The organism is Fredinandcohnia quinoae (assembly GCF_022427965.1).
Taxonomy (GTDB): Bacteria; Bacillota; Bacilli; order Bacillales; family Bacillaceae_L; genus Ferdinandcohnia; species Ferdinandcohnia quinoae.
Window position 1 is genome coordinate 1 of record NZ_JAKTTI010000028.1, and the last position, 57,671, is coordinate 57,671.

Sequence of the window (57,671 nt, forward strand, 5' to 3'; positions counted from 1 at the left end):
CCCCGCCCGCGGAAAGCGACCACACGGAGTGGAAATCAACCTACACTATTTACCTTTTTCTATTTAAAAGAAACTCAGTGTACCAAGGGAAGCGATACCTAGTCTATAACTGTGATTAAAAGGCAAGCAGATTAAGCATATATTCCCGTTGCTGCCTCCTCTTCTTTATGTTCCTTTGCTGATTCTGATTCGAGCTGAGGTGTACCTTTGTTGCTTTTACTACTCAGGTCATATTGTTCATTTTGCATATAGGAATCTGCAGAGGATAAATCCCCAATTGAACAATTTGTTCCCTGTGATTGGTCCTCAAATTTCGGGCTCTTTTGTATCATCTCTCCAATCGTAAGAGCGGCATTACCACTCATATTATTTATTTTGATGCTTCCGATGAAAAAAGCTGGTTTTGTCATAATGATCGTTCTTTCCTTTTATATGGATATATTAGGTTATGTTCAAATGATGCAAGAGTGATTTCTAAAAATTAACAGTTATTAGTTGAGTTAATTTGTAAATAACTAACATAAAAAAAGAGGGGGAAATATGATTCGAAAATCGCTTGTATTACTTGCTATATGTTTGTTTATGTTTGTTGATCACATAAAAGCAGATGATCTCAATTTTCAAGAAAAAGAAAGCCCGATCAGTCTAAAGATTGGACTATTACCATGGGATATCGTAAATCTACGAATACCTAAATATTCATATTTCACAATTATAGATGTAGAAACAGGACTTCGATTTCGGGTACAGCGAAGAGCAGGTAGTAGCCATGCAGATGTTCAGCCTGTAACAAATAAAGATACAAAAATAATGAAGAAAATATATAGTGGCAAATGGAGTTGGAAAAGAAGGGCTATCATTGTCCAATACGAAGATCAAATGATTGCTGCATCGATGAATGGTATGCCTCATGGGGCGGGTGCTCTGAAAAATGGATTTCCTGGGCATTTTTGTGTTCACTTTTATGGGAGTACAACACATAGAGCTAATAACCCCGATCATGCACATTTATTAATGCAACTAAAAGCAAGAGGAAAATTAGACAATTATCTGGATAAAGCTGACCCTTACCAACTTATACAAATTATCATAATAGCACTTAATCAGGAGGATAGAACGATTATAAATGGAACGATTTCAAAATTGGAGAATCAGAAGAAATTCTATAAAAACACTAGCAAAATAACGTCTATAACAATAAGAAACATTTCGTACCTTCCTCTTGAGGATATTAATGAACTTGTCACTCTTGAGGTTCCCGTAGAAGTAGAACTTTATAAGAAAAATATTGGTAAAGAAATTAAACAAATTAATTTTATTTTAAGTCGTGGGAATGTATTAGATCGGTGGTATATTAATGATCAAACATTATTGAAAGATTTAGAAATACAGTAAGCTAAATTATTCCTTTAAAAAAAGGAGTTTTTTAGTTTTTGTAGAATTATGTAAGGTAACTAAATGTTATTTAATTGGGGTGGGGACAATGACAAATTCTAAGTCTTTATTATATGGTGTACTACTCGGAAGTATAATAGGTGGTGTATCGGTATTACTAAGTACTCCTACTTCGGGCAAGGAGCTTAGGAATATCATTCGAAAAAATCAAAAGCAATTAACTGCATCTTTTTCACAAATTGCGACTGATGGACAATTTCTGAAAGAGCAAGTAGCAAATTCTACAAAAAAGAGTATAAGTGTTATAACTGACTTTTCAATGGATGTAAAAAAATCAATCAACCAATGGAAAGAAGATATTCAAGAAAATCAGAAAAGTATACAAAAAGAACTTTCTGAAATTGAAAATGCGATCCAAAATCTTGAGAATACCGTACAAAAAAAGTAGTATAGCATAAGTTTTTTTGCTTTATTTAAAAATTTTGTAAATTTACATCTTTATTAATTATTGTTTTATTGGCATAATAGTAGTAATAGAAATAAAAAAGTGGGTGAATTGATGAAACATGAAGAAAAAATATACTCCATTAAAGATGCAATGCTTTTTAGTCAAAGAATCGCGCAGTTAAGCAAGGCACTGTGGAAATCAATTGAAAAGGATTGGCAGCAATGGATCAAGCCGTTTGACTTGAATATCAATGAACATCATATTCTATGGATTGCCTATCATTTAAAGGGTGCATCAATTTCAGAGATTGCTAAGTTTGGAGTTATGCATGTTTCTACTGCATTTAATTTTTCAAAAAAATTAGAAGAAAGAGGTCTTCTACAATTTTCGAAGAAGGAAAATGATAAAAGAAACACGTATATTGAGTTAACTGAGCAAGGAGAAGAGATCTTTCTAAGGATAATGGAGGGGTATGACCCAGATAAAAATGGTGTATTGAGTGGTGCAATTCCATTACGGAATTTATATGGGAAATTTCCTGAGATTGTTGAGGTTATGAGCATTATCAGAAATATTTATGGAGAAGATTTCATGACTATTTTTGAGAAATCATTTGATAATATTGAAGATGAGTTTATTGAGGTTGATGGAAAATTATATAAGCGAGTAGAGGAAAAGGTAGAATTGTAAGTTTGTGTGTACCTTTAAAATACTGAAAATTAGCAATCCTTAAACCCAAAAGCGGTGTGTAGAATAATCTCCTCCGCTTTTTAATTTTTCTTTCCACTGATTTATAGAGAATATTGTACAAACAGTAGATCGTTTTTCGCCTTTTAAATAAGATATCGTCGAAAAAATTACTTATTTGACGTTCTTTGAGATACCTATTGCTTTTTTTTTTGAAACCAAGTAAAGTAGTTTAGTAAGTTTAAAGGTTGATTATGAATTTATCTGTTTTTACAATATGTGGAGAGTGATTTAAATGACATGCTGGAAAACCATTAATCTGCATAAAGATTATGGATTCCATAGGATAACAATGATATCATTTATATCAATGTTACTTGCTTTTATCTTATTTTATCTACCAATGAATTTAATCTATTCCTCAGTGGAACCGAACGGGGATGGGATACTCCACTTTTTAGTGGCAATCGTACTAATTTATCCGATACATGAGATATTACATGCGATCCCATTATGGTTAGCTAAAAAACAAGTGAAATTAAATATAAGACGAATGTATTTCTTTATACCTATTGTTTCCGCTCGTTCTAAACATTCACTATCAAAATCACTAGTTATTATTGTATTAGTTACACCCTTTCTATTCATAACGTGTGTAACACTCTTGGGATGTGTTTTATTCCAAAGTTATATTCATTATTTTACAATTATCGCGGCAATAAACTTTGGATTATCGATTACTGACTTCTTTTATTTAAAACAATTCATAAATGCACCTAAGTCATGTTTAGTTGAAGATATTGAGGGTGGGTATGATATTCTAGTAAAGAATAATTGAAAATGGGGGGAATCGGGATGATTTACTTTTATATTCCATTTGCAGTTTTTATTTTGTTTTACATTAACCAAATGACATATAGACTTTGTGTTCAAAAGGAAATTCCTGACGACCGCCAACCAAAGGTTTATAGAACAATTAATATACTCGTAACAATTTTACTGATATCATCATATATCGAGGTATTATATACCTAGAAAAAGGATGGCCTATTGGCCATCCTTTTTACGAACTTACATCCAAGAAGCCCCTATAATAATTAATAAAATAAATAACACAACTATTAACGCAAATCCACTATTGTATCCACCTTGTGTCATGGTTAAATCCTCCTCATATCATCATTTATGAAATAGTTGGCAGAGCTAGTGGCTGCCAACTATTTTTCCTTTAAATGTTGTGAATTCCTTTTGTTTGTACGGTATTGCTTATAACCAAGCAGCACCAACAATAATTAATAGGATGAATAACACAACAATTAACGCAAATCCACCGCCATAACCGTATCCTTGGCTCATTAGAACACCTCCTTATGGATTAATACATTATCCTATGCGAGTTCATTAATAAACGAATAGGCGTATGTCATGTTTATCTAATTCTTTGAAGGGTTTAATTGAATCGTTACTAATTCTTCTAGGATATTTCCTCATTTCCATGTTCTCTATATACTATTAGAGGTAGGCTCTATTGATTGTGCGAATGCCCTAATAAATAATAATTTTATCCCGAAAATGTTTTCTTTCTCATTTGAAAATGTGTTATAGTATTTGTTGTAGCTTTGGACATATATTAAAAGTAAAATCATACATAATAGGAGTTGTGTACAATGAAGAAAACGATGATTGCAATTACTGCAGCAGTTAGTATCTTTGCTTTAAGTGCATGTAACAGCAATGGCAAGGATTCAGATGTTCTTGTAGAGACAAGTGCAGGGAATATTTCAAAAGATGATTTATACAATGCTATGAAGGACCAAGCTGGGAAAGATATCTTAAAGGACTTGGTGTATGTAAAGGTATTAAGTGAAAAGTATAAGGTATCTGATAAGGAAATCGATAAAAAGATGGAAGAAACTTTCGGAGCTCAACTTGATCAATACATTGCACAATATGGAAAAGAAACAGTAAGAGATGTTACAAAGTCGAATATTCTTAAAGAAAAAGCAGCGAAGGATTCAATCAAGGTAAAAGATGGTGAAGTTATTCGCGCGAGCCATATATTAATTCAAGCACCAAAGGAAAGTGCAACGAAGGAAGAATTGGCAAAAGCTGAAGCTACTGCGAAGGAAATTAAAGCTAAACTTGACAAAGGTGAATCATTTGAAGAGTTAGCTAAAGAATATGGTTCTGACGGCACTGCTGCAAATGGCGGGGATCTAGGTTGGTTTACGAAGGAATCAATGGTTAAAGAGTTTTCTGATGCAGCATTTGCAATGAAAAAGGATGAAATTAGTGGCCCGGTACAATCTGATTTTGGATACCATATCATTAAAGTAACAGATATTGCTGATAACTTTGATAAGATGGATGATGCTAAGAAAGACGAAATTCTTAATGCATTACTAAAATCTAACCCAACCGCAGTGACAGATGCACTAGATAAAGCTGTAAAAGATGCTAAGGTAGAAGTGAAAGAAAAAGACTTCAAAGACCTTTTTGAAGAGCCTAAAACAGAAGAATAAAAAGGCATAAAAAGGACCGCATTGTGCGGTCCTTTTTAATTTACATTGGTTCTGGTTTCTTAATTGCTTTTGTACGACTATCGCGTTCGCTGTTCATTCTTTCTATATATACATTTCCTTCTTGCTCAATGAAGGATTCATCTACTTGCCGTTCCTCTCTTGTTGTTCGAATTACCATAAATGCACTAAATAGTACGCCGAATAACGCTACATATACAAACCATGGGATTGATAACATTGTCAATCACTCCTTGTCCACCTAATTAGTACTACTATATGAATAAAAGTGAGGAGATATCACAAAAAAAATAAAAACCCTTCATCCATTTGGAAAAAGGGTTGTTTACTATTATGCATTCACTGTTAATTTTGTTCGTCTAATAATTTGCTGTGCAATAGGGAAAATGATTACCATTGCAATCGTACCCATAATTGTAGCTGGGATTACTACTCCAATAAATAGAGATGTAAAAGTATCAGGTAATCCTGCTAGAAGTAGGGCAGCTAATAAGAAGACTGTACCTGAAATAATGATTCCAATTGCGGTTATAGTTCCGATAAACGCAAGTACAAGTGACTTACTGTAATTTGCAAAAAGATTTTTTGGTGCTAACTTAAATAATCCATAAAATGCAAATGCGGCAATAAACTTATCAATCACGTTTGGAATTTGTCCCATTGGAAAAGTAGTTGTTAATGCAGCAATTACACCACCGACAATCGCAACTAATAAAACATACTTTTTCTCAGGAAATAGGATAATTCCCAGGAACACCATAACTAATAATAAATCAGGTTTCATTCCTAGTAACATAGGTGGTGCTACTTGGTGCAAAACAGCACCCATTCCAACTAATAAAGATAAAAAGACTAGTATTCTCGTATTCATTTCTCATCTCTCCTCAGCTTAACTAAGCTATTTTTATTAGATCCTCCAATAGTGCACTATTTGCCTACTGCGAAAATCTTATTTACTAGTATACCAGAAGAGAAGGTAAATGAGAAGAATCAATTTTCAGACATAAAGGCTTTCATGAATGTAACTAATGCTTCACATGATTCATATGGAACAGCATTATAGGTGGAAGCGCGGCATCCTCCAACAGAACGATGACCACTTAATCCAATAAAGCCAAGCTCTTTTGATTTAGCAATGAATTTATTAGTTAATTCTTCTGTTGGTAATTTAAAAACGATATTCATATTAGATCTGCTATCTTTTTGTGCGTGCCCTGTATAAAAACCGTTTGATTCATCCATGCAATTATAGATGAGAGCTGCTTTTTCATTATTTCTTGCTTCAATTGCTGGTATTCCACCTTGGTTTTTTACCCACTCTAGCATGAGTGAAAGCATATAAATTGAAAAGGTTGGTGGAGTATTATATAAAGAGTTCTTTTTTGCATGTATTTTGTAATTAAGCATTGTAGGAATATTCTCTGTCGAATTTTTTAGAAGTTCATCCTTTATGATAACAACCGTAACCCCAGCTGGACCTAAGTTTTTCTGTGCTCCAGCATAAATCATTGAAAATTGGTTGATATCAATCTCTTTACTTAGTATGTCACTCGACATGTCTGCGATAAGTGGCACATCTAATGTTGGATAATGCTTCCACTCTGTCCCGTATATCGTGTTGTTGGAGGTAAGATGAACATATGCTGAATCATGTGAAGGCTTAATGTCTGTCATGTTAGGAATAAATGTATAATTTTGATGTTGGCTTGAAGCAATTGTGGTTGTTTTGCCGATTTTTTCAGCTTCATCTTGTGCTTTTTCAGACCAAACTCCTGTAAGGACATAATCGGCAGTTCTAGATGGTGAAAGAAAATTTAGTGGAACCATTGAAAATTGCAAACTTGCTCCACCTTGTAAAAATAATACATGATAGTCATTTGGAATATGTAGCAGCTCTCTTAAATCCGTGATAGCTTTCTCATGTACAGCATCATACTCCTTGCTGCGATGACTGAATTCCATTATTGACATGCCTGATTCCTGGAAGTTAGTAAATTCTTTTTGAGCTTTTTCTAAAACTTCAAATGGAAGCGCAGATGGTCCAGCATTAAAATTATAAGCTCGTTTCAAAAAAATCCCCCCTAAATTTTATTACTTTAATTGACTAAAATATAAGTATTATCTTAACATTTTTTCAAAAGAAAAAAAGAGGGAAAATAAAATATAAAAAATAAAAAGGTAAGGTCTGTAATGATAGACCTTACCTTTAGCTTATTTTTCGATTGCTTGGGAGATCGAAGATGCGATATTCTGTAATGCTTCTCCACTATATTGATTTTCGTGTGATTTCCACACTACACCAAAACCATCACCTTTTCCGTAACGGGGGATAAGATGCATATGGAAGTGGAAGACAGATTGCCCTGCTTGTTCCCCATTATTTTGTAAAAGATTTAAACCAATTGGGTTGAATTCCTTTTTAATTGCATTTGCAATGGAAGGGACAACTTCAAATATTTGCTTAGCAACTTCTGGAGTCAACTCATATACATTTTCCTTATGTACTTTTGGAATTACGAGAGTATGTCCTTTTGATACTTGGCTTATATCAAGAAATGCAAGGACATGTTCATTTTCAAACACCTTTGCACTTGGAATATCCCCGTTTATTATTTTACAAAAAATACAATCGCTCATATAAATCCACCTTTCCATCCTATTATAATTTACTGTATTTTACCATATGTAAGTAAAATATAAAAATCACATAAAAAGAAACAGGACGCAATCGCAAGGATGCATCCTGTTCCCTCGAAGAAGGGCTCTGGTGGTTAAAGGTTAAAGGTATCTTCGGTAAACACCTCATTTAGTAGGAAATGAAAAGCTCTACCTAATGGAGTGAGTCATTCCTTTGTTCAAACGAACCATCCCCTTATTTTTTAAGGTACAATAAGTTTCACAACTTATAGATCAGCTAGATGGTCTTTAACAAACACCTCATTTTCAAAATGATATTTTATCTCATTTCGATGATTTGGAAATTTGTTAGAACGGATTATTCCTCACATTGCCCAACGCTACCATCCCCTTATAACGCTTTTAAGCATTCATCTAAAATAAGGATATTGTCTTTAGCAAACACCTCATTTAAAGTTGGATGATTGATCATCAAGCTTTTTGAACCTTGCCCTCTTCTCTAAATAGTATGGCTAGTTGTTGAAAGATTATACAAAGGTTTTGACTAGGTAAATTTCCCAATTTTTGATATGATATAGAGAAACGTAATGTAAATGAGGGAAAACGATATGTCATTATTGGAAGTAAAAAATGTAACTGGTGGATATACACGTAATCCTGTTCTAAATGATATTTCCTTCCGTGTAAATAAACAGGAAATCGTAGGATTAATTGGCCTAAATGGAGCAGGTAAAAGTACGACAATTAAGCATATTATCGGATTAATGGAGCCAAAAAAGGGGTCTATCCTTATCAATGGAAAAACAATCCAGGATGATATGGAAGCATATCGATCATTGTTCAGTTTTATCCCAGAGACACCTATTTTATATGATGAGCTTACTTTATATGAACATTTAGAATTGACTGCGATGGCGTATGGATTAGAAAAAAAGGTATTCGAAGAAAGATTAACACCATTGCTAAAAGAATTTCGAATGGAGAAGAGATTAAAATTCTTCCCAGCACATTTTTCAAAAGGCATGAAGCAAAAGGTCATGATTATGTGTGCTTTTTTAGTAGAGCCATCCTTATATATTATTGACGAGCCGTTTGTAGGTTTAGATCCTCTTGGCATTCAATCATTACTAGAGCTTATGAATAAAATGAAAGAACAAGGATCTGGAATTCTAATGTCAACACATATTTTAGCAACTGCTGAAAGATATTGTGATTCATTCATTATCTTACATAATGGTAAAGTACGAGCTTCAGGAACATTAAAGCAGCTAAGAGATCAATTTAAGATGGAAAATGCGACATTGGATGATATTTATATTCAGCTCACAAAGGAAGAAGAACATGATTGATACGAAGGATTTGTGGAAAAAACGATCTGTCCAATATTTTAATGAAGTAAAACGATATTTACGCTATATGTTAAATGATCATTTATTGATTGCACTCATCTTCCTGTTAGGGGGAGCAGCTTATTATTACAATAAGTGGTTAAAAGAGTTACCCGATCATTTCCCATATGCGCTTATAATTGCCGTTATCTTTGCGTTCATCTTAACAAATAGTCGTATTCAGACACTATTAAAGGAGCCTGATCTTGTCTTTTTATTACCAATCGAAAAGAAGCTAAACCCGTATTTTCAAAGAGCGTTTTGGTTTAGTTTCATGTTTCAAAGCTATGTTTTATTGCTAGTATTTGCAGTTGCTGCACCATTGTATTTGGCTGCAACAGGAAGATCCTTCTTGTCCCTTTTAGTGATTTTTGGATTCATACTGTTAAGTAAGGTTTGGAATCTTTTATTGTCATGGAATGTCCAATATTCAAATGAACCATCAACAAGATATACGGACTTTATCATTCGCTTACTAGTAAATTTTGTGTTGGTATATTTATTATTTTCAAATGCAAACCTAATATTTATTGGAAGTATAGCGCTCATTATGATTGTTCTGCTTGTTTATTTTCAGCGAGTGGCATCACAAAAGGGGATTAAATGGGATTACTTAATTGACCTTGAGTCCAGAAGAATGATGGCATTTTACCGACTAGCTAATTTATTTACAGATGTACCTAAGTTAAAGGAACAGGTTAAAAAGAGGGCATGGTTAAATTGGTCAACATCATTTATTAAGTATTCTAAGAAAAATACGTATAGTTACCTATATATACGAACATTTCTGAGGACTAGTGATTATTTGGGAATGTTTCTGAGACTAACGATTATCGGTGGGTTATTTCTATACTTTGCTGATTTTAAGTATGGGAACGCTGTTATTGTTGTTTTATTCATATATTTAACAGGTTACCAGCTAATAACCTTATGGCGTCATCACAGCTTAAAAATTTGGATTCAACTTTATCCAGTAAGGGATTCTACAAAAGAAAAATCGTTTCTACAAATATTATTCGTATTGCTTGTCATTCAATCAATCCTATTCACGTTCATTCTGATAGTTGCAAATGGCTTATTTATTGCCTTTGTCGCGTTACTAATCGGAATCCTTTTCTCATATGTATTTGTTTATTTTTACGTAAAAGTCCGTGTGAAAAAATTAACATAATTTGAAACCTATCACAATCCTCATTCGTAAAATAAGAAAACAAGTAAAGGAACGAGGATATGGATCAATATAATCAAGTTGTTAAAGAGGAATTGTTTCAATGGCGAAAAAAGCTCATTAAAAAATCAACGATTCTGAATCGGGTTTCAAAAAAGGCCCAAGTAAAAATTAATGAGTTAATTCCTGAAAAAGCGCATCAAATTATTACAGAAAGTATTAAGAAAATGATTCAAGCAACACTCATTGGATCAGAATATACAACGAAGGTTAAGGATAACGGTACGATTTCTTTAGAGGAAAAGGAAAAGCGTATTACCGAAATATTAAATATATATAAAAGAACAGCTGCAGTGGAAGGTGCAGGGACTGGTGCAGGAGGATTTATGCTTGCATTAGCAGATTTTCCACTACTATTAACGATCAAAATGAAATTTTTATTTGAAACGGCATCCATTTATGGCTTTGATACAAAAGAGTATGAGGAACGTTTGTTTATATTACATGTTTTTCAGTTAGCATTCTCAAGTGATGAACATCGTAAGGAAACATTTGAAATAATTGAAAATTGGGATATGAAAAAAGAAGAGCTAATGGATGTTGATTGGCGGGTGTTTCAACAAGAATACCGTGACTATATTGATTTTGTGAAAATGCTTCAACTTGTACCAGGAATTGGTGCAGTAGTTGGTGCCTATGCAAATTATAATCTTTTAGATCATCTAGGTGAAACAGCTAAAAATTGTTACAGATTAAGATTATTAAATGTAAGAAAAGCCAAGTAACGATATGTTACTTGGCTTTTCTGCATAAATGTCTAGCTCAAGGGTCTGAACAAGGTGCTTGCGCTTTTCTAATTAACTAGTCACCTTTTCCTCAGATTTTGTGGATGCTTGGAGATAGGTCAGTGTCGCTGAGCCAAGAGTTTTTGCGGCGATTAGCATCGCATTTTCATCGATGTCAAACTTTGGGTGATGGTGAGGGTACACATTTTCTGGGTTTACTGGACTTGCTCCTGTAAAGAAGAATGTACCTTTTACATGTTGAAGGTAATAAGCAAAATCTTCACCGCCCATTTGTGGGGGACATTCAACAACCGCTTTTACGTCTGGAAGATTATTTGCTACCTCTTTAAGTAGTTCTGTTTCGTCTTTATGATTCACAACTGCTGGATAACCACGATGATATTTATAGGAATAGGATGAATCCGTTTGTAAACAAGTACCTTTCACAATACGTTCAATTTCTGCTTCAATTTGTGCACGGACTTCTTCGTCAAACGTTCTTACAGTTCCACCAAGTTTTGCAGAATCTGCAATGACGTTAAATGGATTTTCTGAAACAAATGAGCCAACTGAAACGACTGCTGAATGAATCGGATCTACCCTGCGGCTTACAATTTGCTGTAGATTCATGACGATTTGCGAAGCTATTACAATCGCATCCTTTGTTGTATGCGGATGGGCACCATGTCCACCAGAACCTTTTACAGTAATTTCAAATCGGTCAGCTGCAGCCATTATTGGACCTTCACGATATAAAATAGCACCAGTTGGTCCAGTTGCCCACAGATGGGTTCCAAAAATAACGTCTACTCCATCTAAACAACCAGCTTCAATCATTGCAATTGCCCCACCAGGTGCATATTCCTCCGCATGTTGATGAATTAGCACAATTGAACCCTCTAATTCATCTTTTACTTCATTAAGTGACTTGGCAAGCACTAGAAGAGTCGCAGTGTGACCGTCATGCCCACATGCATGCATGACACCAGGGACAGTTGATTTATAAGGAACATCTTTTTCATCTTGAATCGGTAATGCATCAAAATCGGCACGTAATGCAACAGTTTTACCAGGGCGTCCACCGTGAATTTTTGCTACGATTCCATTGCCACCAACATTTGTTTGTAATTCGATACCTAGGTTTTTATAATAATTTGCGATGTATTCTGCTGTTTTGTATTCCTTAAATGATACTTCTGGGTGTTGGTGAAGATAACGACGAATCTCGACCATCTCATGGTAATTCTTTTCTAAGGATTCGAATAAATTATGTTGCATTTAATGTTCCCCCTCATTTTTCAAACGCTTAATATAATTGTAATTATACCATGAAGGTGACAACCAAGTTTGAAAATTTAGTATTTTTTTAAGTTTGAGTCCTTGGTTTTCCTATTTTAATAATTGGCTATTTTTGGGGTATATTCCAGTGGAATTAATGAATACTAGTGATGAAACCTATACATAGAAAAGGAGAATGAGTGAACATGAAACGTATTATTTTATCTGGTGTTTTTATTCTGCTTTGTTTTTCAATTTTTGGAGGAAGCATAACAAATGCTGAACCAATTAATTCTGAAGATGAAACGAAGGTAGAGCTGAGCGATGAACAAAAAAAAGAGCTAGATGCATTATTTACAGATTTGCTTGAAACACGAAAAGCCATTATCAACAAATATGTTGAATTTGGTATTTTTTCACAAGAAAAGGCAGATAAAAAACTTTCATGGCTTGATAAGCATTATACAAAAATGAAGGAAAATGGATATGTACCAATGAAGGGAGCTCATAAGCATAAAGGGGAAAATCACAAAGATTAATTCTTATTTTAAGCTAGGATAGCGTAAAGCAATTTGCTTTAACTATCCTTTTTTATGTGGAATTACCTATACTTTCTATATGAAAATTGATACTATTAAATATTAGAGTATATTGTCGGTTTTTGTAAAAGGAGTATAGATGTTATGTTTAAAAAAAGAGGAATAAGACTACAATTTGCGATAAGCTTGTTAGTCATTATGGCCATCATCAGCACAATTATCGTTAGTTGGCATTCTTCTGAAAGGGCACTTGGGAGCACACTTAAAGAAAAATATTTAGAAAGCAATTATCAATATGCAAAGAAGTTATCCTTAAGTACGAGTGGTTTATTAAATTATATGCAAGAAAATATAATAGCCCTTGGAAAGATTTCTAGTCAACATTCCTTTAGTCAAAATGATTTGGATGAATGGAAGTCTTCAAATAATAATTATTTTAACTCAATTTTTATAACAGATAAATATGGAGTCATTGAAATTATAAGTCCATCAATCATTAAATTTGAATCACAGGTAAAAGCGGGAATGAAACTACAATCTGATGTGATAAAGAAGGCACTAACATATAAGAATCCTTTTATTTCTGAACCATATCGAGGTAAATCGGGACAATTAATAATCCTAATTTCTGCACCTATCTTTGATAACACCGGGAATTATGGCGGACTTGTTGCAGGTACTATCTACTTAGAAAGTGACAATATTTTAAATAGCATGCTTAACGAGAATGAACATGAAAATGGTTCATACGTATATGTGGTCGACCAAACTGGACGTATCATCTACCACCCTAATGCTAGTAGGATAAATGATGTGGTGCGTGGCAACAAAGCAATTAATGAGATTAAGCTAGGTAATAATGGTTCATCTCAAATTACAAATTCTGAAGGGGATGAATTTTTTGCTGGATATGCTTTCGAGGAAAAAACAAGATGGGGGATCGTCTCGCAAACTCCTATATCTGTAATCGAAGAGCCTCTACAAAGATTATCCGAAAAAATGATTATTAACGCGCTACCACTTTTACTACTAATATTAATTATTGCATGGATACTTACCAATAATTTGGCAAGGCCGCTAAATAAATTAGCAAAGTTTTCAGAGGATGCAATTAATCATGATAAGCCAATAACATCTTTAAATAATATGCAATTTAAGTCAAATATTTATGAGGTGAATCAGCTTTACCATCATATTAGTAAACATATAACGTTATTGAATGACCAAATTCAACTTGATGGACTAACAGGAATAGCTAATCGCAGAACGTTTGATCAAATTATAAAAGTATGGATAAGTAATAAAATTCCCTTCACTCTTATTATGATTGATATCGATCATTTTAAAAAGGTGAATGATACATATGGTCATCTTGTTGGAGATGATGTATTAAAATACCTTTCAAAAATGATGGTAGATGTTTCGAATGAGGGAGATTTATGCTTCCGATACGGTGGGGAAGAATTTGGAATATTAATTAAGGACAAAGAAACAGACGATGCCTATAAAATAGCGGAGCGGTTGCGAATAACAGTATCCGAGGCTCCAAGTCCTACAGGAAAACCAATTACCATATCAGCGGGTATTTCTTCATACCATGGTAGTGATCTTCATCCAAAGGAAATAATCGAAAAAGCTGATACTGCACTGTACCAATCAAAGCATAACGGAAGAAATCGAATAACAATCTTTGATAGCTGATGCTAATTACAAAACACCACTGAGCAAGAGTGGTGTTTTGTTCTTAATCATACGTATTAGGGTCAGTACCTGTACGTTTATTTTCATTTAGTGAATCAATTGTTGCCATTTCTTCTTGAGATAATTCAAAATCAAATATAGAAGCATTTTCGATAATTCTAGAGGTATTGATAGATTTCGGTATTGTAATAACACCGCTTTGAAGATCCCAACGTAATATGATTTGAGCAGGTGTTTTTGCATGTCTTTCTGCAATTTTAGCTAAAATAGGATGTTCTAATATTTGTCCCTTGGCGAGTGGTGACCATGCCTCCATTTGAATATGTTGTTCTTTACAAAATTCTCGTAGTTCATTTTGAGTGAGCCATGGATGAAATTCCACTTGATTCACCATTGGTTTTATTTCACATTCTGTTAATATGTTTTGTAGATGATGAACGTGAAAATTACTAACACCGATTGCTCGAACCTTTTTATCTTTATATAGTTTTTCAAGTGCTTGCCAGGTATCTTTATATTTTCCTTTGACTGGCCAATGAATGAGGTATAGATCTATATAGTCCAAACCAAGCTTCTGTAGGCTCGTGTCAAATGCTTTTAAAGTAGATTCATATCCTTGATCATCATTATATACTTTTGTAGTAATAAAAAGTTCGTCCCGAGGTATACCTACTTCTCTAATTGCTTGCCCTACACCTTCTTCATTATTATAACCTGCAGCAGTGTCAATACTTCGGTAACCAGCATTTATTGCTGTTTTTACTGATTCAATTACTTCAACACCATTTTTAACTTTGAATACGCCAAGACCAAACCAAGGCATTTTCACACCATTATGTAATGTTGTTGTTTCTGCAATATGTGTTGGCATTTCCTATCCTCCTCACAATACTTATACCTACTCCAGCTTATTCATAGTATAGTGTATGTAAGAAAAATAATGAAATGAAAAGGTGAGATGAAAATGGATCATAATGAGAAGAATCAGCCAATCTATCATGAACCATATAACGATGCAATCGATCACTTAAGTAAAGTTGAAGGTTACCCGTCAGGGAGTATTGAAGTGAAAAAATTACCAAAAGGAATTAAGATACTGTGGTATATTATTATAGGAGGAATGATAGGATTAATCTTATTTATTGTTCTAGGAACAGTATTGAAATAAAAAAGGCAATTGAAGCTTGTGTACTACATGCACAAAGCATAATTGCCTATGATATTCTACATAAATGGTGGTACACTTTTACTTATTTCCTCGACTACATTTGCGATTGAAGAAATTTGTTTGTCATCTAAGTTGAAGGAACTTTTTATTTTTTCTTCAAGGTTACCAGTAATCCGTCTTTTCCCAACTTCAACTAGAGCAATTAAAGCAAAACTACAGTTAACTGCCTTTGCAAAATCACGTTGTGTCATGTTATAGCTTTTTCTTAGGAATTTAATAATTTCTTTGTTCATACGAGCACTCCTTCCCTTTGATTCTATCATTATTCAAAGGTGAATTGATTGAAAAGAGTAGAATAAGGTAACATCAAGTGGTATATTCATGGTGATGTAAAAATCAATTCTATGCAATATCTTAACACTATAAAAAAAATTCGTCTAGGTACGAATTTTTAAATTACAAAAAATAAGTAAGAGGAGATAAACAATGAAAATAGGTATTATTGGGTTAGGCGACATCGCTAAAAAAGCTTATTTACCGGTATTTAGTAGCATAAATAATGTGGAGTTCCATCTATATACACGCAATCAAATCGTTCTAGCAGAGGTTGCTAATACTTATCGCTTCCATCATATACATAGTAGTCTGCAGTCTTTGATAGAGAGTGGGATTGAAGGAGCTTTTGTCCATTCTTCAACTGAGTCACACGAAGAGATCATAAGGGAGCTATTAACGAACAATATTCATGTATATGTCGATAAACCAATTACATATTATTATGAAGCATCAAAAGAATTAGTGGAGTTAGCTAAAAGCAAAAATCTAAAACTGATGGTTGGTTTTAATAGACGATACGCACCAGTCTATCAAAAATTAAAAGAATTAGACAATCCAAATATGATTATCGTCCAAAAAAATAGAAGTAGTTTACCTAATGATTCAAGAACGTTTGTAATGGATGATTTTATCCATGTGATTGATACAATGCGATTCTTGTTTCCACATACAATTGAAGAATTGAGTGTTCAAGGAAGGAAAAAGGACGGGATGCTCTATCATGTAGTTGTTCAATTTATAAGTAGTAGTGGTTCAGTGGCCATTGGAATAATGAATAGAGACAGCGGGACTAGAGAAGAGAAAGTAGAAGTAATGAGCCCAACTGAAAAAAGAATTGTTTATAATGTAGCTGATCTGGAAATTCACAAAAATGGGGAAGTAATAAAAGCAGCTGCAAATGACTGGGAGCCAACTCTACACAAACGTGGTTTTGAACAAATGATTACAGAGTTTATTGAAACAATTAGAACAAATCAAGAGCTTCCTTTGTCAAGCTATGATGCCCTAGAAACACATAAAATTTGTGAGCAAATTATCGAAAAATTGGCTGGTAATTAAAAATAGAAGAAGTCACAACTCTGTGACTTCTTCTATTTATTATTTTTCGCCGTAAAAGCGTAGCGCAGCGTGGTTTGTTGGACCAACAAATTCATTTAATTTAAATGAATGACGGATTGCGGCTGTGATGAATTTTTTTGCTTCATAGACAGCTTGTTTTACTTCTAAGCCTTTTGCAAGCTGAGCAGTAATTGCAGCTGAATATGTACAGCCAGCTCCGTGTGTATATGTCGTTTCAAAGCGTTCGCCTTCTAATACATCGAATTCCTTTCCATCAAATAGAACATCGACTGCATTTTCATGCTTTAGTTTGCCGCCACCTTTTACAAGCACATATTGCGCACCAAGGTTATGGATCTTCTCTGCAGCATCCTTCATTTGATCAACTGACGTAATTGTGCCTATTCCACTTAATTGTCCTGCTTCAAATAAATTTGGAGTAATCACAGTAGCTAGTGGAGTCAATAGTTCTCTTAATGCAACTGCATGGTCTGGAAATAGAACCTCATCTTCTCCTTTACATACCATAACTGGATCGACAACAAGGTTTTGTAAATGATGTTTTTTTACTGCATCTGCAGCAATTTCAATAATTTCAACAGTAGGGAGCATACCAGTTTTAAGTGCATCTACTCCAATACCTTCAATAATTGTCGCAAGCTGAGCATGAATGATATCATGATCGACAGGGAATACTTGGTGAGCCCATTTGTTATGTGGATCCATTCCAACAATAACTGTAAGTGCAGTCATCCCGAAGACACCATTTTCTTGGAATGTCTTTAGATCCGCTTGTATTCCAGCTCCACCACTGCTATCAGAGCCCGCAATCGTTAATGCTTTAGGTAATGCCATATTCGTAACCCCCATATGAAAAATGTTTGACAAGAAATATTATATAACAAATTTTATCATTGTTGAAAAAAATCTACTTGTAATGAATTACAATAAAAGGAAAAGATCAAACTATTGCATTTTAATCACTTAATTTGATAAAATACTCTTTTGTAAGAGAATAATGTATCTACCATTCGATCCGCAAATACATGTATATCTTGCAAATATAATGAACAGGTGGTCGAACACAATGACAGAAAATAAACCTTATAGAGTATTACTCTACTACAATTATGTTACTATTGAAAATCCAGAGGAATTTGCAGCAGAGCATTTGGCTTTCTGTAAAGAGATTGGATTAAAGGGTCGGATACTTGTAGCAGCAGAGGGAATTAATGGAACAGTCTCAGGAACTGTAGAACAAACAGATTTATATATGAAAACGATGAATGAAGATCCTCGTTTTACAGATATGGTCTTTAAAATCGATGAGGTAGTAGGTCATGCCTTTAAAAAAATGCATGTTCGCCCAAGAAGTGAACTTGTTACCCTACGTTTAGAGGATGATATTAATCCACATGAACTGACTGGAAAGTACTTAAGTCCAAAGGAATTCTTCGAAAAAATGCAACAGGAAGACACTGTGGTGTTGGATGCCCGAAATACGTATGAATATGATTTAGGGCATTTCAGAGGAGCTATTAGACCTGATGTAGAAACGTTCCGTGATCTACCAGAATGGGTTCGAGAAAATAAGGAAATGCTTGAAGGAAAACAAATCTTAACGTATTGTACCGGTGGGATCCGTTGTGAAAAATTCTCTGGCTGGTTAGTAAGGGAAGGATTTGACAATGTTGGTCAACTTCATGGTGGGATTGCGACGTATGGTAAAGACCCAGAAGTACAAGGGGACTTATGGGATGGGCAAATGTATGTATTTGACGAACGTATTTCAGTTCCGATTAATCGCAAAGAACACGTGATTGTAGGTAAAGACTATTTTACGGGTGAGCCTTGCGAACGCTATGTAAATTGTGCAAACCCAGAATGTAATAAACAAATTATTTGCTCTGAGGAAAATGAACATAAACATTTACGAGGCTGTACACATGAATGTCGAGTACATCCAAGAAACCGCTATATTGTAGAACATGGATTAACGGAAGAAGAAGTAGCAGTAAGATTACGAGAATTAGAAGCAGAGATGGTAAAATAAGAATACACCTAACGACCACATGGATATTACGCTGTGGTCGTTTTTGAATTCAATGATACAATAAAAGAGAGGGTTAAAGGAGGTTATTGTGAAATTAGTTGCCACACATCCATATATTCAGGTAATTCGAAAGATAGAATGGAACGAGCAAAAATACATCGAAACACATCATCTAATTAGGCTGTTCGATGATCGAATTATTACGTCCAATGATGAATTTCTGTTGGAGCAAGTTCTAGATATGTCGTATCGAACAAACTTTTTATATTTACATACAAACCGAGGACTTTTTTCGTACAATGTGAAAAAGAATCCGAATTATTTTATTCGTTTATTCAAAAATCTAAAGCAATGAGGTGATTTTATGGATATTAATAAATTGGTCAAAAAAATTGAAAATCGAATTCCATCCATTTTAGGACGTAAAATGTTTTCTAAATATGCGGTATTATTACCCCTAATTGAAAAAGAAGATGAGATTCATGTGTTATTTGAAGTAAGATCTAGTCAACTAAGAAGGCAGCCAGGAGAAATTTGCTTTCCGGGGGGGAGAATTGATCAATCAGATAGAGATGAAAAATTTACAGCCATACGGGAAACGATGGAGGAATTAGGTATTGAAGAAGATGATATTCAAAACGTTTCACCATTAGACTACTTTGTTTCACCATTTCATAACATTATATACCCCCATGTTGGTGTGATAAGTAATCCACATAAAATAAACCCAAATCCAGCTGAAGTTGGTGAAGTTTTTACTGTGCCACTTTCATTTTTTAAAACAAATCCACCCGAAGTTTATAAAATTAAATTCAAGGTTGAGCCAGAGGAGAACTTTCCATATTGCGATATTATTGGTGGTGAAAAATATCAATGGCAGGTTAGAGGGATGGATGAGAGTTTTTACTATTATGAAGATAGGGTTATATGGGGATTAACTGCAGGAATATTGAAGCATTTTCTAGAAGTGCTAGAAGAGGAATAAAAAAGCCCTACGAATAGGGCTTACAGGATTATATTTTGTTTCCTATCTGTCTTGACCAATCTGGTATTTTTATTCTTGAAACTGCAAAATGCAGTGACACTAATGCTTCGATAATTATTCCAAAAAGAGCTGTACCTGCCGCTAGATGAAGCACTGCCCATGAAACAGATATATTTGAGGTCACTGTGAAAATACCTATGAGTACTTGGACAACAACAGTAATTGTAGCAAGCATCAATCTTTTTTGAATACTCGAACCCCAATTTTTACGAAATGATATATATGTTAATAACAAAATATAAATTGCAGAAACAATTGCGAGTGTACGATGAATCGTTTGGAGTATTTGTGCACTAGTGACTGGCAACAAGCTATCACGGCAATCCAACCAACTACATGCTAATCCATATGATTGATGTTTTATATATGCTCCGAAAGCTAATGTTAGGACTAATAATATGGTAACTCCATAAAGATGGCTTAATAAGAGACTTCTTTTCTTTAGTTGTAGGACTGAAACTCTTTGTGAATGATGAATCCAAATCAAACAAGCTAAAAATGCCATTGCAATTAAAAGATGAATGGTTACTACGATAGCAGGTAGATCAAGAATAACAACGATTGCACCAAGGATTACTTGAATAACTAGTAAAAATATCATCCAATATGCCGCAATTCGAACCCCATTCTCCCGTCTACGACTCCTAATTATCATCCAAAGTAAAATACATGTAAGAATAAAAAGGATTGCACCAATTACACGATGGGCAAACTCGACAAGGGTTGCCCCTTGTAAAATTGGAATCACTACACCATTACATAATGGCCAATCTGGTCCACAGCCCATGCCTGACTCTGATGAAGCAACATATCCTCCGAATACGATTAATATGTAGGTTACGAATATCGTTAGTAAAGAAAATAATTTTATTTTCAAACGTATTAACCTCCATTATAAATTGATAGTAATAGTTTAGCAGATGGGAAAAAATATAAATGTGGTCTATATCACATTTTTCGGAATTATTTGTAAAATCAATAAAAAAGAGTTATCATTCCACAATTGTGAATGATAACTCCATTACTATTAATTACCAAAAATCTCATTTATCTTATCTTTTGCCATTTCACCAAGCTCTTTCCAGTCCTCTTTCGCTTCGTCTACAACGATTTCCCACTTTTCCTTTTCCTCTTTTAATGTTTTCTCAACCTTTTTCCCAACCTTTTCAACTTTTTCTCCAACCTTTTCAACCTTTTCTTTTATTTCTTTCTTCGTAATCGTACCTTTATCTTTCTTTCCAGAAAGTCTCGCATTCACCGAAACGACTTCAAATTCTGCTGGCTCAATAAATTGAAGTGAATCTTCCATAATTGCCCGAAATAGAGGGACAATTTGGTTTGAACTACTACCAGTTAGGTAATGATCACGATCGGTTTTATCATATCCAATCCAGACAGCACCGACTAGATTAGGAGTATACCCTGCAAACCATTGATCTTTCGTACCATTAATATCGTTATAAGGTAGCTGTGTTGTACCAGTCTTTCCAGCTATTTCAACACCGTTGATTTTAGTTCCTTTACCAGTACCTGTCTCCACTACATTTAATAACATTGCAGTTATTTCATTCGCAACCTTTTTTGAGGTTACTTTTGTTGTTTTTGAATTATGTTCAGCAATGACATTTCCGGTCGGACCAACAATTTTAGTGATGAGATGACCATCCTTTCGTTTTCCTCCATTTGGGAATGTAGAATAAGCTTCTGCAAGCTGAAGTGGAGAAATTCCTTTATGCATGCCACCTAGCCCAATTCCTAAATAATTGTCTTCATTTTCAAGTGGTACTCCAAATTTTTTAAGGGAATTCATCCCTTTTTCAAGACCGACTTCATTCAATAACCAAATTGTTGGTGCATTTAAAGAATTCTCCACAGCTTTGTACATTGGAACTTCACCTTGATATGTTTTAGAAAGGTTTTCAGGTGAATAGTCGCCATAAGACTTTTTCTCATCAACTAGCATTGATGTTACATCATATCCTTCTTCAAGCGCAGGTGTATACACGGCCAACGGTTTCATTGTTGAACCAGGCTGTGCTTTCAAATGTGTTGCTCGATTAAAGCCTCGAAAAACATGATCTCCACGTCCACCGACAAGACCAAGCACTCCACCTGTCTCTGGGTCTAGTAATACTGCCCCACTTTGTACAATCTCATTTCCACGTCCTCTAGGAAAAAGAGAATCACGTTTATAGACTTTTTCTAAAGAGGATTGAATATTTTGATCCATTTCAGTATATATCCGATAGCCTCTTGTCAAGATTTCCTCTTGTGTTAGCCCATACTTATTAATAGCTTCATCTAATACGGCGTCAACATAATAAGGGTAGTCTCTCTTAATAAAACTTCCACCACCATCTTGAAGATGGACCTTTTCTTTGATTGATTCTTTATATTCAGAGTCAGAAATCATTTTTAATTCTTTCATTTTTCCAAGCACAGTATTTCTTCTCTTGATCGCTCCTTCGATGTTTTTGTAAGGGTCAAGAGCAGAAGGTGCCTGCAGTAATCCAGCTAATAACGCAGCTTCACTTGTCGTAGTATTTTCAATTTTTTTATCAAAATATTTCTTGGAAGCTTGGTCGATTCCCCATGCACCACTTCCGAAATATACTTGGTTCAAGTACATTTGTAAGATTTCATCTTTCTCATAATGCTTTTCGATTTCAATCGCGAGAAATAACTCTTCAATTTTTCGTTTATATGTTTTTTCACGGGAAAGTAGTGCATTCTTAGTGAGTTGCTGAGTAATTGTACTACCTCCACCTGTAATTCTGCCCGCAAAAAGGTTTTTAAAGAATGCTCTTGAAATACCCTTCACATCAAAGCCATTATGTTCATAAAAACGTTCATCTTCAATTGCTATAACCGCATTTTTTACATGCTTTGGCAACTCTTCAACAGATACACCATCTGTACGATTTGTAACAATATTACTAGCAACCTCACCATTTTTATCGTAGATTACAGTTGCTTGCTGCAATCCATCCTTTAACGACTGTACATTTGCTTGACTAGCCATAAAAGCAAAAAAGAGCATCGTAAAAAGAATGAAAACAAGTAAAGAAAGTAATAGGATCTTCGTTATATGCTTCTCTTTCCAAAAATGCCTTATCTTCTCCCTAATGGGCTCTGTACGTTCTAAAATCATTTTTATAAAATCTTTCATATTATATTTCTCCAACTTTCTGAAGTGCTATTTCGTCCATCTTCATTATATATCCTATACTTGGAGAATTATAGAATAACACTTAAGAAAAAGCCAGACACTGAGGTTAGCAAAAAAATGAAAGTGGGAGCAATCGTTAATTTTGAATAGTCAGATAATAAGCTTGATTTCTTTTGTTTTTTTAACATAAAATGAAAATAGAAAACAATGTAGTTTGAAGGGGGTTGAACTACGATAAAGGTTTCCTTACAGACAAAACTTATCGGTCTAATCATCACATTATTACTATTTGTCATCATTTTATTAACAGTAATCTATTCATATTTTGAATCTAAGCAAACCGAACAACATATGGGTCAACTTGCGTTGCAGGTTGCAACAACTGTTTCATTAATGCCTGGAATAAAAGAGGCATTTGAGCTAGAGGATCCTTCTACTGTTATTCAGCCAATAACTAAAAAAATTATGGAAGAGGTTGGTGCAGAATTTATCGTTGTCGGAAATAAAGATAGTATCCGCTATTCCCATCCTGATGACTGGAAGATAGGAAAAAAGATGGTGGGAGGAGACAATGATAAAGCTTTACTGGAAGGTAAGTATTATACCTCTGAGGCGGTTGGTTCACTTGGCCCTTCACTACGTGGAAAAGCTCCTATTTTTGATAATGAGGGTCAGACTATTGGAATTGTATCCGTTGGTTTTATGCAAGAGGATGTTCAGGCGGCATTAATAAATAAACTTGTAAAGTTTGGTCTTCTAGCTGTCCTTGTCCTTGTTCTAGGTACCTTTGGTGGAGTACTATTGGCAAGAAATATTCGCAAAGACATTCTAGGTTTGGAGCCACATGAAATTGCTGCATTATATAGAGAACGAAATGCGATTCTTTTATCGATAAAAGAAGGAATTATCGCGATTGATGATAAAGGGGTGATTACGATGATGAATCATACCGCAAGAAAAATATTAGGAATATCGGGTAAATCTATTAATCAACCCATTGATCTAATTATCCCTAATACTCAAATGTATAAAGTGCTAGAATCAGGTGTTTTTGAAAGCGATCAAGAAATGTTATTAAAAGATAGGGTCGTAATCGTTAACCGGACGCCGATCAAGGATAAGGGGAAAATTGTCGGTGTTGTCGCAAGTTTTAGAGATAAGACGGAGGTTGCAGAAATGGTTAATACTTTATCTGAAGTAAGGAAATACTCAGAGGATTTACGTGCACAAACCCATGAATATACGAACAAACTATATGCGATTTCCGGCCTTTTACAACTAGAAGAATATGATGAAGCTATTGAACTCATTCATTCGGAATCGGCTTTACATCAAAATCAAAATCGAATATTATTTGAACAAATTCATGACCATAAGGTACAAGCGATATTGCTTGGGAAAATTGGAAAAGCATCTGAGCACAAAGTTACTTTTCAAATTGATTCAACAAGCTCTATGGGACCATTACCTAAACATATGGATATATCAAAATTAATTACAATTCTCGGAAATATCATTGATAATGCAATCGAGGCTGTTATGAAGAGCTCCAATAGAGAAGTCACCTTTTTTGCTACGGATATCGGAAATGACATTGTATTTGAGGTGGCTGATACGGGGAATGGGATTGATTTTGAGAGCCATGTCAATATTTTTGAAAAGGGATATTCAACAAAAAGTGGTCAAAATCGAGGGTACGGGCTCGCAATTGTTAAGCAAGTTGTAGAAGAGCTTAATGGCTCAATTGAATTGCAGAATAAGCATGATGGAGGTGTTGCATTTTCAATTTTTATTCCAAAGCAATTAAAGAATGTTATCTAGGAGGGATTATCTTGATACAGGTTGCGATTGCAGAGGATGATTTTAGAGTTGCATCGATTCATGAACGCTTTATTTTAAAAATAGATAGATTCAAAGTAGTCGGGAAGACATTAAATGCCGAAGAAACACTACAATTATTACAGGATGAGAAAGTAGATTTATTGCTGCTTGACATTTACATGCAGGATCGCCTGGGGACCGATTTATTACATATTATCAGGAGGGAATTTCCTCTTGTTGATGTCATTATGATAACCGCAGCTACGGAGAAGGAGCTAGTTGAAACTTCATTAAGATATGGAGTGATTGATTATATTATTAAACCAGTTTCTCTTGAACGATTTACTGAAACCCTTGAAAACTATAAAAAAAGAAGAGAACTACTTACAGATCATGCAGAAGTTAATCAGCAGACGATTGATAAAATTATGGCAATATCCTACTCAAAGGATAAAATGGCCAAAAGTCAAGTAATGCCAAAAGGAATAGACCCGTTAACTTTGCAAAAGGTAATCGATCTTATGAAGACAATTGACAATGGTATTTCTGCGGAAGAAATGGGTGTGAAAATGGGGGCTTCGCGCACAACTGCGAGAAGATATTTAGAGTATATTGTTTCTAAAGGTGATGGTGCAGCTAATCTCGAGTATGGGATAGTTGGAAGGCCAGAAAGAAAATATCGAATTTTATAAACACCTAAGTAGGTGTTTTTTTTGATGTCTTCGTGAACAAAATGAACAAAATGCTCGAAATAAATAGTATTAACGTTATTTTGGAAACGGTTACATTTTTAGAATTATTCGTTATTATTTTTTTAATAAAGGGTAGGAATCCTTTATTATATTTTTTTATTAAAGAGGAGGGGGATTATGAGAAGGATAGTAGCATTATTATCTGTACTATTATTGTTATTTGTTGCAGCTTGTTCAAGTGATTCAAGTTCAAAAAATACCGATGGTCCTTGGGAACCGAAAAAGGCGATTGAAATTGTTGCGCCAGCTGGTGCCGGTGGTGGCTGGGATACAACAGCTAGGATGACGGCAAAGATATTTGAAGAAGAGAAGATTATTGAGCAAAGTATAGGTGTAGTTAACAAACCAGGAGGAGGCGGAGCTGTTGCGTGGGCTTATATACATGGAAAAAAGGATAGCCCATACAATTTATTCGTTACTTCACCGCCAATGTTGTTAGTTCCACTAAATGGCCAATCCGAATATGACTTTGAGGATTTTACTCCCATTGCCAACTTAATTGCGGACTATGCAGCTATTGCTGTTAGAGCTGATGCAAAATGGGATAATTTAAATGAATTATTTGAGGATATGAAGAAGGATCCATCAAGTATTTCTGTTGTTGGAGCATCCTCTCCAGGAAGTATGGATCATATCCAATTTATTAAGGTTGCAAAGGCCGCAGGGGTAGATGTTAAAAAAATCAAATATGTTTCTGATCAAGATGGTGGAGCATTAACACAATTACTAAACGGCAGTGTACAAGTCTATTCAACGGGTGTTGCAGAAACTGTTGAACAAGTAAAGGGTGGAAAAATCAAAGTATTAGGTGTTACGTCTGAAGAACGTTTACAAGGTGAAGTACTAGAAGATTTCCCAACTGCTAAAGAGCAAGGAATAGATGCAACATTTATCAACTGGAGGGGGTTCTTTGGTCCTCCAGATATGGATCAAGCTTCATTAGATTATTATGTAAAGAAATTCAAAGGACTTAGTGAATCTGATGGCTGGGCGAAGATTCGTGAACAATACGGATGGAATGAAATGTTCATGGATAGTGAGGAATATAAAGAGTTCTTGGCAAAAGAAAATGAATCGATGAAGACATTATTAGATGAACTAGGCATTGGAAAATAAATAATTCTAATCTAGGAGCCAATGGCTTGTTTGTTGGCTCCTCTTATAGGTGGTGTGATGATGTTAGATTCGTTAAATAAGAAAATATCAATATTCTTAATGGTGATTTCAATTGGATACTTAGTGTTAAGTTACCGTTTGCCATCCTATCCATACGTACCTGTTGACTCTGATGCGGTTCCTATCACACTTGGCTTCATATTATTAATTCTATCAATCTTACTTTTCTTTCAAAAGGATGAAAAGAATGAGGAAGAAAATAAATTACCAAAAGGAGAAATAAAAGTCCTTCTGACCGTTCTATTTCTTGTTCTTCTTTTTATTATACTTCTTGAATTTTTAGGCTTTATCATTTCGACAGCACTTTTCCTTTATTTCTGTTCTTGGTTTCTTGGATATAAAAAGTGGTTATCAAACGTTATTGTATCATTGTCCATACCTTTATTTATCTATTTTTTATTTACATCATTTTTAAAAATCCAATTACCGCAGGGAATATTACCATTTTAGAAAGGAGGGAACGGGATGGATGTTTTTGAGGGGATATTAACGGGATTTAAGGTTGCACTTAGTTTTAATGGACTTCTATTTGTACTATTAGGTGCGATTGTTGGAACACTTATTGGAATGATTCCTGGTTTGGGGCCGATTACCGCAATCGCTGTTATGATTCCAATCACGTATGGTATGGATCCAGCAATGGCACTACTCCTCATGGCGGGTGTCTATTATGGTGCAGCATATGGCGGTGCCGCGTCATCAATCTTGTTAAATGCACCAGGAGAATCGATGTCTGTACCGACGACCTTCGACGGATACCCGATGGCGAAACAAGGAAAGGCAGGTAAAGCGTTGGCCATTGCCGCAATCGCATCTTTTGTTGGAGGGACTGTTAGTGTTATTCTCCTTACTTTTTTTGCTCCATTGCTAGCAAAGCTTGCGATATCATTTGGACCTGCTGAATATTTTGCGTTAATGCTGATGGGATTAATGACGGTATCAAGCTTTTCTGAGGGTTCAACAGTGAAAGCGTTAATTTCAGCCACAATCGGTTTTATGGTTGCAACGATTGGAATTGATGGTCAAACCGGGACAACAAGATACACATTTGGAAATGCGAACTTGTTGGAGGGAATTGACTTTTTAATTATTGCATTAGGATTATTTGCGTTAGCAGAAGTAAGTTCTTTGATTTTCGAAAGGAAACAAAAAAGTGCCTTCAGTAATAAACTTGGTAGTCTAAGTTTATCAAAACAAGATTATAAGGAAATGGCCGGACCGATGGGAAGACAGTCGGTTATGGGATTTTTAATTGGGGTCCTGCCTGGCGCAGGTGGAACAATTGCATCCTTCTTAGGCTATATTTCTGAAAAAAAGATTTCCAAGAAGCCTGAAGAATTTGGAAAAGGCTCCATTGCTGGGCTAGCTGGTCCAGAGGCAGCAAACAATGGTGCCTCAAGTGGTGCTTTTGTACCTTTACTTAGCTTAGGGATACCAGGGTCAGGAACAACTGCTGTTATGTTAGGAGCACTAATTGTGTTAGGCGTTCAACCAGGACCATTATTGATGAATGACCATCCTGATGTGTTTTGGGGAGTTATTGCGAGTATGTATATTGGAAATGTGATTTTACTAATATTAAACCTGCCGCTTATTCCCTATATTTCAAAAATATTAAAAATTCCAAGACCAATGTTAATATCACTTGTCATTATTTTTTGTATCGTCGGTGTGTACGGGATAAGCTTCAGGACCTTTGATTTATATTTACTCGTTGTATTTGGGATTATCGGCTATTTTATGTCCCGAATGAAATTCCCTGCTGCACCAATGCTATTGGCTTTTATTCTTGGAGGAATGATGGAACAATCTCTAAGACAATCATTAACGATCTCTAATGGGAGCTTCCTAATATTTGTACAAAAACCAATTTCTTGTGCACTACTGGCAGTTGCTCTTCTATCATTTATTGTACCTCTACTAAAAAGTAGAAAAAAGAAAAAAAGAATGGATGATTCATTGAATCACACGATTTAATGATAAAGATAAAAGTAGAGAGGTGGTTTTACAATCATGCAAAAAGTAGAACTGAAAAATTGCATTCAATCAGATTCAATTATCGAAACAATTGCAGAATATGTGTTAAATAAAAAGATTGAAAGTGAAGTCGCGTTTGAAACAGCAAGATACGTTCTTATAGATACACTAGGGTGTGGATTTTTAGCATTGAGATATCCTGAATGTACAAAACATCTTGGTCCGATCGTTCCTGGAACAATTGTACCATTTGGCAGCAGATTACCAGGGACACAATTCAAACTGGATCCTGTACATGCTGCATTTAATATTGGTTGTGCCATACGTTGGCTGGATTACAATGACACGTGGTTAGCGGCAGAGTGGGGACATCCATCTGATAATTTAGGAGGAATCCTTGCAGTAGCAGATTATATGAGTCAAAAGAGAATACTAAATGGCCAAGATCCGTTATCAATGGATTGCGTGCTTGAAGCTATTATTAAGGCACATGAAATTCAAGGGGTTCTTGCCCTCTCGAATAGCTTAAACCGTCAAGGATTAGACCATGTTCTTTTTGTTAAGGTTGCAACAACAGCGGTTGTAACGAAGATGCTTGGTGGGTCAAAAGAAGAAATTATGAATGCATTATCAAATGCGTGGATTGACAATTCAAGTTTACGAACTTATCGTCATTTTCCTAATACAGGATCACGAAAATCCTGGGCAGCAGGCGATGCAACAAGTCGCGGTGTTCGACTTGCCATGATGGCTATTAATGGAGAAATGGGGTATCAAACTCCATTAACTGCTCCAAATTGGGGATTCCAGGAAGTTTTGTTTGGAGGAAAGGAAATCACTTTAAGCAGACCGCTAGACTCATATGTTATTGAAAATATTTTGTTTAAAGTTTCATATCCTGCTGAATTTCATGGTCAAACTGCAGCAGAATGTGCTGTTGAACTACATCCAGAAGTGATCAATCGCATAAATGAAGTGGACAAAATTGTGATTACCTCACATGAATCTGCAATCCGTATTATTGATAAGAAAGGGCCACTGAAAAATCCTGCTGACCGGGATCACTGTATTCAATACATTGTGGCAATTGGGCTACTATTTGGCGATATTCATTCTGATCATTATGAGGAAGAAGTTGCCAAGGATCCTAGAATAGATTACCTACGTGAAAAAATGGAGGTAATTGAAAGTGAACAATATTCGGTGGATTATCTTGACCCAAATAAACGGTCAATCGCGAATGCGATTCAAGTACATTTTACAGATGGAACATCGACCGAAAATATAGTACAGGAATACCCATTAGGCCACCGTTTTCGAAGGGATGAGGGAATCCCGCAACTAGTAAAGAAATTCGGAAATAACCTTGAAAGTCGATTCCCTCAAAAACAAGTGAAGGAAATTTACCAATTATGTATGAACCATGAGGAATTAAGCAAGACAACTGTTAATGATTTCTTGGAAAAGCTTATCATTTAATTAGGGGGGAACATCATGCCATGGATAATTGATAAAGAACATAGTCAAGAAGAGTTAGCTAAACAATTTCGAATTAAAATGATGGATTCCACTATTTTGCAAATACCTGGAGCCTATGACGGAATGTCTGCTCTCCTAGCAAAAAAAGCTGGATTTGAAGCATTATACCTTTCCGGAGCAGCATATACTGCGAGTCGTGGTCTTCCCGATTTAGGGATTAACACATCTGAAGAAATCGCTACCCGTGCAAAAGATCTGATTCGGGCAACAAACTTACCTGTACTTGTGGATATCGATACGGGCTTTGGGGGTGTGCTGAATACTGCAAGAACTGCTCGAGAAATGGTTGAGTCAAAGGTTGCTGCAGTTCAAATAGAGGATCAGGAGCTTCCAAAGAAATGTGGACATTTGAATGGTAAAAAGCTAGTTCGTTGTGAAGACATGATGCAAAAAATCAGAATAATAAAAGAAGTGGCACCAACACTTCTTGTTATAGCAAGAACAGACGCATTAGCTATTGAAGGAATGGATGGTGTAATCGAACGTGCCAATAAGTATATTGAAGCAGGTGCAGATGCTATTTTTCCAGAGGCATTAACGACTGAAGATGAGTTTTTGCGGGTGAAAAATGAAGTAAATGCACCACTTCTTGCGAACATGACTGAATTTGGTAAGACCCCTTATTATCGTGCAAGTGAATTTGAATTGTTTGGATACAGCATGGTAATTTATCCAGTCACATCGCTTCGGGTAGCGGCAAAAGCAATTGAAGATGTTTTGAATGAAATCCACCAAGCAGGAACTCAGAAAAATAGCCTTGATAAAATGCAAACTAGAAAAGAACTTTATGAAACCATTCATTATTTTGATTTTGAAAAGCTTGATTCTGAAATATCAAAAACGATATTAAGTTAAATGTAAGGCGAAAAAAATTACTCAGATGAATCCCTCAATGCATAAAAGATCTTCGTATACAATGGTCCAGATAGGAGGTTTTTAACTCCGTCTGGATTTCCTATTTTTTGTTGGAACTCAGTGAATGAGTTAGTTTGTCTCCAATTGGTATATGCCCCTTCATTTTTCCATAATGTCATAATCAAATAAGTATCACTTTTGATTGGACGAAGGACTCGGATTCCGATAGAACCAGGAGCTAAAATAACATCATTTTTTATATCCTTCATACGGAATTCAAAGGAAGGTCGATCATCTTCGAAAATGGGGATATAGGTTAGAGCGGCCACATCTGAGCTATGGACATCACCGATTGTTTCTACTGCATCATATCTCCTAGGAGCACTAAATACCGTTTTCTTTGCTGACTCATGGATTAGGATGGCTGTTTCATTATTGTAAAAACAAGCCATATTTTCTTTTTGGTATTTCTGTTTGAGTTTTACTAAAAAATCTACCGTTCCTAGTGCAATAAAAAGCTTCATAGCTAATCCCCCCGTATAAATCTTATTTCTTCATACATACTGTGAAACTTTAACAGTTATACTAAAAGATAACATTACTTGAAAGTAGATTTCAACAGAGGCGCTTACGCATTTCTTTACTAAGGGGGTTTTGTTGTTGAAAAAGAAAATATTCATGACGTTTTTTGTGATATTAGGTTCATTTATCCTCGGATTAATAGGATATTTACTTATAATATATGCTGGTAATTATGTAATAGATGATAAAAAGCTAGTCATGAACTCTGCATCAAGACTAGTAGACCAGGATGGGAATCTTATTACGAAGTTGTATTACGAGAATCGTGATCTTGTTTCTATTCAGGATATTCCTGACTATGTACAAAATGCGTTTATTGCGATTGAAGATACTCGTTTTTATAAGCATCACGGCATCGATCTGCAAGCAATTTCCAGAGCACTCTATAAAGACATTTTAGCTGGTGGAAAAGTAGAAGGTGGTAGTACGATTACGCAGCAGCTTGCCAAGAATGTCTTTTTAACAAATGAAAAGACCTTTTTACGAAAAACAAAGGAGCTCATAATCGCGATAAATTTAGAGGAAAAGTACAGCAAAAAAGAACTTCTGGAAATGTATTTAAATCAAATCTATTTTGGTCATGGAGCATATGGGATACAGTCTGCTTCCAAATTATATTTTAATAAGAACGTAAATGAATTAACAATTGAGGAAGGAGCTTTACTCGCTGCAATACCAAAAGCTCCTACAAAGTATTCTCCCATCAATAATATTGAAAAAAGTAAAGAACGAAGAGATTTAGTTATTAATTTAATGGAGGATAAAGGCTATTTAAAGCCAGAGGAAGCAGTTCGTTTAGTAGGAAAAACCGTTTCTTTGAATGTACAGGAATTTGTAAAAGAACCAGCACTACTAACATACATTGATATGGTCTTTGATGAGGCAAAGGCACGTTATTCATTATCAAATGAAGAATTAATGCGTGGTGGTTATACGATTACAGTACCTTTAAATGTTAACCTACAAAAAACAGCTTATGAAATGTTTCAAGATCCTAATAATTTTCCAGGAATCGATGAAAGTGCAGAAGGGGCATTTGTATTATTAGACAATGACACAGGTGGTGTTCTTGCAAGTATTGGGGGTCGGAATTATGTCCGTAAAGGGACAAATCGAGTAAATATAAAGCGCCAGCCCGGATCCACATTAAAACCATTGGCAGTATATGGACCAGCCCTAGAAGAACATGAATTTGAACCGTATTCTTTATTAGTAGATAAAAAAGTCTCATATGGGGACTATGAGCCAAGTAATTATCATGATACCTACAAAGGAAAAATTTCGATGTATGATGCAGTACTAGAATCAACAAATGCCCCTGCTGTTTGGATTCTGGATAAACTAGGGATTCCAACAGTTAAAAATTATTTAAAGAAAACAGGTATTTCCATCCCTGATCAGGGACTTTCAATTGCATTAGGTGGACTAAAGGAAGGAATTTCACCAATCGATATGGCAAAAGCATATCGTGCATTTGCACGCGAAGGGAATGTAATTGAACCACATATAATAAGTAAGATTGTTGATCGGAATAATAATGTAATTGGACAAGCGTCTACGAACGAAATAAATGCATTTTCTAAGCAAACTGCTTGGTATATGACCCGAATGCTTGAAGGGGTTGTTAAAAAAGGGACGGGGAAAGCAGGTGAATATCTCGGTGCGTTAGCAGGTAAAACAGGTACTACGAATATGCCTAATGCAGAAAAGGGCATAAAAGATGCTTGGTTTGTTGGATATACACCGTCAGTCGTTGGTGCGATTTGGATGGGGTATGATCAAACAGATGATCGGCATTACTTAAAAACTGGAAGTGCTGCTCCAACTAGACTATTTAAGGAGATTCTTGAAAAGTCAAACATTGAAAAAATGATGTCCTTTACAAGCCCTAAAGGTGTTCGTGAATTAGAACCTCCAATTCGTCTTGTAGAAATAACTGACCTTACTGCGGATCTATCATTTAAACCTTTGGGGCTATTTACAGTCACTTTAAATTGGACTCCAGGTTCTGACGAAAGAATTGAATATCGAATCTACGAGGAGCAGCCAAAAGGATTGAAATATATTGCTTCTGTAATTGGAAAAGGAAGATTTGAAATCGAGAATATTAATGTTTTTTCAATCCCATCCTATTGCGTGATCCCATACAATTCACAGACTGAACAAGAAGGAATTGAATCATCATTAGTTAAGCCAACATTTTTTTCGAATCGATAAGTTATTTTTTTAGGGTGGTGGATATAAGTCTACCACCTTAAAAATTAGGCGAATTATTGACATTTCACTAGGTTATCTATACAAGGATAGTAGAAACATTTATAGTTGTATGAGTAAGTAAAAATGACTACATATTGAAAGCGTATTTTGAGAGAAAAATTTTCCTCTATGCTATTATAGAAATTATGTGTTGTAAAATGTTGAAAGGTAGGGTTTAACATGATGAAGAACGGTTTTAATGATACATTTTTAAAGGCTGCCATTGGAGAGAAAACAGATCATGTTCCTGTTTGGTATATGCGCCAAGCGGGTAGATCACAGCCAGAATATCGAAAAATAAAAGAGAAATATAGCTTATTTGAAATTACACATCAACCCGAACTTTGTGCATATGTGACGAAGCTTCCGGTAGACCAATATGATGTTGATGCTGCAATTCTTTACAAAGACATCATGTCTCCACTTCCCGCAATTGGAGTAGATGTGGAAATAAAATCAGGTGTTGGACCTGTTATCAGTAATCCAATCCAATCATTAGCTGATGTTGAAAAACTTGGAGAAATCCATCCAGAGGAAGATGTTCCTTATGTGTTAGAAACAATAAAGCTTTTAACGACTGAACAGCTTACTGTTCCTCTCATTGGTTTTGCTGGGGCTCCATTTACTCTTGCAAGCTATATGATTGAAGGCGGTCCTTCAAAAAATTATAATAAAACGAAAGCTTTCATGTATGCAGAGCCGAAAGCTTGGTTCACATTAATGGATAAGCTCGCAGATATGACGATTACATATGTAAAATCACAAATAAATGCAGGAGCAAAAGCAGTTCAAATTTTTGATTCATGGGTTGGTGCGTTAAATGTAGCTGATTACCGTCAGTTTATTAAACCAATCATGACTCGGATTTTTAGTGAGCTCCGTGAAACTGGCGTACCACTTATTATGTTTGGAGTAGGTGCTAGCCATTTAGCATTGGAATGGAATGACCTTCCACTTGATGTTGTTGGTCTTGATTGGCGTTTGCCAATAAATCAAGCAAGAGAACTTGGCATAACGAAAACAGTACAAGGAAATTTAGACCCTGCCATTTTACTTGCTCCTTGGGAAGTAATTGAAGAGAGAGCAAGAGAAATTTTAGATCAAGGTATGCAGAATCCAGGATATATCTTTAATCTTGGACATGGAGTGTTCCCTTCAGTTAATCCTGAAACATTACAACGATTAACAGCATTTATTCATGAATATTCTAGTCGTAATTTAAAATGAGGTGTTTGACAAAATGACAAAAAAGAGAATGGGATTGCTAGTAATGGCATATGGTACCCCTTATAAAGAAGAAGACATTGAACGCTATTATACACATATTCGCCATGGGCGTAAGCCAACGCCTGAAATGCTGGCGGACTTGCAAGGAAGATATGAAGCAATTGGCGGGATTTCTCCACTTGCTAAAATTACTCAAGAACAAGCTGAAAAACTTGAGCAACATCTAAATTCAATCCAAGATGAAATAGAATTTAAGATGTATATTGGGTTAAAGCATATTGAACCATTTATCGAGGATGCAATTCAGAAAATGCATAACGATGGAATCGAAGAAGCGGTAAGCATTGTTTTGGCACCACATTTTTCAACATTTAGTGTTAAATCCTATAATGAACGTGCGAAGGAAGAAGCAGAGAAGCTGGGTGGATTAGTAATAACCTCTGTTGAAAGCTGGTATCAAGAACCTAAGTTCATTGATTATTGGGCAAATCAAGTGAAACAAACTTATGCTTCAATGACTGAGGAAGAACGCAAAAAAACAGTATTAATTGTATCTGCCCACAGTTTGCCTGAGAAAATCATCTCTTTAGGAGATCCATATCCATCACAGCTACAAGAAACTGCAGATTTAATTGCAAAAGCGGCTGGAATCACCAATTACGAAATTGGCTGGCAAAGTGCAGGAAATACACCAGAACCATGGTTAGGACCAGATGTTCAAGATTTAACAAGGGATCTTTATCATGAGAAGGGCTATCAGTCTTTTGTTTATATTCCAGTTGGATTTGTTGCTAATCATTTAGAAGTTTTATATGACAATGATTACGAATGTAAAGTTGTTACTGAGGAACTCGGTGCGAGCTATTATCGCCCTGAGATGCCGAATGCAAAACCTGAATTTATCGACTGCTTAGCGAGTGTAATAATAAAGCAATTGAATAAGTAATAAAGAAGGCGATGTTAAAGTGAGTGAAGAAAATCAAAAGGTTGTCGTCATTGGTGGAGGGATTACTGGTTTAACAACGGCCTATTATCTTCAAAAAGAAGCTAAGGAAAAAGGGCTTACTATTGACTGTATCCTTTTGGAAGCAAGCCATCGTGTAGGTGGCAAGGTTCAAACAGTTGTTCAGGATGGCTTTGTTATAGAAAGAGGGCCGGATTCCTTTTTAGAGAGAAAACAGAGTGCGGCACGTCTGGCAAAAAGCGTTGGTTTAGGTGATAAGCTCGTTAATAATACTGCTGGAAAATCATACGTATTAGCGAATGGTAAGCTCCATCCTATGCCAGGTGGATCAATAATGGGTATTCCAACTCAGGTTGGACCTTTTATTACGACTGGTCTGTTCACTCCTTTTGGAAAGCTTCGTGCTGCAATGGACTTTCTATTACCACGAACACCAGCAGGAAAGGACCAATCGCTAGGACAATTTTTTAGAAGAAGGCTCGGAGATGAGGTTGTTGAAAATCTAATTGAACCACTATTATCTGGAATATATGCAGGTGATATTGACCAATTAAGTCTTATGTCTACCTTCCCACAGTTTTATCAAGTGGAGCAAAAATACCGAAGTTTAATTATGGGGATGAAGAAGACAACACCTGCAAAGCCAAAGGAAGTTACAGTTAAAAAGAACCCAAAAGGTCAATTTCAAACGATTACTTCAGGACTACAGTCATTAATTGATGCGATTGAGAATAAGTTAGAGCCAGGTTCTGTCTATAAGGGAATTCGTGTTGAGAATATTAAAAAGCAGGGAAATCAATACGAATTAAAATTGAGCAATAGTGAAATTTTGATTGCTGATAGTATTGTCGTAACTACGCCACACCATGCAACCCAAGCAATGTTTGGTCAATATTCATTTTTTGAACCCTTCACAGAAATGCCTTCAACTTCGGTAGCGACTGTAGCGATGGCATTTCCTGAATCAGCTATTAAGAAGGATATTGAAGGAACCGGTTTTGTTGTTTCTCGAAATAATGATTACATTATTACTGCATGTACGTGGACACATAAAAAATGGCCACATACAACACCAAGTGGCAAGGTATTACTTCGATGTTATGTTGGAAAGGCCGGGGACGAAGCTATTGTAGACCAATCAGATGATGAAATTATTAAGGTTGTTTTAGATGATCTTAATAAAACAATGGATATTACAGAGCAACCTGAATTCACGGTGATATCCCGATGGAAGGATGCAATGCCGCAATACACTGTGGGGCATAAAGAACGTATTGAATTTGTAAAGAAAAATGTTCAAGAACAACTACCAGGAGTATATTTAGCTGGTAGTTCGTACGAAGGATTAGGTTTACCAGACTGTATCGATCAAGGTGAAGCCGCAGTTGAACAGGTTCTCCAATATCTTAACGAACATAAAAAACAACTACAACTCGTGTAATAAACAAATGTGGCCAGTTCATTAAAGTGAACTGGCCATTTATAATCTGTACAATACCAAGGTATAGAGATAAAAAAGAAGGCCGAGGCCTTCAAATAGTAGGGCTTATTATTTAATTTGCATGCAATTGTCGCATTTGTTGCCATAACATTCATGTTGTTCATCAATATTATTTCCACATTCTGCACATTTTTTTGGTGGGAGATTTTTAAAAAATTCAGTACTATTCACTAACATTTTTGACCCCTCCATTTCATTTATTAGTTGTATTGTATTATAACAGTTGTCGATGTGTCAATAACTGTTTTGTAACAAAGGGTGAAATTAATGAAATTCTTTCCGGTTTGGATTATAGTAGGAAGTAAGGGAAAACATGTATGAGACTCATTTTTTAGGAAAAAGGTGATACGAATGAAAGTAACAGTTATCGGCTTTTGGGGTGGCTTCCCTGCAGCAAATGAAGCTACCTCAGGATATTTAATTGAGCATGATGGTTATCAATTACTTGTTGATTGCGGTAGTGGTGTATTATCACAGTTGCAAAATTTCATAAAGACGGATGATCTTGATGCAATTATTCTGTCCCATTATCATCATGATCATGTAGCAGATATTGGACCAATTCAATATGCCCGTATTATTTCCAATTCTATGCAGAACAAGTCAAATATTTTACCTATTTATGCACATACTGTTGAAGAAAATGAATTCAATCGTTTGACATATGAAGGTAGCACTAAAGCGATTCCCTATGAACCAAATAAGCCATTACAAATTGGACCATATTCGATAACCTTCATGAAAACGAATCACCCAGCAGTTTGTTATGCAATGCGTATTTCAGCTGGTAGTCAAACAGTTGTTTACACTGCAGACTCAAGCTATCTTGATGAATTTATACCTTTTGCGAAAGATGCAGATTTATTTATCTGTGAATGTAATATGTATGCATGGCAGGATGGTTCAAAATATGGACATATGTCGAGTACTGAAGCTGGGTTAATTTCTAAAAATGCAAATGTGAAGGAGCTCTGGATTACACACTTGCCTCATCACGGAAATCATCAAGATTTAATTATTCAAGCCAGAGAAGAATTTAATGGTAAAATTCAATTAGCAAAAACAGGACTAACTTGGGAGTGAGAGACGTATGTTATTTATTGATAATAAAGGGATAACAGATCCACGAATTAATCTAGCAATTGAAGAGTATGCTCTTAAAAATTTGAATATCAATGAAACTTATTTATTATTTTATATTAATGAACCATCAATTATTATTGGAAAAAATCAGAACACAATTGAAGAAATAAATACCGAGTATGTAGAAAGTAATGGCATACATGTTGTAAGACGCTTATCTGGTGGCGGAGCAGTTTACCATGATTTGGGTAACCTGAATTTTAGCTTTATCACAAAAGACGATGGTGAGAGTTTCCACAACTTCCAAAAATTCACTGAACCAGTAGTTGAAGCTTTACATAAACTTGGTGTTAATGCCAAGCTAAGTGGAAGAAACGATATTGAAGTAGAAGGTCGTAAAATTTCAGGAAATGCCCAATTCTCTACAAAAGGTAGAATGTTCAGCCACGGAACCTTAATGTTGAACTCTGAAATTGAACATGTAGTTTCAGCATTAAAAGTGAAAAAAGAAAAAATCGAGTCTAAGGGAATAAAATCTGTTCGAAGTCGTGTCGCAAATATAAGTGAATTTCTTGAGGAAAAAATCACCATTGAACAATTCCGGGAGCTGCTTCTACGTTATATTTTTGACACGACGAATATTGATGACATTCCAACATATGAGCTCACTGATGAAGATTGGAAAAATATCAATGAACTATCAAAAGAACGTTATCAAAATTGGGATTGGAACTATGGGAAATCACCTAAATTTAATTATCATCATACTCACAGATTTCCTGTTGGTTCAATTGATGTACGACTTGAAGTTCAAAAGGGTATTGTCGAGAATTGCAAAATTTACGGGGATTTCTTCGGTGTTGGTGATGTCAGTGAAATCGAAGACCTTTTAATTGGAACACGTTATGAAAAGGCTGAATTAATAAGAGCATTAGACGAGGTAAAGATTCAGCATTATTTTGGAAACATTTCAAAAGATGATTTTATAAACTTAATCTATTAAAGAACAGAAGGCTACACAGGACCTCAATGGATACTGGTAGCCTATTTTTTATATAATTTTCACAAAGGATTTATAATTTTTTCAAAAAATATTATATTCATTCTTGCTAGAAAATTTTTCTTTCAATATAATATATTTAGAATATTATTTTTTGCTTTAAAAATGAATGACTATTCATTCATAAGTGTCAAAGGGGGAGAAATATTGAATTTAACTTCACGATTAGGGGAAACTGCAAAAAAGTATTACAACAAGCCTGCTTACATTTTTAATGACACATCTAGCACATATGCTGAATTAGATGGAGCTGTTACGAAATTTGCATGTGGATTAGAGAAACTTGGTGTAAAAAAGGGTGATCATGTCGCGCTTTTATTGGGGAATACACCACATTTTGTAATAAGTCTTTATGGAGCACTTAGGTTAGGAGCAACAGTAATACCGATTAATCCAATCTACACTCCAGATGAAATCGGATACATTGTTAATAATGGAGATGTAAAGGCTATTATTGCACTCGACCTACTTGTGCCATTGTTTGAAAAAATGAATGCACATCTTCCTAAGGTAGAGCACATTATTGTTTGTGAAACACCTCAAGGGGCAAGCAGTGATGTTAACATTACTAATCTATCAATTTATCCAAAAATGAAATCGTTTACAAGTGTCGTAGGTTCGGGTGATTTAAGTTTCGTTGGACCAGAGCTTATGGATGATGATGTAGCTGTTATTCTTTATACATCTGGAACAACAGGCAAGCCAAAAGGGGCGATGCTAACCCACAAAAACCTATACAGTAATGCAAGAGATATTGCTGAATACTTGAAAATAACTGATCAAGACAGGGTGATTACGACACTTCCAATGTTCCATGTCTTCTGTCTTTCTGTCGCTCTAAATGCACCACTTATGAATGGTGGGACATTATTAATTGTTCCGAAATTTAGTCCGAAAGAGATATTCCGAGTTGCAAAAGAGAATGAGGCTACAGTATTTGCGGGAGTACCAACGATGTATAATTTCTTACTGCAATATCCAGATGGGGTTGCAGAGGATTTAAAAACACTGCGCTTATGTATTTCAGGTGGTGCTGCAATGCCAGTTGCACTTCTAAAAGGGTTTGAGCAAAAGTTCCAAGTTGCTATTTCTGAAGGATACGGTCTCTCAGAAGCTTCACCTGTAACATGCTTTAATCCTTTAGATCGACCAAGAAAGCCTGGTTCAATTGGGACAAGCATTGTTAATGTGGAAAATAAAGTTGTTGATGAGAATGGTGAAGAGGTTCCAGTTGGACAAGTAGGAGAACTAATTGTCCGTGGACCAAATGTTATGATAGGTTACTATAAGCTCCCAGAAGAGTCAGCATTCGCAATACGTGATGGCTGGCTATATACCGGTGACTTAGCGAGGATGGACGAGGAAGGATACTTCTACATTGTTGATCGTAAAAAAGACATGATAATTGTAGGCGGTTACAATGTGTATCCGCGTGAGGTTGAAGAGGTTCTTTATAACCACCCAGAAATAGTGGAGGTTGCAGTACTAGGAATTCCTGATGCAAATCAAGGGGAAGCTGTAAACTGCTATGTTGTAGTGAAAAACCAATCAATAACTGAAGAAGACTTAATCAGTTATTGCCGAGAGCATCTAGCAAAATACAAGGTACCTAGCAAAATAGAATTTTTAGAAGAACTGCCAAAAAATACAACAGGTAAAATTCTCCGTCGTGCGTTAAAGGATAAAGTGTTGCAAAAATAATTAGGGCTTGTGGAGAACAGATTAGAGACTGTTCTCTTTTTTTGAAGGAATTTTTATAGTTATGTCGAAGGTTATGTAGTTGGTGATATTTAATTGTGAGGTGTTTTAAATGAAAACAATTCTTTATCAAATTAAAAACCATATCGCGACAATTACATTGAATCGCCCAGAATCAATGAACTGTTTTAATTATGATATGTTAAAAAGTCTAGAGGACGTTATTGGTGACATTCGTACAAACTCGGAGGTTCGGGTTGTTATTATTACGGGTTCTGGTGAAAAGGCTTTCAGTGTTGGTGCGGATTTAAAAGAGCGAAAATCTCTGTCAGAATCAGAAGTAAGAAGAAATGTATATAAAATTGGTGAAGTATTTGCTAGTATTGAGAGTCTCCCGCAACCAACAATTGCAGCAATGAATGGCTATGCATTTGGTGGAGGTATGGAGCTTGCACTCGCGTGTGATTTTCGCATAGTTGTACAGGATACTTCAATGGGGTTAACGGAAACAAGCCTTGCCATTATTCCAGGTGCGGGTGGGACACAACGTCTACCACGTCTGATTGGGGAAGCAAAGGCATTAGAGCTCATATTGACGGCCCGTAGAATATCACCAGACGAAGCATTTTCTTATGGAATGGTATCAAAAGTAGTTGCAAGAGAAGACTTAATGAAGGAATCTATTAAACTAGCAAACGAAATGCTGAATAATGGACCAATCGCTTTGCAACAGGCAAAATTTGCGATTAAACAAGGGATGAATGTGGACTTACATACAGGATTACAAATTGAGCGCAAAGCATACGAAGTTACAATCCCAACGGAGGATCGGCTCGAAGCACTGGCCGCTTTTAATGAAAAAAGAAAACCTGTTTTTAAGGGGAAATAGAATGTGAGGGAAAATACACATGAACTGCGATTCATGTGTATTTTTAATCTAAAAACAAAATGATTGAAAAAAACAAAAATTTTTAAGACAATAGAATGTAAAAATAGTTAAGGGGAGTATTGGGGAAATGTCGACAACGGTGCTTGTAAAAAAACATACAGAATTTCAGCAGGGTGCTCTATCGGGGATGAGCATAGCAGTTGGGTATATGCCAATAGCCTTGACATTTGGTTTGCTGGCAAAGTCAACAGGTCTATCTGTTGCTGAAGCAGTACTAATGAGCTTGATTGTATTTGCTGGTGCATCACAATACATATCTCTTCAATTAATCGCAGTCGGTACAGGAATATTTGAAATTATTTTAACTACATTTATTTTAAATATCCGACACTTCCTCATGTGTGCGTCACTTAATGAAAAGGTTGAGGAGGATCATCCTATTAAAAAGGCTCTATATGCATTTGGAGTAACAGACGAAACTTTTTCGGTAGCCGCAGTAAAAGACGGAAAGGTTTCAACTGGATACATGTTTGGTCTAATATCAGTTTCATATAGCAGCTGGGTTGTATTTTCGGGAATTGGTCATGTAATCGGATCGAGTTTGCCTGCGACATTACAGGAAAGTATGTCAGTTGCCTTGTATGCGATGTTTATAGGGCTGCTTGTTCCTTCATTGAAAAAGCAACGAAAAGTAGTCGTGCTGGCAGCTAGTGCTGCGATATTAAATACGATTTTTTCATTTTTCATGGAGCCTGGTTGGTCGATCGTGACTGCAACACTCATTTCTGCAATTGGTGTTGAGGCATTAATGAAGTACATTGTAAAAGAAGGGGAGGTTGATGAACGTGGATAAGATGATTGTAATCATGATTATTGGGATGGCACTTGTGACATACATCCCAAGAATGCTACCATTAGTAGTGTTCAATTCAGTAAAATTACCTCCTTTTTTGCAAGGTGTGTTAAAAAATGTTCCGTTTGCAATATTAGGAGCCCTTATTATTCCTGGTATTTTTACAATTAACGATGACATTTGGTTCGGAATAATCGGCGCTGCTACAGCATTTATCGTTGCGTATCTAGGTGCGAATGTGATTATGGTTGTGTTAAGTGCGATTGTTGCGCTTAGTTTATACTCATTTTTCTTTTAAGAAAGGTTTAGATCTTATGGAGACATTTACAGAAAGAGCTATCGATATCATAAAACATATTCCAGCAGGTAAGGTGATGACATATAGTCAGATTGCAAAATTTGCAGGGAGTCCTAGAGGTGCAAGACAGGTTGTGAGAATTCTTCACACTATGAGTAAAAAACACAAACTCCCCTGGCATCGAGTCATTAATTCAAAAGGGGAGATTGGCATACAAGACGAAGAGGCACTTGCCACCCAAATTCATTTTCTTCAAAGTGAAGGTGTTGATGTAATCAATGGTAAAGAGATAAAACTTGAAAAATATCAATATCATCCCGATGAACAATGATAGGCTCGCCAAATGACGAGCCCCACTCTTTCTACATTTCTTCCGGTGCTTTAATACCTAATAAGCGTAATCCTTCCTTTAAAACAGTTGTAACAGCTTTAACAACTGCTAGCCTTGTATTCATTTCTTCGTCTTCTATTAATATCTTTACATGGCTATAATATTTATTGAATTCCTGTGATAGCTCAAGTAAGTACTTCGCAATTTGTGATGGCTCATAAGATGATAGGCTTCTTTCAATAATAGTTGGAAACTCCATTAGTAGTTTAATGACTGACCAGCTGTGAGCATCAGTAAGTCCAATTGGATTCAGCGTTTCTCCACTCCCTGATTTTCGTAAAATTGAACAGGCACGTGCATGGGTGTATTGAACATATGGACCAGTTGTTCCTTCGAATTTCAACATTTCTTCCAAAGAGAACTCAACATTATTAAGTCTGTCATTTTTTAAATCATGAAAAATTATCGAACCGACTCCAACCATTTTTGCGACTTCATCTTTATTTGCTAGTGTTGGATTTTTTTCTTCAATATTTTTATGAGCAAGATCAATCGCATCCCTTATAACCTCTTCTAATAGTACTATTTTTCCTTTCCGAGTGGACATTTTTTTGCCGTCTTTTAAAATAAAACCAAATGGAATGTGGACCATTTCCTTTGCCCATTCATATCCAAGTTTTTCAAGAACTAAAAAGATCTGTTTAAAATGTAAGCTTTGCTCGTGACCAACAACATACAATGCCTTTTTAAACCTATAATTATTCTGACGATATAATGCTGCCGTTAAATCCCGTGTTGCATAAAGGGTTGCACCGTCAGATTTTTTGATTAAACACGGAGGAAGATTGTATTCCTCTAATCCAACAACCTCTGCACCTTCGGAAGTGGATAACAAGTTTTGCTCTGATAGTAACTTGATGGTATTATCCATTTTATCATTGTAGAAGGCCTCGCCATTATATGAATCGAAATGAATATCGAGGAGTTCATAGATTTTTGAGAATTCCTTTAAGGATTCATCCCTGAACCATTTCCACAACAGTGTTGCTTCCTCATCACCGTCCTCAAGCTTTTTGAACCATAGTCTTGCTTCATCTTCTAATTCTGGTTTTGATTCAGCTTCGTCATGGAATTTCACATACAAGCTGAGTAACTCCTTAATCGGATTCTGTTTTACGATAGCATCACTGCCCCATCGCATATAAGCTACAATTAATTTCCCAAATTGCGTACCCCAATCACCCAAATGATTAATTCTTACTGGTTGATAGCCACATTTTTCTACAATGTTTGCTAGCGAATTTCCAATCACGGTTGATCTGAGATGCCCCATCGAAAAAGGTTTCGCAATATTAGGTGAGGAAAGGTCTAGTGTGATTTTTTCACCTTTCCCAATATCAAGGCTTCCATAGTGATCACATTCTGTTAATATCGTTTCCAGTACATTTTTACTAACTGTCTTCTTATTAAGAAAGCAATTCACATATGGACCATTTGCATCGACATGTTCAAATAGCTCACTTTGAATTTTACTAGCCAAATCTTCCGCAATCACAGTAGGTGCTTTTCGTAAGCTTTTTGCTAAACTAAAACATGGAAATGCCAGATCCCCTTGTTCCTGAAATTTTGGTTTTTCAATTAGTTTACATACTGTCTCGTAGGGCAAAGCCCCATCGAGTTTCTTCGTAATTTCCTTTGCATATGCTTCTAAAACTTCCATAATTTCCACCATCCTCTTTAAAATAAAAAAATCCCGTCTCAAAATAGAGACGAGATTTACCCGCGGTACCACTCTTATTGTTCAAAATAGAACCTTCTTACCAGATCGTATAACGGGGTTCTCCCCGGCACATCCTACTTATTTCAGACATGCTTCTCAAGAAGTGCGCTTCATCATGAACAGTACATTAGGCTTCCACCATCCCTAACTCTCTATCGAACCGAATCATGATTACTCTCTTCATCATCGAAGTTCATATATATTTCACATAATCATAATGGAACGGCATACAGAAATCAAACCTTTTTTTGATACGGTTTAAAATAAACAGTGTCTGGTAGACTATATTCAAATAACTTGTTCTAACTGTCCCTGTTTTTTACTAAAATAAATTACAAGGGTTGTACATATGAAGGGGGACATCTAGTGAAAAAAATAATTAAGTGGTCAGTCATTTCCTATATTTTATTTGGTTTATTCATTGCGTGGTATTTATTTTATGGTGCAAATACGGACATTCCGACAAACTTAAAAGGAAGTGCAGCAGATCCAGAGACTTTCATGAATGACCAGCAATTATTATTAAGCGAGGAATATTCACAAATAAAAAATTTACTTTATTTTTTATCAATTCCATTTGAATGGCTAATCTATATAGTGGTTTTGGTCGTCGGGTTATCGGCAAAGTTCCGTGAATGGTCAAAGGCAACTTCTAAGTTTTCAATTCTTCAAACCGCCATTTATTTGTTTTGGCTTTCACTAATAGTTGAGGTTTTGTCGTTTCCGTTTCAATGGGTGAGTTACAGTGTCTCAAAAAAATATAATATTACCGTACAAACGACTTCAAGCTGGATGAAGGACAATATGATCGATTTTTGGGTCAATTATGCAATGATGATTATTATTATTGCTGTGGTGTTCTGGTTAATTCGAAAAAGCACGAAGCGTTGGTGGTTTTATGCATGGCTATTATCAGTTCCATTTTCGTTTTTCCTGATGTTTGTTCAACCTGTACTCATTGATCCGCTTTATAATGACTTTTATCCATTAACGAACAAGGAATTGGAAACGAAAATACTTGCATTAGCGGATAAAGCGGATATTCCAGCTGACCATGTGTATGAAGTGAATATGTCGGCAAAGACAAACTCACTGAATGCCTATGTAACAGGAGTTGGATCAAACTCAAGAATCGTTCTTTGGGATACAACTTTAAACCGTTTAAGTGAAAATGAAATATTATTCATTATGGCACATGAAATGGGACATTATGTGATGAAACATATCTATATCGGAATTGCTGGCTATTTAGTACTCACGCTCATAGGGCTTTACATTATTAACAAGCTCATGCAGGTAATGGTGAAAAAATGGGGCAAGGTATTCAAGGTTTCATCTATACAGGATATCGCAGTACTGCCACTGTTCTTATTGCTCATTTCCATGCTTTCCTTTGCATCTGATCCAATCTCCAATGCAGTCTCAAGACATCAAGAAAAGGACGCAGATCTCTATGCACTTGAAATGACGAATGACAAAGAAGCAGCAGTATCATCTTTTCAAGAATTGTCTAGGGCAGGCTTAAGTCAAGTGAATCCACCATACCTTGTGAAACTATTTAGATATGGGCATCCGACTATGCTGGAGAGATTAACGTATACAAATGAATATGAACAGGAATGAATAGGTTTTATTAAAAAACACCTAACAAAATTTCATATTAGTTTTACAATATGTAAAAATTAAAAGAGAAATGGTTAATTTTCTCTTTTTTTTTATCTTTATCTAGTATACAATGTCTATATTGTTACAAATGTAAAATTCTAATTTAACAAAATTTCATTCTTGTAAGGTGGGGAAGAAATGCATGTTGGAGTTGTTCACTTTGGATCTTTTACAGCAGGGAGTCATAAGATTATTCGGGATTTAATTGAGTACTCTTCACTTAAAGATATTTCTTTGAGCGGAATTAACTGGAATCCTCAGTTGAATAAAGTAGAGATAAAGGAACTTGCAAAAGATACATTTGATGGCTGGGAATATAAAAGAGAAATAATTCTATCAATATTTCCACTTCAATATGTAGAAAATTTGAGACAACAAGAAGTTATAAATCAATTTGATGCTGTCGTTGTTTTTGGGGGAAACCGAGCACAAATCGAATATGTGGAGCAACTTACAACAGGTAAAGTTTTGTCAGTTCCTATTTCTATTTTGAATGATTTCGTGGGATCACAGTTAACTTTGGGATATGATACAGCGTTAAATGTCATCGTAAATAATATCTTGAAAATAAAAGACACAATTGATTCATTGAAATACGGAAAGTTACGAGTTTTTTGCGCGCAAATTCCAGGGAATACATATAACCCTTTATTAGAGAATTCAGCAATAGGTGTAGATGGGTTACTAATCCATGAACCGAATGAACAATTTTGGTGCGATCTAACAAATAAGCTTCAAGCTGGATTCCATGCAGGTAACACCTATACAATCTTGGTTATAAATAAAGGAATCGATCCAAATGAAATTCATCAAATATTATCTGGAAAATTAGATATTGATTTCAAATGGAATTATATTGATGAATCACAGTGTGTTGGACCTTATCCCACTGCTACAGATCGAGTGTTGGCTTCGAAATTATCAAGGAGAGTCATTAGCTGGATTGAAAATGGAGGACCTTCATCCTGCATTGTAGTTAAAGATAATAAAGTGATTTATGATGAAAGTCCACAATTAATAGAGATAAAGGAGAATGTAATATGAGTAAAACAGAAACAAAAGTAAAGATCGAACAATTAGCGATTAATACGATTCGCACACTATCCATCGATGCAATTGAAAAAGCAAATTCAGGACACCCAGGAATGCCAATGGGAGCAGCTCCAATGGCATATACGCTTTGGAGTAAATTTATGAATCACAATCCTGCTAATCCAAATTGGTTTAATCGTGATCGATTTGTCCTTTCCGCAGGACATGGTTCAATGCTCTTATATAGTCTTTTACATTTATTTGGATACGATGTGAGTTTAGAAGATTTGAAGAATTTCCGCCAATGGGGAAGTAAAACTCCGGGGCATCCGGAATTTGGGCATACACCAGGTGTGGAAGCAACAACTGGTCCGTTAGGTCAAGGGGTTGCAATGGCTGTAGGTATGGCGATGGCTGAACGCCATTTAGCATCTGTGTATAATCGTGACCAATACAATGTGGTAGATCACTTTACCTATGGGATTTGTGGTGATGGAGATCTAATGGAGGGTGTTTCCGCGGAAGCAGCATCATTAGCTGGTCATCTAAAATTAGGTAGATTAGTAATGTTATATGATTCAAATGATATTTCTTTAGATGGCGACTTACATTTATCATTCTCAGAAAGTGTAGAAGATCGTTTTAAAGCTTATGGATGGCAAGTAATAAGAGTAGAGAATGGGAATGATATTGAAGAATTATCTACTGCATTGGAAAAGGCAAAACAAAATACAGATCAACCTACATTAATTGAAGTAAGAACAACAATTGGTTTTGGTTCCCCAAATAAAAGTGGGAAATCTGCTTCACATGGTTCACCGCTAGGAAAAAGTGAAGTGCAGTTAACGAAGGAAGCATACGGTTGGAACTTTGAAGAGGAATTTTATATTCCTGAGGAAGTAACTTCACACTATGCAAAGCTGAAGGCTGAAGGAGAAAGAAAAGAACAAGAATGGCTTCACCAATTTGCAGAATACAAAAAGGCATATCCTAGTCTAGCAATTCAGCTTGAAATGGCAATGAATGGAGTATTACCTGAAGGATGGGATGCAGAGATACCTGTTTATTCTGGAGATAAAAAGGTTGCTACTCGGTCAGCTTCAGGAGAAGTGTTAAATTCACTGGCTAAAAAGCTTCCGAACGTATTTGGTGGATCAGCTGATTTAGCATCATCTAATAAAACATATATGAAAGAACAAGGAGATTTCTCCGCTATTGATTTTTCAGGGAAAAACATTTGGTTTGGTGTTCGTGAATTTGCAATGGGTGCTGCAATGAACGGTATTGCTCTACACGGAGGTGTAAAAGTATTCGGTGCGACATTCTTTGTGTTTTCTGATTATGTTCGCCCTGCAATCCGTTTAGCTGCATTAATGAAACTTCCAGTAACATATGTATTTACCCATGATAGTATCGCAGTAGGGGAAGATGGCCCAACTCATGAGCCTGTAGAACAATTAGCATCATTAAGAACAATGCCAGGAATTTCTGTTATTCGTCCTGCAGATGCAAATGAAACAGCAGCAGCATGGAAATTGGCAATCGAAAGTAAGGAAGAACCAACACTTTTAATTCTTACTCGTCAAGATTTACCTTATTTAGCGAATGATCGAGAAGTTATCTTCGAAGGTGTTAAAAAAGGTGCATATGTGGTGTCTGAGGCTAAAGGAAGTTTTGAAGGTATCCTTCTTGCATCAGGCTCAGAGGTATCATTAGCCCTAGAAGCTCAAAAAGAATTAGAAAAGGAAAATATATATGTTTCAGTAGTAAGCATGCCAAGCTGGGATCGTTTTGAGAAGCAATCAAGTGAATACAAGGAAGCGATCATTCCAAGTACTGTAAGAGCAAGACTAGCTATCGAAATGGGTTCATCATTAGGTTGGCATAAATACACTGGAGACAAAGGTGATGTCCTTGCAATTGATCAATTTGGAGCATCTGCTCCGGGTGAAAAAATAATGAGTGAATATGGTTTTACAACTGAAAATGTAGTTAATAAAATGAAAATACTTTTGAATAAATAAGGTGTTAGAAGGCTTTTAGTCTAAGTGACTAAAAGCCTTCTTTTACCAAAATATTGTTCATTCTTGCAACTTACTCTATAATTGTTGTGAACATTTGTGTAATCCTTACTGTTAGGTGTTGAAAAAATGGAAAAAGAAAAAATTGAAAAAATCGTAGAAGCAGCACGTTTATATTATCAATTGGATTATAGCCAACAGGATATAGCTCAGAAGCTTGGAATATCAAGACCAACAGTTTCGCGATTTTTAAAGCAAGCAAAGGAAAAAGGAATTGTCGAAATAAAAATTAATGACCCAACTGAAAATGGTGAAATACTCGCTATCCAGCTTAAGGAAAAATATCAATTGCACGATGTTGTAGTCGTCTCCACACCGGTTTTTGAAAGCACTGTCATCAAAAAATACTTAGGTGAAACGGCTGCGGAATATCTTGCTGAAACCGTTAAAGAGAAAGATGTTATTGCGACATCTTGGGGTACGACTATTTATGAAGTAGCAAAAAGCTTAAAACCCAAACCAATTAAAGATGTAACAATTGTACAATTAAATGGTGGTGTAAGTCATTCTGAAACCAAAACATATGCAACAGAAATCATCCATTTATTTGGAGAAGCTTTTCACACCCATACTCTCGTACTGCCTTTACCAGCTATAGTTGATCATGTTGTTGTAAAACAAGCGGTTGAGGCAGACCGTCATATTCGTAAAGTTCTTGAAAAAGGATACAATTCCAATATTGCAATATTCAGCATTGGCACACCTGTAGTAGAGTCTGTTCTATTACAAGCAGAATATTTATCAAAGGAAGATATTGAAATTCTTCAAACTAAAGCTGTTGGTGAAATTTGTTCAAGATTCTTTGATAGTATTGGTCAAATTTGTCATGAGGAGCTTAACAACAGAACAATAGGTATTGAATTAGCAGACTTGAGAAAAAAAGAGAAATCAATACTTGTTGCTGGTGGTCCGAACAAGGTAGAAGCAATATACGGTGCGTTAAGTGGAAGCTACGCAAACATTCTCATTACAGACCAATTTACCGGAAGCGCATTATTAGAAAAGGATTAATAGATTTTGCAGGGAGCTGTTTTAGTACAGTATCCCTTTTTTTATTTCTTTTAAAAAATTTCAAGAAAATTGTTCCATTTTTAACTAATCTGTTATATAATAATTTAAAATTTAATATACTGTATTATAACAATTTTAGGAAGGTGATGGTTAATACGATGACAACACAAACATCAGGGATTCAAATCAAGGGAAGAATGATTGAACAATATGAGGAGATATTGACACCTGAGGCACTGACTTTTATTGAAAAGCTTGAACGAAATTTTGGCGAAAGAAGAAGACAATTACTTGAAAAAAGAGCACAAAGACAACAGGAGATTGATAATGGAAAAATGCCAGATTTTTTATCTGAAACAGAGCATATTAGAAACGGTGATTGGACAGTGGCACAGATTCCTCAAGATTTACAGGATCGGCGAGTTGAAATTACAGGACCTGTAGACAGAAAGATGGTTATTAATGCATTGAACTCTGGGGCTAAAGCCTATATGGCAGATTTCGAAGATGCAACATCTCCAACTTGGGAAAATATTATCGAGGGACAAATTAATTTACGCGATGCGATTAGTCGTACGATTTCTTTTGTAAATGCAAATGGAAAAACATACGAATTAAATGAATCTACGGCAACCTTGATTGTTCGACCAAGAGGGTGGCATTTAGAGGAAAAACATATTCTACTTGATGGAAAAAGAATTTCAGGAAGTTTACTAGATTTTGGACTTTATTTTTATCATAATGTAAAAAATTTACTTAATAATGGCTCAGGACCATATTTTTACTTGCCAAAAATGGAGAGTCACTTAGAGGCAAGACTTTGGAATGATGTTTTTGTATTTTCACAAAATGAATTTGAAATTCCACAAGGAACAATTAAAGCAACTGTACTAATTGAGACAATTCTTGCAACCTTTGAAGCTGATGAAATTTTATACGAATTGAAGGAGCATTCTGCGGGACTTAATTGTGGGCGGTGGGATTATATTTTTAGCTATATAAAAAGATTTAGAAATAAGGGGAATGTCATTTTACCAGATCGATCACAAGTGACAATGACATCACCATTTATGAGCGCTTATTCACAATATGTCATTAAAACATGTCATCGACGTAATGTCCATGCGATGGGCGGGATGGCTGCACAAATTCCAGTGAAAAACAATCCCACTGCGAACGAAGAAGCATTCAATAAAGTTCGTGCAGACAAAGAACGCGAAGCTAAAAATGGACATGATGGAACATGGGTTGCACATCCTGCACTTGTACCGGTAGCTCAAGAAGTATTTGACAAAGAAATGAAAAATGCCAACCAGATCGAGCGTAAGCGGGAAGATGTTCAGGTTACTTCCAGAGATTTATTAGCAGTTCCTGTAGGAAGTATTACTGAAGAAGGTGTCCGCACAAATATTAATGTAGGTATTCAATATATTGAATCATGGCTTCGTGGCCGAGGTGCAGCACCAATTCATAATTTGATGGAGGATGCCGCTACGGCTGAAATTTCTAGGGCACAGCTATGGCAATGGATTAAACATCCAGAAGGAATATTAATAGATGGTAGAAAAGTAACATTAGAGCTTGTGAATCAATTAAAGGATGAAGAACTGCAAAAGATAAAAATAGATATCGGCACTGAAGAGTTTGAAGCAGGGCGGTTTCATGAAGCAACACGATTATTCGATGAGCTTGTTTCAAGTGATGAATTTGCTGAATTTCTTACGATACCGGGATATGAAATTTTATAACATAAAAAATGGGAGGCTATTAAAATGAAAAATGAAAGAATTCAAAAGTTAGAGGAAAGCTGGGAGCTAGATTCACGTTGGAAAGGTATAGAAAGACCATACACTGCTGAAGAAGTAATTAGACTTCGTGGATCGCTTGATATTGAACATACATTAGCACAAAGAGGTGCGGAGAAACTTTGGGAGCTTCTTCATACTGAAGATTATGTACATGCACTTGGAGCATTAACAGGTAATCAAGCAGTGCAGCAGGTTAAGGCAGGATTGAAGGCAATTTACTTAAGTGGTTGGCAGGTAGCCGCAGATGCTAACCTTTCAGGGCATATGTATCCTGACCAAAGCTTATATCCCGCAAATAGTGTACCAAGTGTTGTGAAGCGAATTAATCAAGCACTACAGCGTGCAGATCAAATTCAGTTTTTAGAAGGAGAAGGGGATGTAGACTGGTTTGCTCCAATTGTAGCGGATGCTGAAGCTGGCTTCGGTGGGCAGTTGAATGTGTTTGAATTAATGAAGGGAATGATTGAAGCTGGGGCTGCTGGTGTTCATTTTGAAGATCAGTTATCATCCGAAAAAAAATGTGGGCATTTAGGCGGGAAAGTTCTTTTGCCAACTCAAACCGCAGTTAGAAATTTAATTTCTGCAAGATTAGCTGCGGATGTTATGGGAGTTCCAACTATTCTGGTAGCACGAACAGATGCAGATGCAGCTGATTTAATTACCAGTGATATTGATCCAGTTGACAAAGAATTTATTATTGGAGAAAGAACACTGGAAGGGTTTTATCGCACAAATGCTGGGATTGATCAGGCAATCGCTCGCGGACTTGCGTATGCTCCATATGCAGATTTAGTTTGGTGTGAGACATCGGAACCGAATTTAGAACAGGCGAAGCGTTTTGCAGATGCGATTCATGAAAAATTCCCTGGGAAACTATTGGCGTATAATTGTTCGCCATCATTCAATTGGAAGAAAAAACTTAATGAGGATACTATTGCGAAATTCCAAGCTGAAATTGGTAAAATGGGTTACAAGTTTCAATTTGTTACACTAGCTGGGTTCCATGCATTAAATCACAGCATGTTTGAGCTGGCTCGTGGGTACAAGGATAGAGGGATGGCTGCATACTCTGAATTGCAGCAGGCTGAATTTGCAAATGAACAATATGGTTATACTGCAACAAGACACCAACGTGAGGTTGGAACTGGTTACTTCGACGAGGTTGCACAGGTTATCTCTGGCGGCACATCTTCAACAACGGCATTGAAGGGATCTACGGAAGAAGCACAATTTACAAGCATTTAATCTTAATCAATAGAAGTATTACACTTCCAAAACGCATACTTGATTCATTAAAAAACTGGCTAACTTCTTTTATCATTAGCCAGTTTTTTTGTTAACATGAATACCTCATATGTTTTTTATATTCTGATGAAACCTCCATAAATAATTGTTTGTTTCCTGAATCAATAGCTGAATTAACCTTCACTTCTAACAATTCCTTTTTCCGTATAAATAGGCTCTCATCTATGACCATTTGAATATATATGTCTAACATTGTAAGTTTTACAGACTTTTTCCTTTGATTATTTCTTAATCTCATGATCTCAGCGTACGTCTTTCTATTTTTCATGAAAGTTCACCCCTAGACCTTTTTATTAGTATATTTATGAAGTGAAATAATAACAACTGGATTTTTTTGATTTTTGTAAAAATATTTTAATGGAACATAAGTTTAGGGTATTTTTTTAAGGGAAAAATACATGATAAAAATGGAGGTGGAAAAAAATGAAAGATCAGCAATCAAATGGTGATATTCCCTTGAATACACCATTAAATCCCGTCTTTGGGATGGCAAATCATTTGGATACAAATAATCCATTTTTGACTGAATCTGCTTATGCAGGGAATTCGGTAGATAAGCATGTTACGCTGGAAGAAGCAAATGAGTATCTTGCTGAAAAGGAACTTTCTCAAATGAATGAAAATTTATAAAGATGTTCTCTCCTGAATTCTGTAAATGTGACTTTTTTCGTGGTTTTTCTCTAGAAAAAGAGGGAAATCACCTTTTTTTTGTGAACATTCTGTGAAAATAATGGATATATTTGTCTATTGGTGGTACTATTTGAATGTATACAATAATTTGAAAATTTAAATTTTAGAAGGGGATGGAATAAATAATGCAGACGAATGTAAGCTATTTGAAGGAGTACGAAATCAATAGATACACGATGGCGATACTACCTGTCATGATTGGAAATGACCTTTTTTCGAGAATAATAGAAGTTGAAGATGAATTTATAGTTGCAATGAAACCAATTGAGATTGTTGACCGCAGTTGCCGTTACTATGGCAGCAGTTTAAAAGGAAGACGTGAAGGAACAAAAGAAATGATGGGCATAACCCATAAAGCACCAATAATTATTGAAGCCTCCAACAAGATCTATTTCTTCCCGACAGCCTCACCTAGAATCCCTCGCTGTGCATGGCTCTCGCATATTTATATTCTTGATAAGAACTATGCTGGGCATGAAAAAACAAACGTTATTTTCACTACAAAAAAGTCAATTCAGATAAATGTTTCGTTGGGATCCTTTGAAAGTCAACTGTACCGTACAGCCCAGTTACGTACGGTAATGAGTAATAGAATGGATCTGAAGGATAAAAAAATGAATTTTATTATGACACCACCAAAACAAAAAGAAGAAATCCTTTTCCATAGCTTAGTTGAATTCGATCATTCAAAAATTAAAGCAGAAAAAAATAAATAGTAAGATGCTATTCAAATGGACCTTTTTCCTATATTGCCTTTTCTTTAATTATCGTGAAAATATGCAGGAAAATTATTTCTAGTAACGAAATATATAGAAGGAGTGTTTCAATTTTTAAAAGGAAGGGAAAAGTTGATCGATATGAAGAGAAGAGCAATCATTGCAGAAGATTTATATGAACTAAAATCCGTAAATGATCCACAATTATCACCAAATGGTGAGAAATTCGTATTTGTGGAAACCGATATTCAAAAGGAAAAGCATGAGTATAGTACTCATTTATATGTTGGTCATTTGGATGGAGAAATAAACCAATGGACATTTGGAAATGTGAAGGATTCTTCGCCACGTTGGTCGCCAGATGGTGAAACAATAGCATTTGTTTCGAACCGCTCTGAAAAACCTCAAATTTTTCTTATGAGTATATATGGCGGAGAACCAAGACAATTAACTCATTGTAAAAATGGTGCGAGAAATCCAATCTGGTCACCGGAAGGAAATCAAATATTATTTACAACTTCATTAGGACCGGATGAAGAAATTACAGATAAAGAAGAAAAGAAAAAGGAAGACAAAAAACTTGAACCGATGGTAGTGGAAGGTATTCGCTATAAATCGGATGCAGCAGGATTTTTAGATAATAAGCATCAGCAACTAGGTCTTGTTAATGTCAAGACGGGAGACGTTGAACAGCTCACGAGTGGAAACCATGATTATACCGCAGGAACTTGGTCACCAGATGGAAAATGTATAACAATTATAGGTGATTTTAGTGAGGACTCGGACTATAATTTGATCTCTGATGTTTTTATTTTCTCATTAGTATCTAAAACCTTTCAAAAAATTACTACTAGTGACGGTATTTTTGCGAATCCGACATGGTCACCAGATGGGAAATATATTGCACTAATAGGTCACAAGAAGGAATTCATGGGGGCAACCTTATCAAAAATTTGGCTGTATCATTTGCAATCAAATGAACTATTATGTTTAACAGATGATTGGGATGTACAACTAGGTGATGCTGTTGTAGGTGATTTTATTTCAGGTAGTGTGGATCCAGGATTAATATGGAATTCAGATAGTAGAAGTTTCTATTTTCTCATAAGTGATCGTGGCAGTACTGGAGTGTATTATGGTTCTATCGACGGGGAGATGTATCCGTCATTAATGGAAAATCAACATGTGTATGCATTATCTGTGGACGGTAAAAATCACAAAGCTGTTATTGGGATTAGCAAACCTACACACCCAGGTGATCTTTATTATCTTGATTTAAGTACAGGAGAACTTCGTCAACTTACAAATGTAAATGAAAAATTACT

60 protein-coding genes and 1 other annotated feature (1 of these 61 running past the window's edge) are annotated in these 57,671 nt (G+C 35.6%); of the genes, 43 read left to right on the top strand and 17 right to left on the bottom strand.

Annotation, left to right across the window (positions count from 1 at the left end):
- Window positions 1-131: 131 nt before the first annotated feature.
- Entirely contained in the window at window positions 132-410 is a 279-nt protein-coding gene (locus tag MJG50_RS15795) for a spore germination protein (protein ID WP_240256715.1), read from the bottom strand.
- A 130-nt stretch (window positions 411-540) separates the two neighbouring features.
- Between MJG50_RS15795 and MJG50_RS15800 the strand changes: the two genes are divergently transcribed.
- From MJG50_RS15800 to MJG50_RS15820, 5 genes are all read left to right on the top strand, one after another.
- Window positions 541-1,395, top strand: a complete 855-nt coding sequence (locus tag MJG50_RS15800) for a hypothetical protein (RefSeq protein WP_240256716.1) — start codon at window positions 541-543, stop codon at window positions 1,393-1,395.
- Window positions 1,396-1,483: 88 nt separating this feature from the next.
- A complete protein-coding gene (locus MJG50_RS15805) occupies window positions 1,484-1,843 on the top strand; it encodes a YtxH domain-containing protein (RefSeq protein WP_240256717.1) in 360 nt (119 codons plus the stop codon).
- A gap of 111 nt (window positions 1,844-1,954) precedes the next feature.
- Window positions 1,955-2,533 carry an HTH-type transcriptional regulator Hpr gene (locus MJG50_RS15810; RefSeq protein WP_240256718.1) on the top strand — a complete coding sequence of 193 codons (579 nt, stop codon included), beginning with the start codon at window positions 1,955-1,957 and terminating at the stop codon, window positions 2,531-2,533.
- Window positions 2,534-2,825: 292 nt separating this feature from the next.
- A complete protein-coding gene (locus MJG50_RS15815; protein WP_240256719.1) occupies window positions 2,826-3,368 on the top strand; it encodes a DUF3267 domain-containing protein in 543 nt (180 codons plus the stop codon).
- A gap of 17 nt (window positions 3,369-3,385) precedes the next feature.
- Window positions 3,386-3,565 (top strand): hypothetical protein, encoded by a 180-nt coding sequence (locus MJG50_RS15820; RefSeq protein ID WP_240256720.1) that lies wholly within the window; start codon window positions 3,386-3,388, stop codon window positions 3,563-3,565.
- Between the two features lie 36 nt (window positions 3,566-3,601).
- Here the strand turns inward: MJG50_RS15820 and MJG50_RS15825 are convergent, their stop codons facing one another.
- Window positions 3,602-3,688 (bottom strand): YjcZ family sporulation protein, encoded by an 87-nt coding sequence (locus tag MJG50_RS15825; protein ID WP_240256773.1) that lies wholly within the window; start codon window positions 3,686-3,688, stop codon window positions 3,602-3,604.
- Between the two features lie 108 nt (window positions 3,689-3,796).
- On the bottom strand, window positions 3,797-3,886 hold the full coding sequence (locus tag MJG50_RS15830) for a YjcZ family sporulation protein (RefSeq protein ID WP_240256721.1): 90 nt from the start codon (window positions 3,884-3,886) through the stop codon (window positions 3,797-3,799).
- Between the two features lie 311 nt (window positions 3,887-4,197).
- Between MJG50_RS15830 and MJG50_RS15835 the strand changes: the two genes are divergently transcribed.
- The gene (locus MJG50_RS15835; protein WP_240256722.1) at window positions 4,198-5,052 is read left to right on the top strand and encodes a peptidylprolyl isomerase; all 855 of its coding nucleotides are present in this window, start codon (window positions 4,198-4,200) and stop codon (window positions 5,050-5,052) included.
- A 40-nt stretch (window positions 5,053-5,092) separates the two neighbouring features.
- Here MJG50_RS15835 and MJG50_RS15840 read toward each other — a convergent pair whose 3' ends face one another.
- The 4 genes from MJG50_RS15840 to MJG50_RS15855 all read right to left on the bottom strand — a co-directional run bounded on the left by MJG50_RS15840 (window position 5,093) and on the right by MJG50_RS15855 (window position 7,707).
- Window positions 5,093-5,290, bottom strand: coding sequence for a sporulation YhaL family protein (locus MJG50_RS15840; protein WP_240256723.1), 198 nt, complete (start codon window positions 5,288-5,290; stop codon window positions 5,093-5,095).
- Between the two features lie 111 nt (window positions 5,291-5,401).
- Window positions 5,402-5,941: a tryptophan transporter gene (locus MJG50_RS15845; protein ID WP_240256724.1), complete on the bottom strand. Its 540-nt coding sequence runs from the start codon at window positions 5,939-5,941 to the stop codon at window positions 5,402-5,404.
- A gap of 119 nt (window positions 5,942-6,060) precedes the next feature.
- The gene (gene serC / locus MJG50_RS15850; RefSeq protein WP_240256725.1) at window positions 6,061-7,140 is read right to left on the bottom strand and encodes a 3-phosphoserine/phosphohydroxythreonine transaminase; all 1,080 of its coding nucleotides are present in this window, start codon (window positions 7,138-7,140) and stop codon (window positions 6,061-6,063) included.
- A gap of 141 nt (window positions 7,141-7,281) precedes the next feature.
- The gene (locus tag MJG50_RS15855) at window positions 7,282-7,707 is read right to left on the bottom strand and encodes an HIT family protein (RefSeq protein ID WP_240256726.1); all 426 of its coding nucleotides are present in this window, start codon (window positions 7,705-7,707) and stop codon (window positions 7,282-7,284) included.
- 608 nt (window positions 7,708-8,315) lie between these two features.
- On the opposite strand from MJG50_RS15855, the gene MJG50_RS15860 reads away from it, so the two are divergent.
- Genes MJG50_RS15860 through MJG50_RS15870 form a run of 3 tightly spaced genes read left to right on the top strand, consistent with a single transcriptional unit; the run spans window position 8,316 to window position 11,048 of the window.
- Entirely contained in the window at window positions 8,316-9,056 is a 741-nt protein-coding gene (locus MJG50_RS15860) for an ABC transporter ATP-binding protein (RefSeq protein ID WP_240256727.1), read from the top strand.
- Window positions 9,049-10,266 carry an ABC transporter permease gene (locus MJG50_RS15865; protein ID WP_240256728.1) on the top strand — a complete coding sequence of 406 codons (1,218 nt, stop codon included), beginning with the start codon at window positions 9,049-9,051 and terminating at the stop codon, window positions 10,264-10,266. Before MJG50_RS15860 ends, MJG50_RS15865 begins: the two co-directional genes overlap by 8 nt.
- A 59-nt stretch (window positions 10,267-10,325) precedes the next feature.
- Complete coding sequence (locus MJG50_RS15870) at window positions 10,326-11,048, top strand: EcsC family protein (protein ID WP_240256729.1); 723 nt, start codon at window positions 10,326-10,328, stop codon at window positions 11,046-11,048.
- A 72-nt stretch (window positions 11,049-11,120) separates the two neighbouring features.
- On the opposite strand, the gene MJG50_RS15875 is transcribed toward MJG50_RS15870, so the two are convergent.
- Window positions 11,121-12,326 (bottom strand): M20 family metallopeptidase, encoded by a 1,206-nt coding sequence (locus MJG50_RS15875; protein ID WP_240256730.1) that lies wholly within the window; start codon window positions 12,324-12,326, stop codon window positions 11,121-11,123.
- A gap of 206 nt (window positions 12,327-12,532) precedes the next feature.
- Between MJG50_RS15875 and MJG50_RS15880 the strand changes: the two genes are divergently transcribed.
- Entirely contained in the window at window positions 12,533-12,865 is a 333-nt protein-coding gene (locus MJG50_RS15880) for a YckD family protein (protein ID WP_240256731.1), read from the top strand.
- Window positions 12,866-13,009: 144 nt separating this feature from the next.
- Window positions 13,010-14,566, top strand: coding sequence for a sensor domain-containing diguanylate cyclase (locus MJG50_RS15885; protein WP_240256732.1), 1,557 nt, complete (start codon window positions 13,010-13,012; stop codon window positions 14,564-14,566).
- Between the two features lie 43 nt (window positions 14,567-14,609).
- Here MJG50_RS15885 and MJG50_RS15890 read toward each other — a convergent pair whose 3' ends face one another.
- A complete protein-coding gene (locus tag MJG50_RS15890) occupies window positions 14,610-15,437 on the bottom strand; it encodes an aldo/keto reductase (RefSeq protein ID WP_240256733.1) in 828 nt (275 codons plus the stop codon).
- A gap of 93 nt (window positions 15,438-15,530) precedes the next feature.
- Between MJG50_RS15890 and MJG50_RS15895 the strand changes: the two genes are divergently transcribed.
- Window positions 15,531-15,734 (top strand): hypothetical protein, encoded by a 204-nt coding sequence (locus MJG50_RS15895; protein WP_240256734.1) that lies wholly within the window; start codon window positions 15,531-15,533, stop codon window positions 15,732-15,734.
- Window positions 15,735-15,790: 56 nt separating this feature from the next.
- Here MJG50_RS15895 and MJG50_RS15900 read toward each other — a convergent pair whose 3' ends face one another.
- On the bottom strand, window positions 15,791-16,027 hold the full coding sequence (locus MJG50_RS15900) for a helix-turn-helix domain-containing protein (protein ID WP_240256735.1): 237 nt from the start codon (window positions 16,025-16,027) through the stop codon (window positions 15,791-15,793).
- Window positions 16,028-16,220: 193 nt separating this feature from the next.
- Between MJG50_RS15900 and MJG50_RS15905 the strand changes: the two genes are divergently transcribed.
- Complete coding sequence (locus MJG50_RS15905) at window positions 16,221-17,129, top strand: Gfo/Idh/MocA family protein (RefSeq protein WP_240256736.1); 909 nt, start codon at window positions 16,221-16,223, stop codon at window positions 17,127-17,129.
- Between the two features lie 39 nt (window positions 17,130-17,168).
- On the opposite strand, the gene MJG50_RS15910 is transcribed toward MJG50_RS15905, so the two are convergent.
- Window positions 17,169-17,984 carry a bifunctional hydroxymethylpyrimidine kinase/phosphomethylpyrimidine kinase gene (locus MJG50_RS15910; RefSeq protein ID WP_240256737.1) on the bottom strand — a complete coding sequence of 272 codons (816 nt, stop codon included), beginning with the start codon at window positions 17,982-17,984 and terminating at the stop codon, window positions 17,169-17,171.
- A gap of 232 nt (window positions 17,985-18,216) precedes the next feature.
- Here MJG50_RS15910 and trhO point away from each other — a divergent pair, with 232 nt between their 5' ends.
- The 3 genes from trhO to MJG50_RS15925 all read left to right on the top strand — a co-directional run bounded on the left by trhO (window position 18,217) and on the right by MJG50_RS15925 (window position 20,167).
- Window positions 18,217-19,182 (top strand): oxygen-dependent tRNA uridine(34) hydroxylase TrhO, encoded by a 966-nt coding sequence (trhO, locus tag MJG50_RS15915; protein WP_240256738.1) that lies wholly within the window; start codon window positions 18,217-18,219, stop codon window positions 19,180-19,182.
- A gap of 88 nt (window positions 19,183-19,270) precedes the next feature.
- Window positions 19,271-19,537 (top strand): hypothetical protein, encoded by a 267-nt coding sequence (locus tag MJG50_RS15920; RefSeq protein WP_240256739.1) that lies wholly within the window; start codon window positions 19,271-19,273, stop codon window positions 19,535-19,537.
- A gap of 9 nt (window positions 19,538-19,546) precedes the next feature.
- Window positions 19,547-20,167 (top strand): NUDIX hydrolase, encoded by a 621-nt coding sequence (locus tag MJG50_RS15925; protein WP_240256740.1) that lies wholly within the window; start codon window positions 19,547-19,549, stop codon window positions 20,165-20,167.
- Between the two features lie 28 nt (window positions 20,168-20,195).
- Here MJG50_RS15925 and MJG50_RS15930 read toward each other — a convergent pair whose 3' ends face one another.
- Entirely contained in the window at window positions 20,196-21,104 is a 909-nt protein-coding gene (locus MJG50_RS15930) for a COX15/CtaA family protein (protein ID WP_240256741.1), read from the bottom strand.
- Between the two features lie 150 nt (window positions 21,105-21,254).
- On the bottom strand, window positions 21,255-23,396 hold the full coding sequence (locus MJG50_RS15935) for a transglycosylase domain-containing protein (RefSeq protein ID WP_431307298.1): 2,142 nt from the start codon (window positions 23,394-23,396) through the stop codon (window positions 21,255-21,257).
- Window positions 23,397-23,630: 234 nt separating this feature from the next.
- Here MJG50_RS15935 and MJG50_RS15940 point away from each other — a divergent pair, with 234 nt between their 5' ends.
- From MJG50_RS15940 to prpB, 7 genes are all read left to right on the top strand, one after another.
- On the top strand, window positions 23,631-25,217 hold the full coding sequence (locus MJG50_RS15940; protein ID WP_345893247.1) for an ATP-binding protein: 1,587 nt from the start codon (window positions 23,631-23,633) through the stop codon (window positions 25,215-25,217).
- Window positions 25,218-25,228: 11 nt separating this feature from the next.
- Window positions 25,229-25,909 (top strand): response regulator, encoded by a 681-nt coding sequence (locus MJG50_RS15945; RefSeq protein WP_240256743.1) that lies wholly within the window; start codon window positions 25,229-25,231, stop codon window positions 25,907-25,909.
- 177 nt (window positions 25,910-26,086) lie between these two features.
- On the top strand, window positions 26,087-27,085 hold the full coding sequence (locus MJG50_RS15950) for a tripartite tricarboxylate transporter substrate binding protein (protein WP_240256744.1): 999 nt from the start codon (window positions 26,087-26,089) through the stop codon (window positions 27,083-27,085).
- Between the two features lie 60 nt (window positions 27,086-27,145).
- Window positions 27,146-27,595 (top strand): tripartite tricarboxylate transporter TctB family protein, encoded by a 450-nt coding sequence (locus MJG50_RS15955; protein ID WP_240256745.1) that lies wholly within the window; start codon window positions 27,146-27,148, stop codon window positions 27,593-27,595.
- A gap of 15 nt (window positions 27,596-27,610) precedes the next feature.
- A complete protein-coding gene (locus MJG50_RS15960; protein ID WP_240256746.1) occupies window positions 27,611-29,122 on the top strand; it encodes a tripartite tricarboxylate transporter permease in 1,512 nt (503 codons plus the stop codon).
- Between the two features lie 36 nt (window positions 29,123-29,158).
- The gene (locus MJG50_RS15965) at window positions 29,159-30,601 is read left to right on the top strand and encodes a bifunctional 2-methylcitrate dehydratase/aconitate hydratase (protein ID WP_240256747.1); all 1,443 of its coding nucleotides are present in this window, start codon (window positions 29,159-29,161) and stop codon (window positions 30,599-30,601) included.
- A 15-nt stretch (window positions 30,602-30,616) separates the two neighbouring features.
- Window positions 30,617-31,516, top strand: a complete 900-nt coding sequence (prpB, locus tag MJG50_RS15970; RefSeq protein ID WP_240256748.1) for a methylisocitrate lyase — start codon at window positions 30,617-30,619, stop codon at window positions 31,514-31,516.
- Window positions 31,517-31,533: 17 nt separating this feature from the next.
- Here prpB and MJG50_RS15975 read toward each other — a convergent pair whose 3' ends face one another.
- Window positions 31,534-32,040 (bottom strand): antibiotic biosynthesis monooxygenase family protein, encoded by a 507-nt coding sequence (locus MJG50_RS15975; RefSeq protein WP_240256749.1) that lies wholly within the window; start codon window positions 32,038-32,040, stop codon window positions 31,534-31,536.
- A gap of 154 nt (window positions 32,041-32,194) precedes the next feature.
- Here MJG50_RS15975 and MJG50_RS15980 point away from each other — a divergent pair, with 154 nt between their 5' ends.
- From MJG50_RS15980 to hemY, 4 genes are all read left to right on the top strand, one after another.
- A complete protein-coding gene (locus tag MJG50_RS15980; protein WP_240256775.1) occupies window positions 32,195-34,315 on the top strand; it encodes a transglycosylase domain-containing protein in 2,121 nt (706 codons plus the stop codon).
- Between the two features lie 219 nt (window positions 34,316-34,534).
- Window positions 34,535-35,581: a uroporphyrinogen decarboxylase gene (gene hemE, locus MJG50_RS15985; protein ID WP_240256750.1), complete on the top strand. Its 1,047-nt coding sequence runs from the start codon at window positions 34,535-34,537 to the stop codon at window positions 35,579-35,581.
- 13 nt (window positions 35,582-35,594) lie between these two features.
- Window positions 35,595-36,527 carry a ferrochelatase gene (hemH, locus tag MJG50_RS15990; RefSeq protein ID WP_240256751.1) on the top strand — a complete coding sequence of 311 codons (933 nt, stop codon included), beginning with the start codon at window positions 35,595-35,597 and terminating at the stop codon, window positions 36,525-36,527.
- A 19-nt stretch (window positions 36,528-36,546) separates the two neighbouring features.
- Complete coding sequence (gene hemY / locus MJG50_RS15995) at window positions 36,547-37,986, top strand: protoporphyrinogen oxidase (RefSeq protein ID WP_240256752.1); 1,440 nt, start codon at window positions 36,547-36,549, stop codon at window positions 37,984-37,986.
- Between the two features lie 108 nt (window positions 37,987-38,094).
- On the opposite strand, the gene yhfH is transcribed toward hemY, so the two are convergent.
- Complete coding sequence (gene yhfH / locus MJG50_RS16000) at window positions 38,095-38,223, bottom strand: protein YhfH (RefSeq protein ID WP_240256753.1); 129 nt, start codon at window positions 38,221-38,223, stop codon at window positions 38,095-38,097.
- 174 nt (window positions 38,224-38,397) lie between these two features.
- On the opposite strand from yhfH, the gene MJG50_RS16005 reads away from it, so the two are divergent.
- The 7 genes from MJG50_RS16005 (at window position 38,398) to MJG50_RS16035 (ending at window position 44,258) form a co-directional block, all read left to right on the top strand.
- Window positions 38,398-39,129 (top strand): MBL fold metallo-hydrolase, encoded by a 732-nt coding sequence (locus MJG50_RS16005; RefSeq protein WP_240256754.1) that lies wholly within the window; start codon window positions 38,398-38,400, stop codon window positions 39,127-39,129.
- A gap of 7 nt (window positions 39,130-39,136) precedes the next feature.
- Window positions 39,137-40,132, top strand: a complete 996-nt coding sequence (lplA, locus tag MJG50_RS16010) for a lipoate--protein ligase (protein ID WP_240256755.1) — start codon at window positions 39,137-39,139, stop codon at window positions 40,130-40,132.
- 204 nt (window positions 40,133-40,336) lie between these two features.
- Window positions 40,337-41,890 (top strand): fatty acid--CoA ligase family protein, encoded by a 1,554-nt coding sequence (locus MJG50_RS16015; RefSeq protein ID WP_240256756.1) that lies wholly within the window; start codon window positions 40,337-40,339, stop codon window positions 41,888-41,890.
- A 109-nt stretch (window positions 41,891-41,999) separates the two neighbouring features.
- Window positions 42,000-42,776, top strand: a complete 777-nt coding sequence (locus MJG50_RS16020; RefSeq protein ID WP_240256757.1) for an enoyl-CoA hydratase — start codon at window positions 42,000-42,002, stop codon at window positions 42,774-42,776.
- Between the two features lie 127 nt (window positions 42,777-42,903).
- Window positions 42,904-43,629, top strand: coding sequence for an AzlC family ABC transporter permease (locus MJG50_RS16025; protein ID WP_240256758.1), 726 nt, complete (start codon window positions 42,904-42,906; stop codon window positions 43,627-43,629).
- On the top strand, window positions 43,616-43,927 hold the full coding sequence (locus MJG50_RS16030; RefSeq protein ID WP_275695639.1) for an AzlD domain-containing protein: 312 nt from the start codon (window positions 43,616-43,618) through the stop codon (window positions 43,925-43,927). Before MJG50_RS16025 ends, MJG50_RS16030 begins: the two co-directional genes overlap by 14 nt.
- A 16-nt stretch (window positions 43,928-43,943) precedes the next feature.
- A complete protein-coding gene (locus MJG50_RS16035; protein WP_240256760.1) occupies window positions 43,944-44,258 on the top strand; it encodes an MGMT family protein in 315 nt (104 codons plus the stop codon).
- 31 nt (window positions 44,259-44,289) lie between these two features.
- On the opposite strand, the gene argS is transcribed toward MJG50_RS16035, so the two are convergent.
- A complete protein-coding gene (gene argS / locus MJG50_RS16040) occupies window positions 44,290-45,978 on the bottom strand; it encodes an arginine--tRNA ligase (RefSeq protein WP_240256761.1) in 1,689 nt (562 codons plus the stop codon).
- 42 nt (window positions 45,979-46,020) lie between these two features.
- Window positions 46,021-46,234: a binding site (T-box leader), on the bottom strand.
- Window positions 46,235-46,404: 170 nt separating this feature from the next.
- Between argS and MJG50_RS16045 the strand changes: the two genes are divergently transcribed.
- From MJG50_RS16045 to aceA, 6 genes are all read left to right on the top strand, one after another.
- On the top strand, window positions 46,405-47,661 hold the full coding sequence (locus MJG50_RS16045; protein WP_240256762.1) for a M48 family metallopeptidase: 1,257 nt from the start codon (window positions 46,405-46,407) through the stop codon (window positions 47,659-47,661).
- A 180-nt stretch (window positions 47,662-47,841) separates the two neighbouring features.
- Window positions 47,842-48,747, top strand: a complete 906-nt coding sequence (locus MJG50_RS16050) for a 6-phosphofructokinase (RefSeq protein ID WP_240256763.1) — start codon at window positions 47,842-47,844, stop codon at window positions 48,745-48,747.
- Window positions 48,744-50,759: a transketolase gene (tkt, locus tag MJG50_RS16055; protein WP_240256764.1), complete on the top strand. Its 2,016-nt coding sequence runs from the start codon at window positions 48,744-48,746 to the stop codon at window positions 50,757-50,759. The genes MJG50_RS16050 and tkt overlap by 4 nt, the downstream gene beginning before the upstream one ends.
- Before the next feature lie 126 nt (window positions 50,760-50,885).
- The gene (deoR, locus tag MJG50_RS16060; protein WP_240256765.1) at window positions 50,886-51,827 is read left to right on the top strand and encodes a DNA-binding transcriptional repressor DeoR; all 942 of its coding nucleotides are present in this window, start codon (window positions 50,886-50,888) and stop codon (window positions 51,825-51,827) included.
- Between the two features lie 158 nt (window positions 51,828-51,985).
- Complete coding sequence (gene aceB / locus MJG50_RS16065; RefSeq protein ID WP_240256766.1) at window positions 51,986-53,575, top strand: malate synthase A; 1,590 nt, start codon at window positions 51,986-51,988, stop codon at window positions 53,573-53,575.
- A gap of 24 nt (window positions 53,576-53,599) precedes the next feature.
- Window positions 53,600-54,880 (top strand): isocitrate lyase, encoded by a 1,281-nt coding sequence (gene aceA, locus MJG50_RS16070; protein ID WP_240256767.1) that lies wholly within the window; start codon window positions 53,600-53,602, stop codon window positions 54,878-54,880.
- A gap of 91 nt (window positions 54,881-54,971) precedes the next feature.
- Here the strand turns inward: aceA and MJG50_RS16075 are convergent, their stop codons facing one another.
- Window positions 54,972-55,208 (bottom strand): IDEAL domain-containing protein, encoded by a 237-nt coding sequence (locus MJG50_RS16075; RefSeq protein ID WP_240256768.1) that lies wholly within the window; start codon window positions 55,206-55,208, stop codon window positions 54,972-54,974.
- A gap of 155 nt (window positions 55,209-55,363) precedes the next feature.
- On the opposite strand from MJG50_RS16075, the gene MJG50_RS16080 reads away from it, so the two are divergent.
- The 3 genes from MJG50_RS16080 to MJG50_RS16090 form a co-directional block, all read left to right on the top strand.
- Window positions 55,364-55,570 carry a hypothetical protein gene (locus MJG50_RS16080; protein WP_240256769.1) on the top strand — a complete coding sequence of 69 codons (207 nt, stop codon included), beginning with the start codon at window positions 55,364-55,366 and terminating at the stop codon, window positions 55,568-55,570.
- A gap of 185 nt (window positions 55,571-55,755) precedes the next feature.
- A complete protein-coding gene (locus tag MJG50_RS16085; RefSeq protein ID WP_240256770.1) occupies window positions 55,756-56,346 on the top strand; it encodes a competence protein ComK in 591 nt (196 codons plus the stop codon).
- 141 nt (window positions 56,347-56,487) lie between these two features.
- Window positions 56,488-57,671 carry the 5' portion of a S9 family peptidase gene (locus tag MJG50_RS16090; protein ID WP_240256776.1) on the top strand. Its footprint extends 799 nt past the window's final position, so the window shows 1,184 of its 1,983 coding nt (coding positions 1-1,184); it begins with the start codon at window positions 56,488-56,490; the stop codon falls past the right edge of the window.

Coding starts and splice junctions, on each gene's coding strand:
- MJG50_RS15795 (WP_240256715.1), bottom strand. CDS start 410: ATGACAAAACCAGCTTTTTTCATCGGAAGCATCAAAATAAATAATATG.
- MJG50_RS15800 (WP_240256716.1), top strand. CDS start 541: ATGATTCGAAAATCGCTTGTATTACTTGCTATATGTTTGTTTATGTTT.
- MJG50_RS15805 (WP_240256717.1), top strand. CDS start 1,484: ATGACAAATTCTAAGTCTTTATTATATGGTGTACTACTCGGAAGTATA.
- MJG50_RS15810 (WP_240256718.1), top strand. CDS start 1,955: ATGAAACATGAAGAAAAAATATACTCCATTAAAGATGCAATGCTTTTT.
- MJG50_RS15815 (WP_240256719.1), top strand. CDS start 2,826: ATGACATGCTGGAAAACCATTAATCTGCATAAAGATTATGGATTCCAT.
- MJG50_RS15820 (WP_240256720.1), top strand. CDS start 3,386: ATGATTTACTTTTATATTCCATTTGCAGTTTTTATTTTGTTTTACATT.
- MJG50_RS15825 (WP_240256773.1), bottom strand. CDS start 3,688: ATGACACAAGGTGGATACAATAGTGGATTTGCGTTAATAGTTGTGTTA.
- MJG50_RS15830 (WP_240256721.1), bottom strand. CDS start 3,886: ATGAGCCAAGGATACGGTTATGGCGGTGGATTTGCGTTAATTGTTGTG.
- MJG50_RS15835 (WP_240256722.1), top strand. CDS start 4,198: ATGAAGAAAACGATGATTGCAATTACTGCAGCAGTTAGTATCTTTGCT.
- MJG50_RS15840 (WP_240256723.1), bottom strand. CDS start 5,290: ATGTTATCAATCCCATGGTTTGTATATGTAGCGTTATTCGGCGTACTA.
- MJG50_RS15845 (WP_240256724.1), bottom strand. CDS start 5,941: ATGAATACGAGAATACTAGTCTTTTTATCTTTATTAGTTGGAATGGGT.
- MJG50_RS15855 (WP_240256726.1), bottom strand. CDS start 7,707: ATGAGCGATTGTATTTTTTGTAAAATAATAAACGGGGATATTCCAAGT.
- MJG50_RS15860 (WP_240256727.1), top strand. CDS start 8,316: ATGTCATTATTGGAAGTAAAAAATGTAACTGGTGGATATACACGTAAT.
- MJG50_RS15865 (WP_240256728.1), top strand. CDS start 9,049: ATGATTGATACGAAGGATTTGTGGAAAAAACGATCTGTCCAATATTTT.
- MJG50_RS15870 (WP_240256729.1), top strand. CDS start 10,326: ATGGATCAATATAATCAAGTTGTTAAAGAGGAATTGTTTCAATGGCGA.
- MJG50_RS15875 (WP_240256730.1), bottom strand. CDS start 12,326: ATGCAACATAATTTATTCGAATCCTTAGAAAAGAATTACCATGAGATG.
- MJG50_RS15880 (WP_240256731.1), top strand. CDS start 12,533: ATGAAACGTATTATTTTATCTGGTGTTTTTATTCTGCTTTGTTTTTCA.
- MJG50_RS15885 (WP_240256732.1), top strand. CDS start 13,010: ATGTTTAAAAAAAGAGGAATAAGACTACAATTTGCGATAAGCTTGTTA.
- MJG50_RS15890 (WP_240256733.1), bottom strand. CDS start 15,437: ATGCCAACACATATTGCAGAAACAACAACATTACATAATGGTGTGAAA.
- MJG50_RS15895 (WP_240256734.1), top strand. CDS start 15,531: ATGGATCATAATGAGAAGAATCAGCCAATCTATCATGAACCATATAAC.
- MJG50_RS15900 (WP_240256735.1), bottom strand. CDS start 16,027: ATGAACAAAGAAATTATTAAATTCCTAAGAAAAAGCTATAACATGACA.
- MJG50_RS15905 (WP_240256736.1), top strand. CDS start 16,221: ATGAAAATAGGTATTATTGGGTTAGGCGACATCGCTAAAAAAGCTTAT.
- MJG50_RS15910 (WP_240256737.1), bottom strand. CDS start 17,984: ATGGCATTACCTAAAGCATTAACGATTGCGGGCTCTGATAGCAGTGGT.
- trhO (WP_240256738.1), top strand. CDS start 18,217: ATGACAGAAAATAAACCTTATAGAGTATTACTCTACTACAATTATGTT.
- MJG50_RS15925 (WP_240256740.1), top strand. CDS start 19,547: ATGGATATTAATAAATTGGTCAAAAAAATTGAAAATCGAATTCCATCC.
- MJG50_RS15935 (WP_431307298.1), bottom strand. CDS start 23,396: ATGAAAGATTTTATAAAAATGATTTTAGAACGTACAGAGCCCATTAGG.
- MJG50_RS15950 (WP_240256744.1), top strand. CDS start 26,087: ATGAGAAGGATAGTAGCATTATTATCTGTACTATTATTGTTATTTGTT.
- MJG50_RS15955 (WP_240256745.1), top strand. CDS start 27,146: ATGTTAGATTCGTTAAATAAGAAAATATCAATATTCTTAATGGTGATT.
- MJG50_RS15960 (WP_240256746.1), top strand. CDS start 27,611: ATGGATGTTTTTGAGGGGATATTAACGGGATTTAAGGTTGCACTTAGT.
- MJG50_RS15965 (WP_240256747.1), top strand. CDS start 29,159: ATGCAAAAAGTAGAACTGAAAAATTGCATTCAATCAGATTCAATTATC.
- prpB (WP_240256748.1), top strand. CDS start 30,617: ATGCCATGGATAATTGATAAAGAACATAGTCAAGAAGAGTTAGCTAAA.
- MJG50_RS15975 (WP_240256749.1), bottom strand. CDS start 32,040: ATGAAGCTTTTTATTGCACTAGGAACGGTAGATTTTTTAGTAAAACTC.
- MJG50_RS15980 (WP_240256775.1), top strand. CDS start 32,195: ATGACGTTTTTTGTGATATTAGGTTCATTTATCCTCGGATTAATAGGA.
- hemE (WP_240256750.1), top strand. CDS start 34,535: ATGATGAAGAACGGTTTTAATGATACATTTTTAAAGGCTGCCATTGGA.
- hemH (WP_240256751.1), top strand. CDS start 35,595: ATGACAAAAAAGAGAATGGGATTGCTAGTAATGGCATATGGTACCCCT.
- yhfH (WP_240256753.1), bottom strand. CDS start 38,223: ATGTTAGTGAATAGTACTGAATTTTTTAAAAATCTCCCACCAAAAAAA.
- MJG50_RS16005 (WP_240256754.1), top strand. CDS start 38,398: ATGAAAGTAACAGTTATCGGCTTTTGGGGTGGCTTCCCTGCAGCAAAT.
- lplA (WP_240256755.1), top strand. CDS start 39,137: ATGTTATTTATTGATAATAAAGGGATAACAGATCCACGAATTAATCTA.
- MJG50_RS16020 (WP_240256757.1), top strand. CDS start 42,000: ATGAAAACAATTCTTTATCAAATTAAAAACCATATCGCGACAATTACA.
- MJG50_RS16025 (WP_240256758.1), top strand. CDS start 42,904: ATGTCGACAACGGTGCTTGTAAAAAAACATACAGAATTTCAGCAGGGT.
- MJG50_RS16030 (WP_275695639.1), top strand. CDS start 43,616: ATGAACGTGGATAAGATGATTGTAATCATGATTATTGGGATGGCACTT.
- MJG50_RS16035 (WP_240256760.1), top strand. CDS start 43,944: ATGGAGACATTTACAGAAAGAGCTATCGATATCATAAAACATATTCCA.
- argS (WP_240256761.1), bottom strand. CDS start 45,978: ATGGAAGTTTTAGAAGCATATGCAAAGGAAATTACGAAGAAACTCGAT.
- MJG50_RS16050 (WP_240256763.1), top strand. CDS start 47,842: ATGCATGTTGGAGTTGTTCACTTTGGATCTTTTACAGCAGGGAGTCAT.
- tkt (WP_240256764.1), top strand. CDS start 48,744: ATGAGTAAAACAGAAACAAAAGTAAAGATCGAACAATTAGCGATTAAT.
- deoR (WP_240256765.1), top strand. CDS start 50,886: ATGGAAAAAGAAAAAATTGAAAAAATCGTAGAAGCAGCACGTTTATAT.
- aceB (WP_240256766.1), top strand. CDS start 51,986: ATGACAACACAAACATCAGGGATTCAAATCAAGGGAAGAATGATTGAA.
- aceA (WP_240256767.1), top strand. CDS start 53,600: ATGAAAAATGAAAGAATTCAAAAGTTAGAGGAAAGCTGGGAGCTAGAT.
- MJG50_RS16075 (WP_240256768.1), bottom strand. CDS start 55,208: ATGAAAAATAGAAAGACGTACGCTGAGATCATGAGATTAAGAAATAAT.
- MJG50_RS16080 (WP_240256769.1), top strand. CDS start 55,364: ATGAAAGATCAGCAATCAAATGGTGATATTCCCTTGAATACACCATTA.
- MJG50_RS16085 (WP_240256770.1), top strand. CDS start 55,756: ATGCAGACGAATGTAAGCTATTTGAAGGAGTACGAAATCAATAGATAC.